We start from the raw sequence: 57,230 nt of genomic DNA, 5'->3' as shown, positions 1-57,230 counted from the left end.
CAGGGGCGAGTTCGGGAACAGGCCGTAGAGCGCCAGCGCCTGATCGGGATCGCGCGACCCGTTCACCAGGGACAGGGCGTAGAACAGGGCGCCATCCGGCGTTCCGCCATGCTGTGCCATCTCCGACACGGCGTGAAGCATGCCGATGGTGTCGCGCGGGCGTACCGCGCCGCGCCACAGCGGCGCGTGCTCCAGCATCGCGTCCAGCATCGCCAGATCGCCCATCGACAGCGGCGCCACGCTGGTCAGGCCGCGCTTGCGCAGCAGGGTGATCCGCTCGGCATTCGCGGTCGCCAGCAGCGTGCCGGCCCCGCCGCGCTGGCGCAGGATCGCAAGCGAGCGGACGCGTAGCTCCTCCGCCCATTCGGCCGCGGCAGGCGAGGCGAGGACGGCATCGAGCGGATGCTCGCTGGCACGCGCGGCGATGTCGGTCTGCACCCGGCCGGCCAACTCGCGCAGGTGCGGCAGCAGGGCGAACCACCAGGCGCTGGCATCCACCACATGCATGCAGCCGGGCGGCCGTGTTTCCGCCAGCATCAGCGCATCGGTGCGCAGCATCACCGGGTCGAACCATCCGGTCCAGATGCGGCGGGCATGTTCGGTGCGCGGGCCGTTCAGCATGGCGACGATCAGGCGGCCGACCTCCACCGTCATCTGGTCGTCTTCCAGATGCCCGGCCTGCACCAGTTCGAACAGCTTGGATTTCTGCGCGCGATCGAGCGGGGCCAGGATCGCCTTGACCTTGTCGAGGCTGACGGCCGCCGGATCGGGTTCGGCAGCGTGAAGCGGGACGGTCTGAAGGGAGGCGCTGCGGTTGGGGCGGCCGGCCATGGCGTTCACGGGCGCTGCTGAATCGACGCAATTTTAGGTACAAGCAGTGATTATTGCTACTGATATGTGGTGACATATTCTGTCGAGCTGTGTCGGATCGCCGCCGCGCGGTGTACGTCGCGACCGTTCGGCACCTGCGGATCGACATTGAAACGAGTTGTATCAAATGCTGTGTAAATTTATTTCATTTAAGGGCTAAATCGCGTCTTCCCGCCCATTGGTTGTGAGCCCATTATCCGGACAGGCAACGCGTCCAGCATGAAGGCGGCCCCCCATGGTCCCGCAGCAAATCGCCGACACCACCCTCAGGTTGTTTCCCGTCATGAGCCAAGCCGACTCCAGCAAGGCCCAACAGGTCGTGGATGACGCCGTCGCCCGTCTTACCGGCACCGGCCTGTCCGACGCCGAGCGTGCGGAGGCTTGCGAGGCGGCGCTGAAGCAGCTGATGGGATACCTGATAAAGCGCGAAGGCTGGGTGGCGGAGGAGTTCACCGCCATTGCCCGTTCGCTGGGCGCCTACTGACCGCAGGGTCGGCGACGGTCCGCAAGACTTTCCATCGGCCTGTTGCAACCCCCCTCCGTCGCAGGCATCGTCCGATGGAATCCTCGTCGGTTGCGGAGCGGAACAGCGTGTCGCAGAAGGTCATCGGCCTCATCGGAGGCATGAGCTGGGAAAGCTCGGCCGAATATTACCGGATCATCAACGAGCGGGTGCGCGACCGACTGGGCGGGCTGCACTCCGCTCGCTGCCTGATGTGGTCCTTCGACTTCGCCGAGATCGAGGCGCTTCAGCACGCAGGCCGCTGGGAGGACGCGACGGCCCTGATGATCGATGCCGCCCGGCGCCTGGAGCGGGGAGGGGCCGACTTCGTCGTCATTTGCACCAACACCATGCACCGCATGGCCGATCAGGTGCAGGCGGCCATCGGCCTGCCATTGTTGCACATCGCGGACCCCACCGCGGAGCGCATCCGCGCCGCCGGTTTGCGGCGCGTCGGCCTGCTGGGCACCGCCTTCACCATGGAACAGGACTTCTACAAGGGGCGCCTCGTGCAGAAGCATGGGCTGGAGGTTCTGGTCCCCGACGATGCGGACCGCGCCACCGTGCACCGGGTGATCTACGACGAACTGGTCCAGGGCCGTATCGATGAGGCATCGCGGGAGGCCTACCGCGGCGTGATTGCACGGCTCGTCGAGCGTGGGGCGGAGGCGGTGATTCTCGGCTGCACGGAGATCATGCTGCTGGTCCGTCCGGAAGACAGCCCGGTGCCGCTCTACGACACCACGGCCATCCACGCCGAGGCCGCGGTGGAGCTGGCTCTTTCCAACATCTAAAGCCAGCGTCCTCCGCGCCATCCGGACGGCTACCCGTTCGGCATGTTATTCGTTCTGCCCGCCCACGCCCGCAAGGTCGGGATGGATGCCCAGGACCTCCGCGGCCATCCTGGCGACGTTGCCGTCGACGGGGGGCGGGGCGATGTTGACGCCCTCCCTCAGGGCGGCGGTGACCGTTTCGAGTACCTTGATGCGGGCGTACCATTTGGAGTTCGCCTCCACCGCATGCCAGGGCGCGTGGGGGGTGGAGGTGCGATCGAACATCGCCTCCGTTGCCTTGACGTAATCGTCCCATTTGGCGCGGTTGCGCAGGTCCTCCTCCGTCAGCTTCCAGCGCTTGTAGGGGTTCTTCATCCGCTCGCGGAAGCGCTCCAGCTGTTCTTCCGGGGTGATGTGCAGGAACAGCTTGACGATGCGCACGCCGTCGTCGGTCAGCAGCCGTTCGAACTCGTTGATCTCGTCATATGCGCGCTTCCACTGGTCCTTGGTCGCGAATTTCTCCACCCGCTCCACCAGGACGCGGCCGTACCAGGAGCGGTCGAAGATGGCGAAGGTGCCAGCGCCCGGCAGCTTGGTCCAGAAGCGGTAGAGGTAGTGCTTGCTCTGCTCGTCCGCCGTGGGGGCGGAGATCGGCCAGACATGGAAGCCGCGGGGGTCGAGCGGCTCGGTCATGCGGCGAATTGCCCCGCCCTTGCCGGCAGCATCCCAGCCTTCGAACACCACGATGGCGCGGCGCTTTTCATGCCAGTAGGTCTGCTGGATGCGCAGCAGCTCCTTCTGCAGCTTGCCGAGTCGGCGGTCGTATTCCTCCGCGCTGTCGTACCGCGTCGTGTTCTGGTCCAGTTTACCGAGGCGGATCTTCGCGACCTTGCCGGGCTTCTCGGCCATGCGGGGCATCCTGTTCTGGTAGGTTCGGTTGGTGTGTCGCGCGCGGCGGGCGGAACCTTCACCGCCCCGCCGGGTTGACCGGCGGGGGCAGGTGCCGGCCGTGGCGCCGGTCCGGGTGCCTCCGCTGGGGAGAGGAGTACAACCCGTACGGTTGATCCCACAACGGGACCGGCGGGCTGTCAACGGAGAAGCAGGCCAAGTAAGGGGGTTCCATGAGCATCGCCGGACCGCGCATCTACAACCTGTTTCCGACCCTGGCTGGTCCCGTGCGCGATTGGGCCGGGCACCTGCCGCGGATCCAGGGGATGGGATTCGACTGGATCTTCCTGAACCCGATCCACCAGCCGGGATTCTCCGGCAGCCTCTATGCCGTCAAGGACCCCTATCGGCTGCACGACGCGCTGCGCGGCGGATCGCATGAAAGCGACGACGAACTGCTGCGCCGCTTCACGGCGGAGGCCGGGGCGCATGGCCAGTCGGTGATGATGGATTTCGTCATCAACCACACCTCGCGCGATGCGCTGCTGGTCGACCGCCATCCGGACTGGTACAAGCGCGACGCGGATGGCGACCTGCACCGTCCGGGCGCGGTCGATCCCAACAACACCGCCCATGTCACGGTGTGGGGCGACCTCGCCTCGCTGGATTACGACCGGGCGGAGGCCCGGGCGGGGCTGATCGGCTACTGGTCGGACTATCTGCGCCATTACATCGGGCTGGGCGTGAAGGGCTTCCGCTGCGACGCCGCCTATCAGGTCCCGGCGGAGGTGTGGAAGAGCCTGATCGACGCCGCCCACGCCGTGGACCCGGAGGTGAAGTTCTTCGCCGAGACGCTGGGCTGCACGGTGGAACAGGTGCGCGAGCTGTGCGGTGCCGGCTTCGATTTCCTGTTCAACAGTGCCAAATGGTGGGACTTCAAGGCCGACTGGCTGCTGGACCAGTATGACGAGTTCCGCTGGATCGCGCCGTCCATCGCCTTCCCGGAAAGCCACGACACCGACCGTCTGGCGGCAGAGGTCGGCAGCCAGGATTCGGTGCGGCTCGCCGCCCAGATGAAGATGCACTACCTGTTCGCCGCCAGCTTCTCCACCGGCGTGCTGATGCCGGTCGGCTACGAATACGGCTTCACCCGCAAGCTGGACGTGGTGCGGACCAGCCCCGCCGACTGGGAGCAGCCGAAGCTTGACCTGACCGGTTTCATCGGTGCCGTCAATGCCATGAAGGCCGCCACCCCGGCCCTGAACGTCGAGGGTCCGCAGCGTCGCGTCACCTCGCCCCACAGCCCGGTGCTGGGGCTGATCCGGCAGGTGGACGGCGCCGCGCTCGACCAGCCCGACGGCTGCGCCATTCTGGTGCTGAACCCGGATGAGAACCGGCCGCATACGCTGGACGTCGGCCCCATCCTGGCCGCCACCGGCGGCATCTACGAGGCGTTCGAGGATGTGACCCCGGAGGCCGAACCGCTGCCGATGGAACCCGGCGCGCCGATGATGCTGCGCCCTATGGAACTGCGCGTCTTCCGCGCCCGCGCCGCCCGCAGCCACCCGGTCGAACTCCACGACGTGGAAGAGCGGGAGTGGATGGATTCCATCGCCGCCGGCCGCATGACCATCGAGAACGTCTATCCGGAACTCGACGGCGGCCGCTTCCCCATCAAGCGGGCGGTCGGCGACCTGATGGAGGTGTGGGCCGACATCTACACCGACGGCACCTTCGTGCTCGCCGCGTCGGTCATGTACAAGGCGGACGGCGACGACGCGTGGAGCGAGGCGCCGATGCGCCTGCACGAGAACGACCGCTGGGTCGGACGCGTGCCGCTGACGCGCAACGCCCGCTACACCTACAGCATCGAAGCCTGGCGCGACGTCTGGGAAAGCTGGCGCGCCGACTTCAAGAAGAAGGTCGATGCCGGCATGGTCGTCGATCTGGAACTGGTGGAGGGCCGCCGCTTCGTCGAACAGGCGCTGGACCTGAACCATGGTGACGGGCGGGCCGCGCTTGAGGCCGTCATCGAGCGGATGCAGTCGCTCGCCGGCCGCGAGGCCATCGACTACGCCCTGTCGGACGAGCCGCGTCGCGTGATGGCGCTCTATGGGGAGCGGCAGTACAAGTCGCGCTATGTGCGCGAGCTGGAGGTCTATGTCGACCGCACCGCCGGCGCCTATTCGGCGTGGTTCGAGATCTTCCCGCGCTCCGCCTCGCCCGACCCGTCGCGTCCGGGGACCTTCGACGACGTTGTGACTCTGCTGCCCATGGTGCGCGACATGGGCTTCGACGTGCTGTATTTCCCACCGATCCACCCCATCGGCCGCGCCTTCCGCAAGGGCAGGAACAACACGCTGAATCCCGCCCCGGACGACCCCGGCGTACCCTATGCCATCGGCGCCGAGGAGGGCGGGCACGACGCCATCGACCCGATGATCGGCGATTTCGACAGCTTCCGCCGGCTGGTGCGCGAGGCCAAGCGCCATGGCATCGAGATCGCGCTGGATTTCGCCGTGCAGTGCTCCCCCGATCACCCCTGGGTGAAGGAGCATCCGCACTGGTTCTATTGGCGGCCCGACGGCACCATCCGCTATGCTGAGAATCCGCCGAAGAAGTACCAGGACATCGTCAATGTCAGCTTCTACCGCCAGTCCTACCCGGACCTGTGGTATGCGCTGCGCGACGTGGTGCTGATGTGGTGCAAGGAGGGGGTGCGCATCTTCCGTGTCGACAACCCGCACACCAAGCCCTTCCCATTCTGGGAATGGATGATCCGCGAGGTGCAGGACCGCTACCCCGACGCCTTGTTCCTGGCCGAGGCCTTCACCCGGCCGAAGCTGATGAAGCGACTGGCCAAGGTCGGCTTCACCCAGTCCTACAGCTACTTCACCTGGCGCAACACCAAGCCGGAACTGACCGAGTACCTGACAGAGCTGACGCAGGGTGAATCGCGGGAGTACATGCGCCCCAACTTCTTCGCCAACACCCCCGACATCCTGCCGAAGATCCTGACCCAGGGCGGGCGGCCGGCGCACATGATGCGGGCGGTGCTGGCGGCGACGCTGGCCGGCGTCTACGGCCTCTACGGCCCCTACCTGCTGTCCGAGGCGGAAGCCTATCCCGGCAAGGAAGAATACAACCATTCAGAGAAGTACGAGGTCCGGCACTGGGACTGGAACCAGCCCGGCAACATCCGCGACTACGTCACCGCCATCAACCGCATCCGCCGCGAGAACCCGGCGCTGCAGCAGTTCACCAACCTGCGCTTCTACAATGCCTTCGACGACAACATCCTGCTCTACGGCAAGATGACGGCGGCCAAGGACAATGTGATCCTGATCGCGGTGAACCTCGACCCCCACAACGGCCATGGCGGGACCATCGAAGTGCCGCTGTGGGAACTGGGCCTGCCCGACGGCGCCCATGTCCAGGTGGAGGATCTGTTCAGCGGCCACCGCTTCACCTGGATCGGCAAGTTCCAGCATGTCTGGCTCGATCCCCATCGCAACCCCGCGGCGATCTGGCGGATCGTGCCGCCGGGGGTGTGAGGCCTCCGGAGCGGTTTGCCCCCACCCTAACCCTCCCCCGCTGGGCGGGGGAGGGGACAAGTGCTTAGGTAAGGAAGGCGGCGGCATTCCCTCCCCCGCCCAGCTCTCGCACAAAGCAGAGCTTTGTGCTGACGCGGCAGGCGGACCGTAGGTCCGCTGAGAGCGGGGGAGGGTAGGTGGGGGTCTAACTCCACCATAAAGGCAGGCACAAAAAAACGGCCCCGAAGGGCCGTTTTTCAATTCACTCAGCGCAGTGATCAGCGGCGGCGGATCATCGTCACGCCGCCAACGGTCTTGTCGAGAAAGGCGATCATGGTGTCCGGCTTGTGGCCCACGGAGGAGGCGGCGAAGGCCATCCACCAGCGCGCCATCGGGGTCGTCCAACCGTAACGGTCGGCGATAACCTGAACATCCAGGGTAGAGGTCATGGTCGTCTGGGCAGTCGTCGCGGCGCCGGCGGCGCGGGCCGCACCGGACGGGGTAACCTGGGATTCGACGCTGTGCATGGTTCCTCCCAACGGGGACATTCGGTGTCCGCCTGCGCGGTACCTTATCCCTCAACCACCGGAAGGGGCAGAGTGGCTTTGGTGCTAACGGGTACTATACCTTTGGCTGCAAATCCGACTGGCGCCGGAGCATCCTTCGGATAGGCGGATCAGTTAATATTAGCGTTTCCAATGCGCTGACCGTGGTGCCCAGGCATGGCGGCGGCGGCCGATTGCCCGACCATTCTATCGGAGCATGTCACCATGTCGCACCCTTGTCTCCCATCCCCTCACTTGGCGGCCAGCAGAGCCCGCGGGGCACGGTCGGCGCCGCTTGCCAGCGGCATCTTCGGGTTGCCGATCCAGGCGACGATGTCGTTCACCACCAGCCCGCCCTTCAGGTCGCGCAACAGCATGTGATAGCCATCGGGATAGACCGCGACGACATGCCGGCCGCCGGCTTCGAAGTCCTGCAGCGCACGCTCCACCGGCCGCGGCGGCAGCACCTCCTCATGCGCGCCGTAGAGAACCAGCGACGGGGTCTGCAACTGCCGGCAGGCATCGAGCGCTGCCCCCATCAGGTCGGTCAGCCCCTCCAGCGCATCGACGCGCGACCCCTTGATGACCAGCGGGTCGCGGCCCAGCGCCCGCAGCATCTCGATGTTGTCGGACGGACGGATGTTCAGGTCGCGCGGCGGGTGCACCACCATGCCGGGCACCAGGTTGTAGGTGACCCACAGGGCGGCGCGCGGGAAGAAGCCCATGGCCTGCCGGCCCCAGACCGCGGGAGCCACAAGGATTGTGCCGTCGACCTTGGGCGGGTTGGGGCCGGTCATGGATGTGAGCACCACCGCACCGCCCATGCTTTCGCCCATCAGGTAGACGGGCACGCCGGGATGGCGCTTGCGCACCATCTCCACCGCGGTGCCGGCGTCGCTGACCAGGGTTGGCGTTCCCGCCCACACGCCGCGGTCGCGGGTGGCGCCGAAACCGCGCTGGTCGTAGGCGTAGGTGGCGATGCCGGCCGCAGCGAATTCGCGGCCGGCGCCGTCGAAAGCGTTGGAATAGTCGTTGTAGCCGTGCAGGGCCACCACGGCGGCCCGCACGTGGCCGCCGGCCGGAAGCCAGGAGCGCATCGGCAGCTCGAAGCCGTCGGCGGCGATCAGCACCTTGTCGTTCAACTGCGGCTGGACGACGGCCGCTCCCATCGGCTGGAAATCCGCGGCACAGCCGCCAAGCAGAAGTCCCAACCCGAGAACAGCCGCCAATCCGCTACGCCGCATGGACTACCCCTGTGTTGCTGTGCGCACCACCCGTCAGTTGGAGGAATATATCCTCCAGATCCGATTCCTCGGTCGTGACATCGATGATCCCGATGCCGGATGCGGCCAGCGCCGACAGGATGGCGCCCGCGCGCTGGCGGCTGGGCTGATAGCGGACCACCATCCGCCGCGGCTCCGGCAACTCCACCGTGTAACCCTCCAGCGAGGGCGGGGCGGCGGTCAGGTCACGCTCCAGCGTCAGGCACAGCGCCTTATTGTCGACACGGCGCAGCAGCGTCGTCGTCGGCTCGCAGGCCACCACCTGTCCATGGTTGATGATGGCGATGGTGTCGCACAGCTCCTCCGCCTCCTGGAGGTAGTGGGTGGTCAGCAGCACGGTTGTGCCGGACTTGTTCAGCGTGCGCACATAGTCCCAGAGCTGGCGGCGCAGTTCCACATCCACACCGGCGGTCGGCTCGTCAAGGATCAGGACCGGCGGGGTGTGCACCATCGCCTTCGCCACCATCAGCCGGCGCTTCATGCCGCCGGACAGGGAGCGGGCATGGGCGTCAGCCTTGTCGGACAGCCCGACGGCGTCCAGCAACTCCTCCGTCCGGCGCTCCTTCTTCGGCACACCGTAGAGGCCGGCCTGAAGCTCCAGCATCTCGCGCGGGGTGAAGAAGGGGTCCATGTTCAGTTCCTGCGGCACCACGCCGATGGAGGCGCGGGCACGGCGCGGCTGTTCCGACACCTCGTGGCCCCAGATGCTGGCGGTGCCGCCGGTCTTGTTCACCAGCCCGGCGAGGATGTTGATCATCGTCGACTTGCCGGCGCCGTTGGGGCCGAGAAGCCCGAACAGCGACCCGCGCGGAATGGCGAGGTCGATGCCCTTCAGCGCATGCTTCGGCCCGGCCTTTCCGGTCGGCTTGTAGATCTTGGTCAGGCCGCGCAGCTCGACCGCGTTGGCCGGGAGCGAGACGGGCGTGGGGGTATCGGTGGGCGCGGCCATTGATCCTGAACCATGATGATTGCGGTTGGCGAAAAAGCCCGGCGATCCGGTGGTTTCCCCCGTTGATCCGCGGCGCGCGATGGGTATCATCCGGCCCGCGCGCGCGGAACCCTGAACGGGGGCCCGGACAGCGGGCGTGTCCACGATGGCGTGAACCGGCGCGCCTGTCAAAACAGAGGATGACTGCCATGCAGCCGACCGAGACGATCCTTGTTGAAACCTCGACCGTCGGATGCGACGGCGGCGGCGGCGCGCTGGGCCATCCGCTGGTCTACCTGACGCTGGATCGCGAAGGGCAGGTGGAATGCCCCTACTGCTCGCGCATCTACAAGCTGAAGGAAGGCGCCAAGGTCGCCCACGGTCATTGATCCAAGGGCACTGACTGACCTTCGGCCGGGCCGCCCCGTTTACGGGCGGCCGGCCAGCAGGACCAGAACCGCAAGCGCCAGCAGCGCCGACAGCCCCTGCCAGAATGCCAGCGGGTTCCGCTCGATCAGCGGCCGGCGCCGCGCCCCCGCGGCATGCTTGCGCGGGTGGCGCAGGTCGTACAGGAACTCCGACAATTCCTGATAGCGCTTGGCCGGGTCCGGATGGACAGCCTTGCGCAGCACCCCGTCGAGCCAGACGGGGATGTCCCGCTCGTCGTGCAGGGCGGTGCGGTAGACCAGCTTGCGCTGGCGCGCCCGCGTGGTGGCCGTCGCCGCATCGCCGCCATAGGGCAGGCGGCCGGTCAGCATCTGGTAGGCGATCACCCCCAGCGCATAGAGATCCGACGCCGGCGTCCCGCCTTCGCCCAGGAAATATTCCGGCGCCGTGTACTGCACGGTGCCCAGGATTTCGCCACGTTCGGCATCGGGCATCGTCTCCAGAATGCCCGGCACCAGAACCGAGCCGAAATCGACGATCTTCACGGTGCCGGTGCGGTCGATCATCACGTTGTCGGGCCGCAGGTCCTGGTGCAGCATCTCCAGCCGATGGAAGGCCTGCAGCCCTTTGCCGATCTGCTCGACGATGGCGCGAACGGTGGGCAGGTCGGGGCTGGGGTGGTCGCGCATCCACTGGGTCAGCGTCTGCCCCTCGATATACTCGGTCGCGACATAAAGATGGCGGCGCGGACGGCTTTGCGGCGGCGGCTTCAGCACATGGGGGCTGTTCACCCGACGGGCGATCCATTCCTCCATCAGGAAGCGGCGCAGATGGGCGCGGTCGTCGCGCCGGTCGATGGCCGGAATCTTCAGTACCACCGGCGGCCCGCCGTCGCCCTCCCGGGCCAGATAGACGTGGCTGCGGCTGCTGGCGTGTAGTTCCCGCAGGATTCGATATCCTTCGAACTCCGCCCGCGGCTCCAGCAGCGGGGCCAGGGCAAGATCGGACAGGCGGTGGAACAGGTCGCCGGCATCGGGAGCGGGCACGGCGTCGATGCGCAGGATCTGGATCGTCAAATTGTCCGGACTGCCGCGGCGCAGCGCCTCCTCCACCGCGAGTCGCGCCGCATGGTCGAGATCGTCCGAATGTGCGGCGATCGTGCTGATTAAAAAATCGGCATCGACATGCTCATAGACGCCGTCGGTCGCCAGCAGGAAGACGTCGCCCGGCTCCATCGCCACCTCGCGGTAGTCGATCTCCAGATGCGGCGCCACGCCCATCGCCCTGCCGAGATAGCTGACCTCAGACGAGACGACCACCCGGTGATCGGTGGTCAACTGCTCCAGCGACCGGCCGGCGACGCGGTAGATGCGGGAATCGCCGACATGGAACAGGTGCGCCGTGGCCGATTTCAGCACCAGCGCGCTCAGCGTGCAGGCATAGCCGCGGTCCTGGTCGTAGCGGTATTCGCTGCGTCGGTTCTGGGCGTGCAGCCAGGAGTTGGTCGCGGCCAGCACGCGCCGCCCTGCCGTCTTCACCGACCAGCTTTCCGGCGTGCAGTAATAGTCGGTCAGGAAGCTCTTCACCGCAGACTCGCTGGCGATGTGGCTGACCGGGCTGCTGCTGATGCCGTCGGCCAGCGCCACGGCGATGCCCTTCATCCCCAGAAGCGGCGCCACCGGGATCAAGGCGCCGTGAAAGTCCTGGTTGGCCGGCTTCCGCCCCTTGTCGGACCATTGGCCGATGGAGATCCGCAACTCGTTCACGATGCCGGTCCCGTCACGAAAAACCCCGGCCCGAACCGGACCGGGGTCGCTTTGAGCAATGAAGGAGGGAAGGGCGCGTCACTCGGCCGGTTGCAGGCCGGTCTGCTGGAGGCGGCGCTTCGGCGCGGTGCGGACATGGGTGGCGTAGAGCGTCAGGCCGGTGAAGGCCAGCCCGCCGACCAGATTGCCCAGCACGGTCGGCAACTCGTTCCAGATCATGTAGTCCATGACCGAGAAGTTGCCGCCCATCAGCATCGCCGACGGGAACAGGAACATGTTCACCACCGAATGCTCGAAGGTCATGCCGAAGAACAGCATGATCGGCATCCACATGGCGATCACCTTGCCGCTGACGGAGGTGGAGATCATCGCCCCCACCACGCCGGTGGAGACCATCCAGTTGCACAGCACCCCGCGCAGGAAGATGGTCAGCATGCCGGCGGCGCCATACTGCGCATAGCCCAGCGTCCGGTTCTCGCCGATATGCGAGATGACGGAGCCGACCTTGTCCGGCGGGGTGGAGAAGCCGTAGGTGAAGACGATCGACATCATCACGGCCACCGTCAGCGCGCCCAGGAAGTTGCCGAGGAAGACCAGCCCCCAGTTGCGCAGGATGCCGCCGACGGTCACGCCCGGCCGCTTGTCGATCAGCGCCAGCGGCGTCAGCACGAACACGCCCGTCAGCAGGTCGAACCCCAGCAGATACAGCATGCAGAAGCCGACCGGGAACAGGATGGCGCCGATGATCGGGAACCCCGTCTGGACCGTGACCGTGACGGCGAAGACCGCTGCGAGCGCCAGGATCGCACCCGCCATGAAGGCCCGGATGACGGTGTCGCGGGTGGACATGAAAATCTTGGATTCGCCGGCATCCACCATTTTGGTGACGAACTCGGAGGGCACCAAATACGACATGACAAGTCCCCTTGGAACATGTGCTGAAGGAACGGCAAGCAGCGTCGGGTCCGGCCCGCGCGGCACCGGTCCGGTGCGGGGGCAGGAAGTGGCGGACGCGTTGCGTGTGATTTGGGTGCGAGCCGAGCCTTTGGCCTCGCGCTGGTCAAGCCGCCGTTGGCTTGCCGCCGACAACTCTGCACGGCGCGTGCCAGTCCGCCGGATGCGCGGGAACGAGCCGATTTCCACATCCGGTTGGCCTGTCGATGCTGCCGCCCGCTATGACGATTGCTCAAACACTGTGCGATGGTGAGTAAAAATCAGCCATTCGCATAGGAATGACTGCGATCTTGCGGCAGGGGTGCCATTCCGCGCTCTTGTTCGAATCTTTCAGTTTTTCAATAAAACGCATGCAAATGATCTTTTCTTATCAATGGGTTGTCTCTCCGCTCCATCTGGCTGCCTGCTCATGGGACAGGATGGGTTACCTTTTTGTTATATTTTCCCTTCGTACTATGCCACAGTATGACCGATGACGCTTGACGGGCGTTGTCGGGTCGACGTCTACTTTGCCGCATTGCGGAAAGGTGGAGATTCCACAATCGTTGTTTGAGTTGTACGCTTATGTTGTTTCCAGGCGGTTCGGGATTGGCGTCGGATGAGGCGCGTGCAATGAGTCACGAGACGGAAGAGCAATACCGCAGCATCTTCGAAAATGCCGTCGAGGGCATTTATCAGACCACCGTCGACGGGCGATACCTTCGGGTCAATCCGGCGCTTGCCGACATCTATGGCTACGCGTCGCCGGAAGACCTGATCGCCAACCTCACCGATATCGCCTGCCAGCTCTATGTCGATCCCGGCAAGCGGGAGGCCTTCGCCGACCTGATGGCCCGCCAGGACCGCGTCCACAGTTTCGAGGCGCGCGTTTTCCGCCGCGACGGCTCCATCATCTGGATTTCGGAGAGCGCGCGCTGCGTGCGCGATACCGACGGCCGCATCCGCTATTACGAAGGCACCGTTCAGGACATCACCGAACGCAAGCAGCACGAGGAGAAGATCCGGCTGCTCGCCACCGTGTTCGACAGCGTCGCCGACGGCATCCTGATCGTCGATCCCGAACTGACCGTCCAGGCGATCAACCCGGCTTACGAGATCATGACCGGCTTCCAGCGGGAAGAGCTGCTGCGCCGGCCGCTGGTTCTTTTCGCCCCCGGTTCGCACGAGCGCGACTTCATCGACGCCATCTGGACCACCGCCCGCCAGTCCGGCCGCTGGCAGGGGGAGGTCACCAGCTTCCGCCATTCCGGCGACGCCTTCGCCGCCGCTTTGTCGGTGACGTCGGTCCGCGCGCCCAACGGCGTGCTGGAGCATTACGTCCTCACCATCGCCGACATCAGCCAGCGCAAGTCGCAGGAACACCAGATCCGCTATCAGGCCAGCTTCGACCGGCTAACCGACCTGCCCAATCGTTGGCTGGTCTGCGAAAGGCTGGAGGAGGCGATCGTCCGCGCCCAGCGCAGCAAGAGCAAGGTCGCGGTCGCCTTCCTTGACCTCAACCGCTTCAAGCAGGTCAACGACACGCTGGGCCACCATGCCGGCGACGAGCTGCTGAAGCTGGTGGCGCGGCGCCTGCGCAACTGTACCCGCATGACCGACACCGTCGGCCGGCTGGGCGGGGACGAGTTCCTGATCGTCGCACCCGACGCCGCCGACCGCTCCGCCGGCGCCCGGCTGGTGGAGAAGGTGCTCTATTCGATGGACGAGCCCTTCGCCGTCCACAATCAGGAGCTTTTCTGCGGTGCGTCCATCGGCATCGCCTTCTATCCCGACGATGGCGAGACGGCGGACCAGCTTCTGCGGAACGCCGACCTTGCCATGTATCACGCCAAGCGCAACCCGGAGCACAAATACGTCTTCTATGACGGCGGGATGCGCGAGCGGTCGGGCTTCACGCTGGGGCTGGAGAGCGACCTGCGCCGCGCCAGCGGCGGCGGCGAGTTCGAGTTGCATTTCCAGCCGAAGATCGACCTTGCCGGCAACCGCACCATCGGGGCGGAGGCGCTGATCCGCTGGCGCCACCCGATCCGCGGCATGGTCAGCCCGGCGGAGTTCATCCCGCTGGCCGAGGAAACCGGCCTGATCTGGGAAATCGGCGCCTGGACGCTGATCGAATCCTGCCGCCGGCTGGCCGACTGGATAAGGCGCGACCTGCCGATCCCGTCCGTCTCGGTCAACCTGTCGCCGCGCCAGTTCCAGGACGCCCGCCTCGTGGGCTTCGTCCGCAGCGTGGTGGAGTCGGCCGGCATCCCGCCCGGCCGGCTGGAGCTGGAACTGACCGAGGGCGCCATGATCGGCGACATCGAAAAGGCGGTGACCATCCTGAACGGGCTGAAGGACATCGGCGTCCGCCTGTCCATCGACGATTTCGGCACCGGCTATTCCTCGCTGGCCTATCTGAAGCGCTTCCCCATCGACACGCTGAAGATCGACCGCAGCTTCGTCCGCGACATCGTCAAGTCCACCACCGATCCGGCCATCGTCGGCACCATCGTGAACCTCGCCGAAAGCCTGGGCTTCGACACCATCGCCGAGGGGGTGGAGACGCAGGAGCAGGCCGACATGCTGCGCCAGCAGCGCTGCACCCGCATCCAGGGCTTCCTGATCAGCCGGCCGCTGCCGGTCGACCAGTTCGAAGTCTTCCTCGGCAACAGCGTGGTTCCGGCCTGAGACGCCGGCGGGTTGTGGGCGGCGCTTTTCACCGTCATCCGCACATCCATGTGCCCAATGACAGGATCGACGAAATTTAGATAGTGGTAGGGTTTCCTTTACGTTTAGGGTGCGAACCTTAAGTAGACACATTATTTCGCTCCCGGCGACATGATGCGTCGGAAACCGCCTGTCCCACAGCGATCCCTGTCGAGGCCCCATGACATCGGACGTCGCACGCTTCCTCGGCTTCGCGTTCGCCAACGCGGACGTGCTGATCGAGGTGAATGCGCGCGGGACCATCGGATTTGCCGCCGGGGCCTTGCAGAATCTCCTGGGCATCACGGACACGGAGCTGATCGGCCAGCCCATCGACCGGGTGGTGGCGGCCGGCGACCGCGGGCTGGTGCGGCGTCTGCTGCGCACCGCCGGGTCCAACCGCCGGCTGCAGCCCCGTGCCGTCGAGCTTGCCGGCGGCGTCCAGGCCAATCTGTCCGGCTACCGGCTGGGCCGTTCCCCCAACGTGCAACTGACGCTCACGCGGTCGGAGAGCGCCGCCGGCAGCACGACGCAGCCGGCCCGCGATGCGGAGACCGGGCTTCTCGACCCCGACGCCTTCCAGGCGCAGTTGGGCGAGCGATTCGGCGTCCATGTCGGCAACGCGCCGCCGAAGCTGACGCTGATCAAGATCGCCGATTTCGGCGAGGTGAAATCGCGACTCGGGCCGGAACTGACCCTGCGCCTACTGGGGGAGGTGGGGGCGCTGCTGCGCGTGCATGCTGCCGACGACACGCTGGCGACCCGGCTGGGGGAGGACCGCTTCGGCCTCGTCCATGGCAGCGACGTGTCGGCCGGCGCGCTGGCGAGCGAGATTGCGGTGACTGGAGCCGGCCTGCTGCCGGACGGCCTGCCCGTGGCTTCGGAGAACCTGACGCTCGACATGGCGGCGCCCGGCCTCAGCCGGGAGGATGCCGGGCGCGTGCTGATGTTCACGGTGAAGAGCTTCGCCGAGGATGGCACCGGCTTCGACATCGCCACCATGCATGACGCGGTGAAGCTGCTGGTCGACCAGACGGTGACGCGGGTGACCAGCCTGCGCTCCACACTGACCGACGACCGGCTGAAGCTGCAGTTCCAGCCCATCGTCTCGCTCGCCACCCGCGGGCTGCACCATTACGAGGCGCTGGCACGTTTCCCCAACGGCGCCCCCGGCCCGACCATCGCCTTCGCCGAGCAGGTGGGCATGGTGCATGACGTCGACCTGCTGGTCTGCGAGAAGGCGCTGGAGGTTCTGTCCGTCGATCCCGGCCTGCAGATCGCCGTCAACATGTCGGCGGCGTCGCTGGGCAGCGACATCTTCGTCGTCGCCTTCCAGCAACTGGTCGCCCGCAATCCGGCGCTGCGGTCCCGTTTGCTGGTGGAGGTGACGGAGTCGACCGGGCTCACCGACCTGCCGCGCGCCGCCCGCATCCTGGAGGATCTGCGCCGCGCCGGGCACCGCATCTGTCTGGACGATTTCGGCGCCGGTGCCGCTTCCTTCCCCTACATCCAGGCGCTGCCGGTCGATTTCGTGAAGATCGACGGCAGCTATGTGAAGCGGCTGGGCGGCAGCCCGCGCGATGATGCCATCCTGCGCGCCATGGTGGGGCTGTGTCGGGAGGTCCGCGTGCAGGTGATCGCCGAGATGGTGGAAACTCCCGATCAGGCGGCGCAGCTCAACGCCTGGGGCTTCGAACTGGCCCAGGGCTATCACTTCGGCAGGCCCGCCGACCAGCCCGTATATCAGGCACCCGGCCTGTTCACTCCGCCGCGCCCGCGCCCCGGCCTCGCCGACGGCCGGGTCTGACCGCTTCGACCAAGGTCGTAAGACGAAATCTTTTTCGCAGAGGTGGAATGAAAGCCGGAGCCTTCGCGTTCATCCGATCAAAGGGGAACAACCGCTTCCCGACACCAGGAGGACGCCGGAATGACTGGCCGTTTTGGGTTTGGATTGAAAGCCGTGGTTCTGGGCGCTCTGGTCGCCGGATCGATGCTGGGCGTGACCGTCAGCCAGGCGGAGGCGCATGACGGCTGGCGCGGGCGCGGCGATCACGGCCGCGAATGGCATGGTCCCGGCCGCGGCGGCCCGGAGTGGCGCCGCTGGGATCGTCCCCGTCATCACCACCGTCACTGGCGCGAGCGCGACGTCTATTACGCCCCGCCTCCGGTCATCTATGCCCCGCCGCCGCCGCGGGTGATCTATGCGCCGCCTCCTCCGGTCATCTATGCGCCGGCCCCGGTCGCCCCCGGTTTCGGCTTCAGCGTCAACATCCGCTGATCCAGTGGCCGACTCCGCAGGCGAAAAGGACGGCTTCCGGCCGGGCGCGCGCCGCATTATGGTGCGCCCGGTTCGGACAGCCGCCCCGCCGGGGCGCAGCAGCCAGGGAGACGGCCTTTGCGGGTTCTTAGTGTGTGTGCCGCGGTGGCGGGCAGCCTTCTGATCGCCACCTCCGCCGGCGCGGCGGAGCCCCGCCTGATGGCGGCGCTCGGCAACACGATTCTGACGATGACCGATATCGGGCCGAAGCACACGCAGGTCTCGGTCAACGACAAGCCGGTCTTCGAGGACAAGGAGAGCGACATGTTGTCCTTCGTCGGCGCCTATTCCCTGAAGGAACGCTGGATCGCCCTGTTCCAGGCGGATACCGGGGCCAAGGATTGCCCGACCCGGTTCCGTATCCTCGAGGTCGGCGGGCCGCAGCCGGTGGTCTCCTATCCCTTCGGCTCCTGCAGCGACGCCGCCCAGGTCACCATCGACAACGACATGCTGACCGTTTCGATGCCGCTGCCGGCGGGCGGCGGTGAAGCCGCCTGGACCTACCGCAACGGCAAGATCGGCCGCACCAAGTAGGCGGCGGGCAGGGGGCTGGCAGAGGCGTTGGCAGTGCTGCGCATCCGGTGTGGCTGGGCGTCGCTGCCCGTCGATTGACGGGCGGGGGCGCAGCTTTTAAGGTCCGGACCTCCGAACATTCCCGTTCCGGGACAGGAAGTCCGCCCATGAAGATCAGCCAGCCCAGCCGCCGCCCCAACAATCCGCTCTTCTCCTCGGGTCCCTGCGCGAAGCGACCGGGCTGGTCGCTCGACGCGCTGGACGGCGCGCTGCTCGGCCGCTCCCACCGCTCCAAGCCGGGCAAGGCCAAGCTGAAGGAGGTCATCGACCTCACCCGCGCGGTTCTGGCCATCCCCGGCGATTACCGCATCGGCATCGTCCCGGCCTCCGACACCGGCGCGGTGGAGATGGCGCTGTGGTCGATGCTGGGCGCCCGCGGCGTCGACATGCTGGCCTGGGAAAGCTTCGGCAAGGAATGGGTGACGGATGTCGCCAAGCAGCTGAAGCTGCCGGACGTCCGCAACCTGATCGCCCCCTACGGCGAGTTGCCGGACCTGTCGGCGGTCGATTTCAGCCGCGACGTGGTCTTCACCTGGAACGGCACCACCGCCGGCGTCCGCGTTCCCGACGGCGACTGGATCCCGGACGACCGCGAAGGCCTGACCATCTGCGACGCCACTTCCTCGGCCTTCGCCATGGCGATGCCCTGGAACAAGATCGACGTCGCCACCTGGTCCTGGCAGAAGGTGCTTGGCGGCGAGGCGGCTCACGGCATGCTGGTGCTGAGCCCGCGCGCGGTGGAGCGCCTGGAGAGCTTCCAGCCCGATCGGCCGCTGCCGAAGATCTTCCGCCTGACCAAGAACGGCAAGCTGATCGACGGCATCTTCGAAGGCGACACCATCAACACCCCGTCGATGCTCTGCGTCGAGGATGCGATCGACAGCCTGCGCTGGGCCTTGTCGGTTGGCGGCCTGACCCAGCTGATCCGCCGGTCGGAGCAGAACCTGCGCATCGTCGCGGAATGGGCGGAGGCCAGCAGCTGGGCCGGCTTCCTCGCCAAGGAAGCCGCGACCCGCTCCTGCACCTCCATCTGTCTGCGCTTCACCGATCCGGAGGTGACCGCCCTGCCGGAGGATGCCCAGGCGACCTTCGCCAAGAAGCTGACCGCGCTGCTGGAGAAGGAGGAGGCTGCCTTCGACGCCGGTTCCTATCGCGATGCGCCTCCGGGCCTGCGACTGTGGGGCGGGGCCACGGTGGAGAACGAGGATATGGAGGCGGTGCTGCCCTGGCTCGACTGGGCTTTCGCCACCGTCAAGGCGGAGATGCTCGGCCCCAAGCAGGCCTGATGCTGCGCGCAGCAAAGCACGAAGCGTAAGCCGGGCCTTAATCCACAGGCCTGTCCGACTCGGGTCCAGGGCCCCGCCGTGGCGTGAATGCCACAGCGGGGCTTTTTGCGTTTATCGGTTTTGTGCTGTGCAGCAAAGGATCCGGCCAAGGAACCATACGTACACAGCAGCATTTCTGCACCAGTGTGTCCGGTCCGACGCGGGATTCGGGCTGGCAAGCTTGACCATGGTTATCCACAGAACCGTGGACAAGGTGGTGGATAACCCTGTTGAACCATCGGTCGCGCCTATCTGGAAACCACTGCGGCCGAAGCCGGGCCGATTCGCCCGGCGGATCGCCGAACGGGCGGCACGGATCTCCGGTTGAGGCGCTGGCCTATCCCGAAGATGGTCTGGCGATCCTGCGGTTGTGTCCCGACCCTTAGAGTGGGAATTCCGGCGGCTCTGCTGCGCTGCGGCAGGACCGGTCATAACGAAGGAAGGGCTTGGACGGACCATGGCGCACTACCTCATCACCGGCGGCTGCGGTTTCATCGGCTCGCATCTGGCCGACCGGCTGCTCGCCGACGGCCATCGGGTGACGATCCTCGACAACCTGTCGAGCGGCCGGTTGGACAACAAGCCGGAGGCGGCGAAGCTGGTGGTGGGCGACGTGGCCGATCCGGATGCGGTGCGCGAGGCGATGGCCGGCGACCATGGCGAAGGGGTGGACGGCGTGTTCCACCTCGCCGCCGTCGCCTCCGTGCAGAAATCGCGGGAGCTGTGGGCGGAGACCCACCGCACCAACCTGCTGGGCACCGTCACGGTCTTCGAGGCGGCGCGCGACGCCAAGCGCGGTGGTCCGATTCCCGTCGTCTACGCCTCGTCCGCCGCCATCTACGGTGACAACACCAACACGCCGCTGAAGGAGGACGAGTTTCCGCGTCCGCTGTCCGCCTATGGCGTCGACAAGCTGGGCTGCGAGATGCACGCCCGCGTCGCATGGTCGATCCAGGGGGTGCCGACGGTCGGCTTCCGCTTCTTCAACGTCTATGGGCCGCGGCAGGACCCGATGTCGCCCTACAGCGGCGTGATCTCCATCTTCGCCCGCCGGGTGGCGCGCGGCGAGGATGTGGAAATCCACGGCGACGGCCAGCAGGTCCGCGACTTCGTCTTCGTCGGCGACGTGGTGCGCATCCTGGCCCTGGCGATGGAGCGGCGCTTCGCCGGCGCGCAGGTGTTCAACCTCTGCACCGGCCGCGCGACCTCGTTGGTGATGCTGCTGGACGTTTTGCAGGAGCTGTGCGGCAGCCAGGTTCGCCGCCGCCATTCGGAACCGCGGGCCGGCGACATCCGCGTGTCGATCGGCGACCCGTCGCTGATGCGCTCCACCTTCGACACGGTCTGCCAGGTCGGCCTTCTCCAGGGGCTGAGCGCCACCCTGACCGGTCGCATGCCTTGAGGTCGGGGCCGCTACCGGAGTATGAGGGGGACGGAAGATTCAGGTGAGCAGAGCATGACGAGGGTGGCGACGGAATCCCCCTCTCCCTCCCAGGGAGAGGGCCGGGGAGAGGGCCGGGGTGAGGGGGATGCGCCGCGACATGCGTTCGGCCATCGGACCCCCCCTCACCCTAACCTTCTCCCCGGGGGGAGAGGGGATTGGCCCTGGGTGCACTGACGTGGCCCGCCGCCGTTCCCTGACCCTGCGGGGTCTGTTCGTCGTCCTCGCCGTGCTTGCCGCCGTCGCGCTGGCGGAGCGTCTGCACATCCTGCCGCCCGGCACGCTCGATGACCTGCTGGGCCAGGAGACGCAGCGCCCCCGCCAGCCGCGCAAGCAGGAGACCGCCGAACCTCCGCCGCCGATCATCGCCCGTGCATCCGACCGGATCGACTATGCCGAGGTGACCCGCCAGCTCGACATCATCCGGGTGGAGCCGGAACGGACCCGCGGCTATGAGCGGTCGGAATGGCCGCACTGGCTGGCGCTGGAGGGCGGCTGCCTGAACGCGCGCGAAAAGGTGCTGATCCGCGACTCGCGCCGTCCGACAACGCTGGATGCCAAGGGTTGCAGCGTGAAGTCCGGCGACTGGCTCGATCCCTATACCGGGGAGCGCTACACCGATCCGCAGATGGTCGACATCGACCACCGTGTTCCGCTGGAGGAGGCCTATGGCAGCGGCGGCTATGACTGGAGCCAGGAACGGCGCGCCGCCTATGCCAACGACACCAGCGACCCGCTGACCCTGCTGGTCTCCAGCCGGGAGGCCAACCGTGCCAAGGGCTCCAAGGGGCCGGAGGACTGGCTGCCGCCGAAGCGCGACGGCATCTGCCTCTATGTCGCCGACTGGATCCTGGTGAAGGCTCGCTGGGGCCTCACCATGGACGAGCGGGAACGGGTGACCGTCGGCAATATCCTGACCGACTGCCGCGCGTCGGTCGGCCGCCAACGCTGACAGACTCTGCATTGTTTCGCATGCCACCGGTTTCGCGCTACGGTTCGGGCCTGAACCGGGAGGATGCAGTGAGCGAAGGACGAAACGCCTTGTGGCGGGAGAGCGCTGCCGGCTTGGCGGCAAGGCTGGCGCGGCGGGAGCTGTCGGCGCGGGAGGCGGTCGAGGCGCATCTGGCGCGCATCGCGGCGAAGGAGCCGGCACTGTCCGCCTTCATCACAGTGGCCGCCGACGAGGCGCTGGCCCGCGCCGACGCGCTGGACGCAGCCCCGGCACCGGTCGGGCCTCTGCATGGGCTGCCGGTGGCGGTGAAGGACCTGACCGACACCGCCGGCATCCGCACCACCTACGGCTCGGCGCTCTATGCCGATCATGTACCGGCCAGCAGCGACATCGCCGTGGCGCGGATTGAAGCGGCGGGCGGCATCGTCATCGGCAAGACCAACACCCCGGAATTCGGCTTCGGCGCCGTCTGCCGGAACCGCCTGTACGGGCCAACCTGCAACCCGGTCGATCCGGTGCTGACCTCCGGCGGGTCGAGCGGCGGATCGGCGGTGGCGGTCGCCGTCGGCATGGCGCCGCTGGCGCACGGCACCGACTTCGGCGGATCGGTCCGGGTGCCGGCGAGCTTCTGTGGCATCGCCTCGATCCGGCCGACACCGGGGCTGATCCCGGCGCCGGGCCGCGCTCTGGGCTGGGACACGCTGGCGACTCACGGCGTTCTGGCGCGTGACACCGAAGACTGCGCGCTGCTGCTGTCGGCGATGGCCGGCTGCGACCTGCGCGACCCGACCTCCCTGTTCGGCGACCGCGACGACGGATCGGAGTCGCGGCTGGGCGCCACCGCCGATTTCGGCACGGCCACGGTGTCCCAGGCGGTGCGGGAACGCTTCGCCGCGGCGGTGGACCGGTTGGAGCGTGTCGTCGGGCCGGTGGCGCGCCGCCATCCCGACTGCGGCGACGCCATGGCCACCTTCCGCACGCTGCGCGCGGCGCAGACCCGCCACGCCTTCGGGCCGATGCTGGCGAAGCATGGCGACGATCTGACCGACACCATCCGCTGGAACATCGAGGCCGGCGCCGGCATCACCGCCGATGCCTATCTGGAGGCGCAGGCCGCCCGCACCGCTCTCTACCGCCGCTTCGTGACGCTGTTCGAGGACATCGACGTGCTGGCCGCGCCGGCCTGCGGCGTGCTGCCCTGGCCGAACGCGGAGGGCGAGGTGACGGAGATCGACGGCCGGCCGGTGGAGACCATCCTCGACTATCTCGGCGTCACCGCCGTCGTCACGCTGATCGGCTTCCCGGTGCTCACCCTGCCAGTGGGTGGGCCGGTGGGCGGGGAGGGGTTGCCCTTTGGCATCCAGCTGATCGCCCGGCCGGGCGAGGAGCGGCGCCTGATCCGGCTGGGCCGGCTGTTGGAGCGGGAGGCGGGCTTCGTCCACCATTGGCTTGAAAGCTGAGGAGATGACCGGCATGGCTGGAAGACTGCAGGGCAAGACCGCCATCGTCACCGCCGCGGCGCAGGGCATGGGGCGCGCCGCCGCCCTTGCCTTCGCGGAGGAGGGAGCCAGCGTCCTGGCGACCGACATCAACGACGGGCTGCTGGAGGAGTTGGCCGACACCCCCGGCATCGTCATCCGCCGCCTCGACGTCTGCGATCCTGCGGCGATCCGGGCCTTCGCGGCGGAAGTGCCGGCACCGTCGGTGCTGTTCAATTGCGCCGGCTATGTCCATGCCGGCAGCGTGCTGGACTGCGACGAGGACGCCTTCGACTTTTCCGTCACGCTGAACGTCCGCTCGATGTACCGGATGATCCGGGCCTTCCTTCCGGGAATGCTGGAGGCGGGCGGCGGATCGATCGTCAACATGTCGTCGGTCGCCTCCTCGATCATCGGAGCGCCGAACCGCTTCATCTACGGCACCACCAAGGCGGCGGTGATCGGCCTGACCAAGTCGGTCGCCGCCGATTACGTCACCCGCGGCATCCGCGTGAACGCCATCTGCCCCGGCACGGTGGACAGCCCGTCGCTGCACGACCGCATGCGGGCGCTGGGCGATTACGACACCGCGCGTGCCGCCTTCGTCGCCCGCCAGCCGATGGGCCGGCTCGGCACGGCGGAGGAGGTGGCGAAGCTCGCCGTCTATCTCGCCTCGGACGACTCCGCCTTCATGACCGGGCAGGCCATCGCCATCGACGGCGGCTGGTCCAACACCTGAGCGGCTGCGGGAGAGGGAGCGGCTTTATCCGCACAGGAGGGCAACGCCGCCCCCCTCTTCCCCGTCCGCCGCTTTTATGGTAAATAAGTGGGCATGGTAGAGACCCGACGCACCGGTGACCGTTCCAACGAGTTGATCCGCCCCGACACCGGTGGCGGGCGGGTTCCTGCGGCCGGAGCGCGTGCGCGGGCCGACGGGATCGTTCCGCAGGGGCGACAGCGTATCCCGAGCCTGCGCGAACTGGCCGCCCTGGTGGTCAACGGGGTGCTGACCCTGCCGCGCAACTACCGCCGCGGAATGTTCCTCGACGTTCAGGTGTAGGCGGCCACCTCCGGCCCGAACAAGCGTTCCAACAGGACCGGCGGCAACTCGTACTGCGGCAGGCACAGGCTGGTGCTGCGGGCGTGCAGCGTGTGCAGGCACAGCCCCTCCGCATCCGGGAAGGCGTCGACGCGGAAGCGTTCGCGCGCGGCCTTTACGAACGGCGCATCCTCGCAGGCATTCACCGCCGGAAAGCGCACCGCTTCCCAGACCGCACGGCGGTAGGCGTAGGAGAAGCCGTAACCGTCCAGATTCTCGGGCGAGGGCGGGGCGTCCGGCGCCTCCACATAGCTGCAGCCCTGCCGTCCCCAGCGGTGGTGAGAGCCGCCGCGCGCGGTGTCCCAATAGCCGAAGCGCCGGTGCGCCGCGCTGTAGAGGAACCAGCCGGACAGCTTCACCAAATCGTAGCCTTGCTCCAGCCGGTCCAGCATCCGCTCCACATAGGCGGGCGCGTAGAAATCATCGTCGTCCATGTGGACGATCACCGAGCCCTTGGCATGTTCGGCAAGGATGTTGCGCTTTTCACCGATCGCATAGCGGCTGGGCGAGTAGAAATACTTCAGCCGCGGGTTCGCCAGCGGCTTGAGATAGGCAGACGGGCGCGGGCTGTCGTCGAAGACGAGCCATTCGGTCTCGGGATGGGTCTGCGCCTCGATGCAGGCATGCAGGCGGGGCAGAAAATCCTCCCGCTGCCATGTGGGCGTGATGATGCTGACGAGCGGGGTAGCCGGGGAGGGGATTTTGGTCATGGTCGTTTCTTGCCCGCGCGGGTGCCCTGCGTGTAGACAGGCGCCAGGATAGCACCACTCAGGGGCCGGTGGTGATCGGAAGGAAGGGAAGAATGTCCGTGGGAGTGATCGACCGCATCTGGATCGTCTTCGCCGCGCTGAACGGCGCCGTTGCGGTCGCGGCCGGTGCCTATGCCAGCCATGGGCTCGCGGGCCAGCCGCAGGCGCAGGAGTGGTTCCGTACCGCCGGGCTGTATCAGATGGCGCACGCGCTGGCGCTGGTGCTGCTGGTTGCGCTGGCTGGCCGGCTGGGTGGAAGGCCGAGCGGGCAATTTGCCCTGCGAGCCGCGGGGTGGCTGTTCTGTGCCGGAATCCTGCTGTTCTGCGGCACGCTCTATGCGCTGGCCACGGTCGGACCGTTGCCGGTGCCGATGACGGCGCCCGCCGGTGGATGGAGCTTCATGCTGGGATGGGTGGCGCTGGCGGCCGCGGCGCTGCTGGCGCGCGACTGAGGCTTGCGCCCCTCATGGGGTGGTGCGGCTTGGCGGTTCAGCCGGCTGCGGCGGCACGCAGGTCGGAGCAGTCGCCGCCGGGATCGTTTGCGGAGCCGCCGTCGCGGCCATCGGCTGATTCCTCCACCGGGGTGCAGTAGAGGCCGTGCAGCGTCGTCATGATCGTCTGCGCTTCGTGCCCGTTCAGCGAGTAGTAGATGTTCTGGGCGCTGCGGCGCGTGCGGACCAGATTGTCGTTGCGCAGCCTGGCCAGATGCTGTGACAGAGCCGACTGGCTGAGCCCGACCAGATCCTCCAATTCGCCAACCGACCGTTCGCCCTGGCTCAGGTGGCACAGGATGAGAAGGCGCCGCTCATTGCACATTGCCTTCAGCAGGGCGCTCGCCCGCCGGGCGTTTGCCTGCAAATCCTCGATCTTCATCGCTTTCCCGTTACCCTGTCCGTTCCGATTCGTTTTACAACCGGGCTGTCGTTGTGCGGCCCGGCAAAGAAAAATGCTCGTATCCTAGTATATTCGTGCCGCACGGGAATTGTCCACCTGTGGGATTCCGTCATTCCGACGCTGGCACCGATTGTCACCGCGCCGACTTGGGCGTCGCCATTACCGGCGATCACCGCTTTTTTCTCGCATAACGGAACAATAGACGGAAGGATGAGACACCCGGTGGTTGCATTTGCCGAGTCCGACGCTCCATGTCCATCATCGGTCGATGACACCGGTTTTCAGGTAGGATAGCATTTCGTTCATGACCGATCATCCGTTGGATACCAAGGGCTTGCAATGCCCGCTTCCCGTCCTGCGCGCCCGCAAGGCGATCAGGGCCATCGCCGTTGGCGACACCCTGACCGTAGAGGCGACCGATCCCGGCGCCCGCAAGGACTTTCCCGCCTTCTGCGAGGCGACCGGCAACCGCCTGCTGTCGGTCGGGGAGGAGGGCGGCATCCTCCGCTTCGTCATCGAACGGACGGCGTGATCAACGGACGGCGTGATCCCGGCCCAGGTTCCCGTCACCCCATCGTTGCCGTTACCCCATCGTTGCCGTTACGATCGTATCGTGTCACGGATTGCCCCGGCTCCCGAAAGTGGGCTGTGACGAATCGTCCTGGATTCAGCCTGTACTTTCATTAGCGATCCGGGAAGAATGGTTTTCGGAAACGCTGCGAACGCCGCCCGAATACCAACGATAACGACCGAAAAATCGATGTTCACCACCCTGTTCACCCACCCGGCGTGCCTGGAGCACGACACGGGTCTCGGTCATCCCGAATGCTCCGACCGCCTGCGCGCCGTGCTCGCCGCGCTGGAGACGGAGGAGTTCCATATGCTGGAACGGCAGGAGGCGCCGTGCGCCACGGTGGAACAGCTCCTGCGCGCACACCCGCAGTCGCACATCGACCGCGTGCTTGCGCTGATCCCCGAGGTGGAGCATGCCGGCGTCGATGCCGACACGGTCGTCTCGCCCGGGTCGGGGGAGGCGGCGCTGCGTGCGGCCGGCGCGGTCTGCGCCGCGGTCGACGCGGTGGCGACCGGCCAGTCGCGCAACGCCTTCTGCGCCGTGCGCCCGCCCGGCCACCATGCGGAACGGGACAAGGCGATGGGCTTCTGCCTGTTCAACAACGCCGCGGTCGGTGCCTATCACGCCCGCGCCGCGCATGGTCTGCAGCGTGTGGCGGTGATGGATTTCGACGTCCATCACGGCAACGGCACGCAGGACATCCTGCAGCACGACCCGGACATGCTCTATTGCTCGACCCACCAGTCGCCGCTCTACCCCGGTACGGGGGATGCGGGCGAAAAGGGTGAGTACGGCAACTGCGTCAACGCGCCGCTGCCGGCGATGGCGGGATCGCCGGAGTTCCGGCATGCCATGACCCACGTCATCCTCCCGGCCATCGACCATTTCAAGCCGGACCTGCTGATCATCTCTGCCGGATTCGACGCCCATTCGCGCGATCCGCTGGCCGGTCTGCACCTGATCGACGACGATTTCGTCTGGGCCACCCGCAAGCTGGGCGAACTGGCCCGCACCCATTGCGGGGCGCGCATCGTCTCGGTGCTGGAGGGGGGCTACAACCTGCGCGCCCTCGCCTCAGCCAGCGCCGCCCATGTGCGCGAATTGATGTACTGCTGACCGGCGGCGTTCCTATTGGGCGGGCGCCCCATTCTCCCGAAAGGGGGAGGGGCTGCCCGAACGCATAGGCCGCACATAGGCCGCAATGGCCGGGGTAGCGGAGTGCCTCGGGCCTTGCGCCGGACGTGGGCGGGGCATACCTTCGCGGGCTTGAGGTCCAATCGATGGTTCTGCCCCACATGCCCCCTTCCACGACGTCTTCGCCCCCTGTTTCCGGCGCCGCCATTCCGCCTGACATCGCCGCCCTCAGCTTCGAGGATGCGCTCGCCGAACTGGAGCGGATCGTCCGCCAGCTCGAGGAAGGGCGCGGCAAGCTCGACGACGCCATCTCCTCTTACGAGCGGGGCACGGCGCTGAAGCGCCATTGCGAGATGAAGCTGCGCGAGGCGCAGGCCAAGATCGACCGCATCACCGTGAGCGCCGACGGCTCCCTCGGCACCGAACCCGCCCGGATCGACTGACGTGCAGACCATTTCCCAGACCGAGTTCAAAGCCGCGCTGGCCGACATCGCCGAGGCGGTCGAGCTCAAGATCAACGCATTGCTGCCGAGCACCGACCTGGCCGAGGCGCGGGTGTTCGACGCCATGCGCTATGGCTGCCTGAACGGCGGCAAGCGGCTGCGCCCCTTCCTGGTGATGCAGTCCTCCGCCCTTTTCGGCGTCAACCCGGACTGCGCCATCCGTGCGGCCGCGGCCGTCGAGATGGTCCACAGCTATTCCCTGATCCACGACGACCTGCCGGCGATGGACGATGGCGAGCTGCGGCGCGGGCGTCCGACCTGCCACCGCCAGTTCGACGAGGCGACCGCCATACTGGCCGGCGACGGGCTGCTGACCTTCGCCTTCGAGGTGCTGGCGGATCCGGCGACGCACGAGGATCCCAACATCCGCTGCCAGCTGGTGACGGCGCTGGCCAAGGCGTCCGGCGGCCACGGCATGGTCGGCGGCCAGATGCTGGACCTGATCGCCGAGCATGAGACCTTCGACCTCGGCACCACCACCCGGCTGCAGCGCATGAAGACCGGCGAGATGATCGCCTTTTCCTGCGAGGCCGGCGGCATCCTGGGCAAGGCCAATCCGCCGCAGCGCACGGCGCTCCGCGCCTATGCCCACGACCTCGGTCTCGCCTTCCAGATCGTCGACGATCTGCTGGACGTGGAAGGCACGGCGGAGGAGACCGGCAAGACGGTCGGCCGCGACGCCCAGGCCGGCAAGGCGACCTTCGTGTCGATCCTCGGCCGCGACCGTGCCCGTGCCCAGGCGGAAATGCTCGCCAATCAGGCGTCGCAGCACTTGGACATTTTCGATGGGCGTGCCGATATGTTGAAGGCGGTCGCCGACTTCGTCGTCGCGCGCCGCGCCTGACCAGAGCTTGAGGACCATCACGACGTGACTGCCACCAAGACTCCGCTGCTCGACCTTTGTCCGACGCCAGCCAAGCTGCGGGCCCTGAAGCCCGAGCAGCTCCGCCAGTTCGCAGACGAGTTGCGCACCGAGACCGTGGACGCCGTATCGGTGACCGGCGGTCATCTCGGTGCCGGGCTTGGGGTGGTGGAGCTGACGGTGGCCCTCCATTACGTGTTCGACACGCCCTATGACCGGCTGATCTGGGACGTCGGGCACCAGTGCTACCCGCACAAGATCCTCACCGGACGGCGCGACCGCATCCGCACGCTGCGCATGGGCGGGGGCTTGAGCGGCTTCACGAAGCGGTCGGAGAGCGAGTACGACCCGTTCGGCGCCGGCCACAGCTCCACCTCCATCTCCGCCGGGCTCGGCATGGCCGTCGCCAGCAAGATCAAGGGGGAGCAGCGCAACGTCATCGCCGTGATCGGCGACGGCTCGATGAGCGCCGGCATGGCCTATGAGGCGATGAACAACGCCGCCTCCACCAAGTCGCGGCTGATCGTCATCCTCAACGACAACGACATGTCCATCGCCCCGCCGGTGGGGGCGATGAGCGCCTATCTGTCGCGGCTGATCTCCTCCAAGCCCTATCTGTCGCTGCGCCATCTGGCGAAGGAGATCGCCGACCAATTGCCGCGCCCGCTGCGCAATGCCGCCCGCCGGGCGGAGGAATACGCCCGCGGCATGGTCACCGGCGGGACCCTGTTCGAGGAACTGGGCTTCTACTACATCGGCCCGATCGACGGTCACAACCTGGACCATCTGCTGCCGGTGTTGCAGAACGTCCGCGACGCCGACGACGACAAGCCGGTGCTGATCCATGTCGTCACCAAGAAGGGCAAGGGCTACGGCCCGGCGGAGGAATCGGCCGACAAGCTGCACGCCGTCGCCAAGTTCGACGTGGTGACCGGCACCCAGTCCAAACCCAAGTCCAACGCCCCGACCTACACCCGCGTCTTCGCCCAGGGGCTGATCGCCGAGGCGGCGGCCGATCCGACCATCGTCGGCATCACCGCCGCCATGCCGTCGGGTACCGGTCTGGACCTGTTCGGGGAGCGCTTCCCCGACCGTTGCTTCGACGTCGGCATCGCCGAACAGCATGCGGTGACCTTCGCCGCCGGCATGGCGACGGAGGGGTTCAAGCCCTTCTGCGCCATCTATTCGACCTTCCTGCAGCGCGCCTACGATCAGGTCATCCATGACGTGGTGCTGCAGCATCTGCCCGTGCGCTTCGCGCTCGACCGCGCCGGACTGGTGGGGGCGGACGGGGCGACCCATGCCGGGTCCTTCGACACCGCCTATCTCGGCTGCCTGCCCGACATCGTGATGATGGCGGCGGCGGACGAACTGGAACTGATGCACATGGTGGCGACCCAGGCGGCCATCGACGACCGCGCCTCGGCCCTGCGCTATCCGCGCGGCGAGGGGGTGGGGCTGGAGCTTCCCGACCGCGGCAGCATCCTGCCGATCGGCAAGGGACGCATCCTGCAGGAAGGCACCAAGATCGCCATCCTCAGCTATGGCACCCGCCTGGGCGAGGCCCGGCGTGCGGCGTCGGAGCTGGCGGCGCGCGGCCTGTCGACCACCCTGGCCGACGCCCGTTTCGCCAAGCCGCTGGACGAGGATCTGGTCCGCCGCCTCGCGCTGGAGCACGAGGTGCTGATCACCATCGAGGAGGGATCGGTCGGTGGCTTCGGCAGCTTCGTGCTGCAGTTCCTGGCGACGTCGGGCCTGCTGGACGGCGGGCTGAAGATCCGTCCGATGGTTCTGCCCGACCTGTATCTCGACCACGATGCACCGGCCAAGCAGTATGAGACGGCCGGCCTGACCGCCCAGCACATCGTCCGCACCGCGCTTCAGGCGCTGGGCATCGAGAGTGCCGCCGCAAGGGCCTGACGGCCGGTCCACATTGCCGGTCCACACTGCCCGATCCACCTGAAACCATCCGAATGTCGTAATGCCATTTGTCTAGGGAAGTTTCGGGTTGTTGGACTGGTACCGAGCGCGAGCGACGCCTTACACTGCGCAGGCTGGAATGGTAGCTCCTCTGTAACGGTGGATGCGCCGGCAGCACGCGGGACGGCTACGGGATCAGGGGCGATGGCGCACATCATGGCGGTCACGGCGTACCGGAACGCGGAGTTCGGGACGGATCCCGGCGCGGGGCGGGCGGCGGAAGCCAGCGGCTCCGGCATCGACGATCCGGCGCTGCTGCGTTGCCTCCTTGACCAGACTCCGACTCCGACCGCCCTGGTGGAGGGGGATGGCGACTGCTGCAGCTTCTCCAATGCCGCCTTCCGCGCGCTGGGAGTGGTTGCGGGCTCCGGCATGACGGATAGCTTTCCCGCCCTGTCCCCGGCGCTGCTGACGGAAGCGCGCAACAGCGGCCGGCCGCAGCGCAGCCGGGCCGCGAGCGACCGCGCGCCGGACGGCGAACGGTTCTGGGATGTGCGCGTCACCCCGATGCTGGGTCTCAACGGTATCGTCCGTGCCCTGATCGTCACGGCGGATGAGACGCCGGAATCGGTCGCCGAGCATGACCGGCGCCTGCGCGACGTCAGCCATCGGCTGAAGAACACGCTGCAGCTCGTCTCCAGCCTGCTGACCCTGCAGACGCTGTCCAGCAAGGATCCCGAGGTCCGCCGCGCCCTTCAGAGCGCCGGTGGCCGTGTCGGCATCGTCACCCAGGCCCACCAGCGCACCCACGGCGCCTTGCGCGCCGGCACCGTCGACATGGCGCCGCATCTGCGCGAACTCTGCCAGGAGTTGGAGGCGACGCTTCCCGGCGCACACCGCATCCAGGTCGCCGCGGAGGCCACGGAGATGCCGGTGGATTCCATCATCCCCTTCAGCCTGATCGTCAGCGAGTTGGTCGGTAACGCCGCACGCCATGCCTTTCCGGCCGGGGCGCCCGGTACCATCGATGTGCGGCTCGGCCGAGCCGGCGACGGTACCGTCCGCCTGGAGATCTCCGACCGCGGCACCGGCCTGCCGGCCGGGCTGGACATCACCCGTGCAGCCACGCTGGGGTTGAAGGTGGTGCGCGCCTTCGTCGGCCAGCTGCGCGGCAAGCTGACCGCGGACAGCAGCCCCTACGGCACCCGCGTGTCCGTCGACTTCCCCGCCGCCTGACGAATCCGGTCCCTGGGGCTTGCCCTTCCGGCCGTTCCGCGTCAGGAATGCGCCGGCAAGGGCATGAGCGAAGGGCTGACGGCATGGCACGGATAAGGGCGGATGTGGCGCTGGTGGAGCGCGGGCTGGCGGAAAGCCGGGCCAAGGCGCAGGCGCTGATCCTGGCCGGGCTGGTCTATTCCGACACCAAGCGCATCGACAAGGCCGGCGACCTGATCGCGGCGGAAGCCCCTCTGGCGGTCAAGGGGCAGGATCATCCCTGGGTATCGCGGGGTGGACTGAAGCTGGTGAAGGGGCTGGACGTCTTCGCCATCGATCCCGCCGGCCTGACCGCGGTCGATGTCGGTGCCTCCACCGGCGGCTTCACCGACGTGCTGCTGACCCGCGGCGCCGCGAAGGTCTATGCCGTCGATGTCGGCCATGGACAGCTGGCCTGGAAGCTGCGCAACGATTCGCGCGTGGTGGTACTGGAAAAGACCAACGCCCGTCATCTGACCACGGCCGAAATCCCCGACCCGATCGACCTCGTCGTGTGCGACGCCAGCTTCATCGGGCTGGAAATCGTGCTGCCGGCGGCGCTGGACCTGGTGGTGCCCGGTGGCCGGCTGGTCGCCCTGATCAAGCCGCAGTTCGAGGTCGGGAAGGGCCGCGTCGGCAAGGGCGGCGTGGTGCGCGAACCGGAACTGCACGGGGAAGTCTGCGAACGCATCCGCGCCTGGCTGGATGCAAGGCCCGGCTGGCGTGTGCTGGACATCACCGAAAGCCCGATCACCGGGCCGGAGGGTAACAAGGAGTTCCTGATCGGGGCGGTGAAGGACCGCGTCTGATCCGGATGGTACCATAAGCGCTTACGAGAGCGCCCATAATCCAGCGCCGCCGGAGCTCTTGGTGGTCCGGGTCGTTCCGGTGATGGCGCTGGTCCTCTCGCCGGTGCCGTTCTTGCCGACCATAGTCCCGACCTGATCTCAGGGCCGTTTCGAAACCCGGCTTGTGACGCTCTGGAGCCAGCAATTCAGGGCGTCACACCCTGTTTTTCGTGATTGCAGGCCCATATAGTCCGAGAAACGCTGTCTGCGGCAAAATGGCAGGCATGGAGCAGCTCTGACGGAAATCGAATAAGGACAGAATTCCATGGTGGAAAAGACGCAACCCAATCTTCGGCGCCCGATTTCCATTTTCAGGGAATTCATGAAAAGCGAAGCGTCGGGCGGTATTCTTCTGATGGTCGCCGCGGCGCTCGCCCTGATCGTTGCGAATTCTCCCCTGTCGGGAGTCTATTTCGACACGCTTCACAGCTATGTGTTGGGGCTGAGCATCGGGCATTGGGTCAATGACGGACTGATGGCGGTCTTCTTCCTGCTGGTCGGGCTGGAGATCAAGCGGGAGATGCTTGACGGTCAGCTCTCCTCATGGTCGCGCCGGATTCTGCCGGGCGTGGCGGCGGCTGGCGGCATGCTGGTGCCCGCCCTCATCTATGTGGCCTTCAACAGCAGCGATCCGGAAACGATCCGCGGCTGGGCCATTCCGGCGGCGACGGACATCGCCTTTGCCCTGGGCGTCCTGTCGCTCCTTGGGCCGCGCGTGCCGACGTCCCTCAAGATCTTCCTGACGGCCCTGGCCATCATCGACGATCTCGGCGCCGTCATCATCATCGCCCTGTTCTACACCGCCGACCTGTCGATGCCGGCCCTGGGTGCGGCGGCGCTCATCCTGGCGGCGCTGATCGCCTTGAACCGCTTCGGCGTCCAGACGCTCTGGCCCTACCTCATCCTCGGCGCGGGACTGTGGGGCGCGGTTCTCCTGTCGGGCGTCCATGCGACGCTGGCGGGCGTTACCCTTGCGCTGACGATTCCGCTTCGCCCCGCGCCGGGCAAGCCGGACGACATGCACTCCCCGCTGCACCGGCTGGAGCACGGCATTCACGACTGGGTGGCCTACCTGATCGTCCCCGTCTTCGGCTTCGCCAATGCCGGCGTGTCCTTCGCCGGCATGGACGCGTCGATCCTGACGGGCTCTCTCCCGCTGGGGATCGCGCTCGGCCTGTTCCTGGGGAAGATGGTGGGAGTGTTCGGAACCGCTTGGCTCACCATCCGCCTGGGCTTCGCCGACATGCCGGCCAATGCGAACACGGCGCAGCTTTTCGGCGTTTCCCTGCTGTGCGGCATCGGCTTCACCATGAGCCTGTTCATCGGAGCCTTGGCCTTCCCCGCTTCGCCTGAACTCGGCGATGCGGTCAAGGTCGGTGTCTTCACCGGTTCGCTTCTCTCCGCGACCGCCGGCGCCCTGCTTTTGCGCCTCGTGTCGCGGAAAGCCGAGGTTCCGGCTCATCAGTACGCGAAGGTTGATCGGAACGCCGCGTGACGTCGGCCCGTGAAAGGCGCCTCCGCACCCGGGGGCGCCAGCCGGCGGGACGATGCCTAGGCCGTCGGCTTCCCGTCTAGACGGTCCAGAATCTCCTGCGCCTGGGTGAGGAGCGAGTCTCGCGCGGCCGACAGTCGCTCAAGGGCTGTTTGCGACTGTTTGATCGTCCATGTCGCGTGGTAGATCTGCTGATCGAGAACATCGATGTCCTTCTCGATGAACATCAGCCAGTCGCGATCGGTCTGTATGTCGCGGTCGTTCATGATCGAGTCTCCCTTTTCCTTTATTGTTTCCGGCTGTGGGCATGCCCTCCCGAGTTCAAGATGGCCGGATATCCAGGAGGCGGCCCGCCATACGGCGGCGGGCCGCCTCCCCCGAAGACGTCAGTGCTTAGGCTTGGCGAGATCGAAGCGGTCGGCGTTCATGACCTTCGTCCAGGCGGCAACGAAGTCCTTCGCGAACTTCTCGTGGGAATCACCGCACGCATAGACCTCCGCGAAGGCACGGAGCTGTGAATGCGACCCGAAGATCAGGTCGACGCGGGTGGCCGTCCATCTGGTTTCCCCGGTCTTGCGGTCCCGCCCCTCATAGATTCCGTCGGCGTTCGGGGGCTGCCATTCCGTGGCCATGCCGAGCAGGTTGACGAAGAAGTCGTTCGTCAACGTCTCCGGCCGCTCGGTCAGAACACCATGCCTGGAGCCGCCGGAATTGGCGCCGAGCACGCGCAGTCCACCGACCAGAACGGTCATCTCCGGGCCGGTCAGCCGCAACAGCGCCGCCCGGTCCACCAGGGCCTCCTCCGGGATCATGAACTGCTGCTTCCTGCTGTGGAGATAGTTGCGGAAGCCGTCGGCCCGCGGTTCGAGCGCCGCGAAGGAGTCGATATCGGTCTGGTCCTGCGACGCATCCATGCGTCCGGGGGAGAAAGGAACCTGCAGGGTCAAGCCGGCATCCCGCGCCGCCTTCTCGATCGCCGCACCGCCGGCAAGGACGATCAGGTCGGCGAGTGAGATCCTCTTGCCGCCGCCGGCGGAGGCGTTGAAGTCGGTCTGGATGGCCTCCAGCGTCTGCAGCACGGTCTGGAGCTGCGCCGGCTCGTTCACCTCCCAATCCTTCTGCGGCGCGAGGCGGATGCGCGCACCGTTGGCGCCGCCGCGCTTGTCGGAGCCGCGGAAGGTGGAGGCCGATGCCCAGGCCGCCGAGACCAGCTGCGAGACCGAAAGGCCGGAGGAGAGGATCCGCGCCTTGAGCGCCGCAATGTCGGCATCGTCGACCAGCGCATGATCGACCGGTGGGATCGGATCCTGCCAGATCAGCGTCTCCTTCGGAACGAGCGGACCGAGATAGCGCACCACCGGCCCCATGTCGCGATGGGTCAGCTTGAACCAGGCGCGGGCGAAGGCATCGGCGAACTGGTCGGGATTCTCGTAGAACCGTCGGGAAATCTTCTCATAGATCGGGTCGAAGCGCAGCGACAGGTCGGTCGTCAACATCGTGGGCAGGCGCTTTGCCGATCCGGGGCAGGGGCCCGGAATCGAAGGCTCCGCGTCCTTCGCCTGCCATTGCCAGGCGCCAGCCGGGCTCTTGGTCAGTTCCCATTCGAATTTGAACAGGTTGTCGAAGAAGTGGTTGCTCCACTGTGTCGGCGTCTGGGACCAGATCACTTCCGGGCCGCCGGTGATGGCGTCGGCTCCGTACCCCGTGCCGTGCTTCGATTTCCAGCCTAGACCCTGGTCCTCCAGCGCTCCGGCTTCCGGTTCCGGCCCTATGAAGGAGGGATCGCCGGCGCCGTGCGTCTTGCCGAAGGTGTGGCCGCCGGCGATCAGGGCGACGGTCTCCTCGTCGTTCATCGCCATGCGGTAGAAGGTCTCGCGGATGTCCTTGGCCGCCGCCACGGGGTCCGGATTGCCGTCCGGCCCTTCCGGATTGACGTAGATGAGCCCCATCTGCACCGCGCCCAGCGGATCGGCGAGCTGGCGTTCGCCGCTGTAGCGCTCGGCGCCGAGCCAGGAACCTTCCGGACCCCAGAACAGCTCCTCCGGCTCCCACGCATCCACGCGGCCGCCGGCAAAGCCGAAGGTCTTGAAACCCATAGACTCTAGAGCGACGTTGCCGGCCAGAACCATCAGGTCGGCCCAGGACAGCTTGCGCCCGTATTTCTGCTTGATCGGCCACAGCAGACGGCGTGCCTTGTCGAGATTGGCGTTGTCCGGCCAGGAGTTGAGCGGCGCGAAGCGCTGCTGGCCGGTGCCGGCGCCGCCGCGGCCGTCGGTGATGCGGTAGGTGCCGGCGCTGTGCCACGCCATGCGGATCATCAACCCGCCGTAATGTCCGAAATCCGCAGGCCACCATTCCTGGGAGTTCGTCATCAGGGCATGCAGATCCTTGATCACCGCATCGAGATCAAGGGACTGAAACTCCTTGGCATAGTCGAAGTCCCTGCCCATTGGGTCGGACAGTGGCGAATTGCGGTGAAGCATTTCGAGATCGAGGGCATTCGGCCACCAGTCGCGATTCCTGCGGCTGCGACCGCCACCCCCGGTGAATGGACATTTGCCTGCGCTTTCGTCGGTCCTCGCGTCCATCGTTTCCTCCTGCAACGCTTATGGGTTCACATCTCGGCATTCACAGGGCGGCAAGTTTGCTTCAAAGCAAAACTGTATGTCTGACCAATGATCAGGTAAAATGGTCTTTGTTGATCGCTGCGATAAGGTGATCTTATGATTCCCGGTTCCGTGACTCTCCGGCAGCTCCGCTATTTCGACGCGCTGGCGCATCACGCCCATTTCGGGCGTGCGGCAGCCGCCTGTGCCGTTTCACAGCCGGCCCTGTCGATGCAGATCAAGGAACTGGAAGAGGCATTGGGGGCCGCGCTGGTCGAGCGGGGCAGCAGGAGCGTGCGACTGACCGCCTTCGGGCAGGAGGCGTCCCTGCGCGTCCGCGACATCCTGCATTCCGTCGATCAGTTGGGGGAGCTTGCACGGTTGTCGCAGAACCGGATCAGCGGCCGACTGCGCATCGGCATGATCCCCACGATCGCACCCTATCTGCTGCCGGCGGTGATCGCGGTCGTCACGCGGGAGCACCCGCATGTCGAGATCGAGGTGCGTGAGGCGCTTACGTCGAAGCTGATCGAAGAACTGGCCGAGGGGCGGCTCGACACCGCGATCACCGCGTTGCCGGTGTTCGAGCCGTCCTTGAGCGAGGCGGCGCTGTTCACGGAAGATTTCCTGCTGGTCCGTCCGGCCGAGGACGCGGGAAAGCCTGTGCCCAGCGGAGAAATGCTGCGCGAGATGCGTCTGCTCCTGCTGGAGGAGGGGCATTGCTTCCGCAACCAGGCCCTGTCCTTCTGCAACATGCCGTCCCCCTCGCCACGCAAGGCGCTGGAGGCGAATTCATTCTCCACGCTCGTCCAGATGGTCAGGGCGGGAATGGGCGTGACGCTGGTCCCGGAGATGGCCGTCGATATGGAGACCGGCTCCCGCTCTGGCTCGGTGTCCGTCGTCCGCTTCAAGGACCCGCAGCCGTCCCGCACCATTGGCATGATCTGGCGTAAGACAAATCCTTTGTCCGCTCAGTTCCTGCAATTGGCGAAACTGCTGGGTCGGCCGACTGGGCGGAACAGCTCGGAAGCCGAGGGGGCGCCGCAGCCGGCCGCGGCGCCCGTCAGCCGTCAGTCGAAGCTGAAGCCCTGATCCTTCATGTAGACGTTCTTCACTTTGCACCAGTCGACGCTGAACTTTTCCGATTCATAGCCGACCCAGTCGACCTTGAACGGAACGACGCAGTTGCCTTCGTCGCTGCCCCAGTCCATTTCTGCGGATTCGCCGGGCTTCAGCTTGAAGTCGATCCAGTTCTTGCTCCACGCCCCGCCTTCGAATGTGCGGAAACCGTTGATGACGTACTCGGACGACTTGTTGTGGAGATTGAATTTGTAGGTGTCCGCGGCCTGGGCGGAAACGGCCGCGCCAGCCAGGGCGGCGAAAACGGCGAGAAAAGCGAATCTGCGCACGGTCGACCTCGTCGTTGAGAGCCCGCCATCGCTGGCGGTAACCCATACGATGACAAAGCAATAATCCCAACGGAAGGGGATATATGACGTGCGAGCTTCAGCGCTGCCCTGTCGCCAGTTGCCCTTCGGACCGCGCCTCTTATGATTGGCGGCAATGACCGCATGGAAGGTCTCGCAAGACGAAGGGTTCGGGACATGAATGACGCAACGGCGGGCTGGATCGAACTCCAGGCCGCGGACGGCCATCGGCTTCGCGCCTATCGCGCACCGGCCAAGGGCGAGGAGATCGGGCGCCTGATCGTGGCGCCGGAGATTTTCGGCATCAACCACCATATCCGCAGTGTGTGTGACGGCTTCGCCCAGCAGGGATTCACCACCGTGGCGCCGGATCTGTTCGACCGTGCCGAACGCGGGGTGGAACTGCCCTATGACGATGCCGGAATCCAGCGCGGCATCGCGCTGAAGGGTGCGGTGCCGACGGCGGACGCATTGCAGGACGTTGCGGCGGCGCTGGCCCATCTGGGTGGTGAGGGGGCTGCGGCCATCGTCGGCTATTGCTGGGGCGGCAGCATCGCCTGGGCGTCGGCGGCGGTCCTGCCGGTGCGGGCCGCCATCGGCTATTACGGTGGCGATATCGGCAAGACGCTGGACAGCGCGCCGCGGGTGCCGACCCTGCTGCATTTCGGTGAGCAGGACCACGCCATCCCACTGTCGGTGGCGGAGGGCGTGCGGTCGCGCTATCCGTGGCTGCCGGTGCATGTCTACCCGGCCGGCCATGGCTTCAACTGCGACGAGCGGGGGAGCTTCCATCCGGAAAGCGCGGTTCTGGCACTTCGGCGGACCGTGGGGATGCTGCGGGCCGTGTTCTGACCGGGCGTGTTCTGACCGAGCCGGTTCCGACCCGCGGCTCCTTCCGCCGTCCCAGCCGGATCGGCCAGCGGCGGAAGGCCAGCAGCCCGATGCAGATCAGCGCATAGACCAACGGTGCCGTCTGCCAGCCCTTCACCAGCATGATGAAGTGCAGGCAGGCGGCTAGCCCCGCCACGAACACCCCTTTGTGCAGCGCGCGCCAGCGCTTGCCGCCCAGCCGTTTCACCATGCCGTCGGTGGAGGTCGCGGCCAGCGCCGTCAGGATCAGGAAGGCGCCCATCCCGACCGTGATGTATGGCCGCTTGACGATGTCCTTCCAGATCGCCGCCCAGTCGAAGAACTGGTCCAGCCCCACATAGGTGGACAGGTGGACGGTGGCGTAGAAGAAGGCGAACAGCCCCAGCATCCGCCGGAAGCGCGCCAGCCCAGCCACCCCCGTCAGCATGCGCAGCGGCGTCAGCGCCAAGGCGATCAGCAGGAAGCGCAAGGCCCACAAGCCGCTGGCCTTGACGCTTTCCAGCACCGGCTCCGCCCCCAGCTCGCCGGTGTAGGCGAGCCGGACGGTCCAGACCAGCGGGACGAGGCAGAGGATGAAGACGGCGGGCTTGGCCCAACGCGACGCGAGCGCGGCGTTGGCGGCGGCGCGCAGATCGACGCCCCCGGCGGCGGCTGTAGGGTCGGCCATCGTCAGTAGTTCGCCTTCAGGTCCATTCCGGCATAGAGCGACGCGACCTCCTCGCCATAGCCGTTGAAGGGCAGGGTCTTGCGGCGGGAGAATTCGCCGACGCGCCGCTCGGTCGCCTGACTCCAGCGCGGATGGTCGACCTCCGGATTGACGTTGGAGTAGAAGCCATATTCGCGCGGCTGCGACTTGTTCCAGGCGGTCGGCGGCTGGTCCTTCACCAGCGTGATGCTGACGATCGACTTGATCGACTTGAAGCCGTACTTCCACGGCACCACCAGCCGGATCGGCGCGCCGTTCTGGTTGGGCAGCACCTCGCCATACATGCCGACGGCGAGCAGGGTGAGCGGGTGCATCGCCTCGTCCAGCCGCAGCCCTTCGGTGTAGGGCCAGTCCAACACCCAGGAGCGCAGGCCCGGCATCTGCTTGGGATCGTTCAGGGTCTGGAAGGCGACATACTTCGCGTTGCCGGTCGGCTCCACCCGCTTCAGCAGTTCGGCCAGGGAGAAGCCGACCCAGGGGATCACCATCGACCAGCCTTCGACGCAGCGCAGGCGGTAGATGCGCTCCTCCATCGGGAATTTCAGCAGGTCTTCGATGCCGATGGTCATCGGCTTGGCGACCTCGCCGCCGATGGCGATTTCCCAGGGCCTTGTCTTGAGCGTGCCGGCATTGTCGGCGGGATCATCCTTGCCGGTGCCGAACTCATAGAAGTTGTTGTAGGTCGTGGCCGATTTCATCGGCGTGGTGGGGTCGAACTTCGGATCGGCCGGCTTGATCGTGGTCGGCACCTGGAAGGATGCAGCCAAGGCGTTACCGCTCCAAACCGGCAGGCTGCCCATCGCCATCGCGGCGGCGCCGCCGGCCATCAGGCTGCGGCGGTTGATGAACAGCTCCCGCGGCGTCACCTCGGCCTCGCGAGCCTGCGAGGTAGCGGGGAATTTGAACAGCATCGACCTCTCCCGAACGGACCATTCCTGCCAATAACCATAGGTCTGCGGCAGGCCGCCGGCAAATCACGCTCTCTACACGATTGCGTGAACGGTCGATGACGAAGCGTCAGCGCCGGCCGAGCGGGATCACGATGGCGGGACCGCCGAGACCGCCGCTGCGCGCCACCCGCCGCACCGGGAAGGGCAGCACGTCCGCCGCCGGCCTGGGCGGGCCGAGCGCCGGCATTCCGGCGAAGGAATGAGCCAGGGCGGCGCCGCTGCTGCAGGCGCGCATCCAGGAAAGCATGCAGTACATCGATGCCTGCATGGGAAACGTCCAGAGAATCATGGCCAAGCCCTGGGCTGTGACGACGGTCGAATTGGTCTCGCCCTGCGGGAGACGGTTGCGTGCCGAATGATCCCGCCGTGGTTCGGATCCATAACGAGGTCGGCTGCTGAATCGTTCCGGCACTCATACGATGGTCGGGGAGGGCATTTGTGCACGGGCAAGTTTGTGGCGCCGAGGGCCTGTGTCTGCGAACAAACTGTCGTCATCTAAAACGAAGGTCGTCCTGTCCTGGGGTAAATCGCGTGACAAAGGCCGTCGAGCTGAAGAAACCCCAACCTCCATCCTAAGTCATAGGCGTGGTCACTACGCCGGAAGTCGGATTTCCTACGAAAGGCTAAATTGACCGGAATCGCCTTTACTTCATCGTGCGGGGATGTAGGACTGCGCGGTCACTCGCCGGCTCAGGCTCGGGCGCGCGCAGGTTTGCTGCGGGTATTCGATTTTCTGGTTGGGACGGGTTGCGTTTACTGGATTGCGCTCCGGGATGATGCCGGGGCGGTCCATGGCTGTGGCGGAATGCGGCCCGTGGTGGGCCGGCGCGCTAATGGGGAACGGCATGACGGCGATGGTGGAGACGGCGGACGCGTTGGATCCGAAGGTTCTGCTGATGGCCTTGCGGCAACTGCGCAAGGGCGATTTCTCCGTGCGGCTGCCGCTCGACCTGACGGGCATGGACGGCGAGATCGCCGCCGCCTTCAACGACGTGGTCGAGCTGAACCAGAATATGACCACGGAGGTCAGCCGGCTCAGCGTCGCCATCGGCAAGGAAGGCCGCATCAGCCAGCGCGCCAAGCTGAACAACGCATCCGGCGGATGGGAAACCTGCGTCGACAGCATCAACACGCTTGTCGGCGACATGATCCAGCCGACGACGGAAATCGCGCGCGTAATCGGCGCCGTCGCCAAGGGCGACCTGTCCAAGACCATGGCGCTGGAGATCGAGGGCCGTCCGCTGCAGGGCGAGTTCCTGCGCACCGCCCGCAACGTCAACACCATGGTGGACCAGCTGGTCACCGTGACGACCGAACTGACGCGCGTCGCGCGCGAGGTCGGCATCGAGGGCAAGCTGGGCGGCCAAGCCCAGGTGAAGGGCGTCGCCGGCACCTGGAAGGATTTGACCGAGAACGTCAACGTGATGGCGGCCAACCTGACCGGTCAGGTCCGAAACATCGCGGAGGTGACGACGGCGGTCGCGAAGGGCGACCTGTCGAAGAAGATCACCGTCGACGTGAAGGGCGAAATCCTTGAGCTGAAATCCACCATCAACACCATGGTGGACCAGTTGAACAGCTTCGCCTCGGAAGTGACGCGCGTGGCGCGCGAGGTGGGTTCCGAAGGCAAGCTGGGCGGTCAGGCGAAGGTCGAGGGCGTCGGCGGCACCTGGAAGGACCTGACCGACAATGTGAACATGATGGCGGCCAACCTGACAGGGCAGGTCCGCAACATCGCGGAGGTGACGACGGCGGTCGCCAAGGGCGATTTGTCGAAGAAGATCACCGTCGACGTAAAGGGCGAGATTCTGGAGCTGAAATCCACCATCAACACCATGGTGGACCAGCTGAACAGCTTCGCCTCGGAAGTGACACGCGTGGCGCGCGAGGTGGGTTCCGAGGGCAAGCTCGGCGGTCAGGCGAAGGTCGAGGGCGTCGGCGGCACCTGGAAGGATCTGACCGACAGCGTGAACATGATGGCGGCGAATCTGACCGGTCAGGTGCGAAACATCGCCGACGTGACCACCGCCGTCGCGACGGGCGACCTGTCGAAGAAGATCACCGTCGACGTAAAGGGCGAGATTCTGGAGCTGAAATCCACCATCAACACCATGGTGGACCAGCTGAACAGCTTCGCCTCGGAAGTGACGCGCGTGGCGCGCGAGGTGGGCTCCGAAGGCAAGCTGGGCGGGCAGGCACGGGTGGAGGGCGTCGGCGGGACGTGGAAAGACCTCACCGACAGCGTGAACCTCATGGCGGCCAACCTGACGGGGCAGGTGCGCAACATCGCCGACGTGACGACCGCGGTCGCCAATGGCGACTTGTCGAAGAAGATCACCGTGCCGGTGAAGGGTGAAATCCTGGAGCTGAAGAACACCATCAACACCATGGTGGACCAGCTGAACAGCTTCGCCTCGGAAGTGACGCGCGTGGCGCGCGAGGTGGGCTCCGAGGGCAAGCTGGGCGGTCAGGCGCAGGTGAAGGGCGTCGGCGGCACCTGGAAGGACCTGACCGACAGCGTGAACGCCATGGCGACCAACCTGACGGGTCAGGTGCGCAACATCGCCGAGGTGACGACGGCGGTCGCCAATGGTGACCTGTCGAAGAAGATCACCGTCGACGTGAAGGGCGAAATCCTTGAGCTGAAATCCACCATCAACACCATGGTGGACCAGTTGAACAGCTTCGCTTCGGAAGTGACGCGCGTGGCGCGCGAGGTGGGCTCCGAAGGCAAGCTGGGCGGTCAGGCCCAGGTGAAGGGCGTCGGCGGCACCTGGAAGGATCTGACCGACAATGTGAACGCGATGGCGACCAACCTGACCGGTCAGGTGCGCAACATCGCGGAGGTGACGACGGCGGTTGCCAACGGCGACCTGTCGAAGAAGATCACCGTCGACGTGAAGGGCGAAATTCTGGAGCTGAAATCCACCATCAACACCATGGTGGACCAGTTGAACAGCTTCGCCTCCGAAGTCGCCCGCGTGGCGCGCGAGGTGGGCATCGAGGGCAAGCTGGGCGGTCAGGCTCAGGTGAAGGGCGTTGCCGGCACCTGGAAGGACCTGACCGACAACGTGAACATGATGGCGGCCAACCTGACCGGTCAGGTCCGCAACATCGCGGAGGTGACGACGGCGGTCGCAAAGGGCGACCTGTCGAAGAAGATCACCGTCGATGTGAAGGGCGAGATCTTCGAGCTGAAATCCACCATCAACACCATGGTGGACCAGCTGAACAGCTTCGCCTCGGAAGTGACACGCGTCGCAAGAGAGGTGGGTTCCGAAGGCAAGCTGGGCGGTCAGGCCAAGGTCGAAGGCGTCGGCGGTACCTGGAAGGATCTGACCGACAACGTGAACATGATGGCGGCCAACCTGACCGGTCAGGTGCGCGGCATCGCCAGCGTCGTCACCGCGGTCGCCGACGGCGACCTGAAGCGCAAGCTGGCGGTGGACGCCAAGGGCGAGATCGCGGCGCTGGCCAACACCATCAACGGCATGATCGACACGCTGGCGACCTTCGCCGATCAGGTCACCAACGTGGCGCGCGAGGTGGGCATCGAAGGCAAGCTGGGCGGTCAGGCCCGCGTGCCGGGCGCCGCCGGCCTGTGGAAGGACCTGACGGAGAACGTGAACCAGCTGGCCGCCAACCTGACCACCCAGGTGCGCGCCATCGCCGAGGTCGCCACCGCGGTGACCAAGGGCGACCTGACCCGCTCCATCACCGTGGAGGCGATGGGCGAGGTCGCGGCGCTGAAGGACAACATCAACGAGATGATCCGCAATCTTCGCGACACGACGCTGAAGAACGCGGAACAGGATTGGCTGAAGACCAACCTCGCGAAATTCACCCGCATGCTGCAGGGCGAACGCGATCTGGTCACCGTCTCCAACATGATCCTGTCGGAGATCGCGCCGCTGGTGAATGCCCAGCATGGCGTCTTCTACGTCGCCACCCGCGACCGCGACGAGCCGCTGCTGGAACTGGTCGCCTCCTACGCGCTGAAGGAGCGCAAGAACCTGTCCAACCGCTTCCACCTGAAGGAAGGTCTGGTCGGGCAGTGCGCCTACGAAAAGAAGCGCATCCTGCTGACCAACGTGCCGCGGGATTATGTCTCCATCAGCTCCGGCCTGGGCGAGGCGCCGCCGCTGAACATCATCGTCCTGCCGGTGCTGTTCGAGGACGACGTGAAGGCGGTGATCGAACTGGCGAGCTTCGGCCGCTTCAGCGAGACGCATCAGAGCTTCCTGGAGCAGCTGACCGAGAGCATCGGCATCGTTCTGAACACCATCGCCGCCAACATGCGCACCGAAGGCCTGCTGAAGCAGTCGCAGCGCCTGACCACCGAACTGCAGAGCCAGCAGGAGGAGCTGAAGACCACCAACGAGCGGCTGGAGCAGCAGGCCGCCTCGCTGCGCAAGTCGGAAGAGCTGCTGAAGGCCCAGCAGGAGAAGCTGACCACCACCAACGAGGCGCTGGAGGAAAAGGCCGAGCAGCTGGAGAAGCAGAACATCGAGGTCGAGCGCAAGAACCGCGAGGTCGTGCTTGCCAAAGCGGCGCTGGAGGAGAAGGCGGAACAGCTCGCCCTGACCTCCAAGTACAAGTCGCAATTCCTGGCGAACATGAGCCACGAGCTGCGCACGCCGCTGAACAGCCTGCTGATCCTGTCCAAGCTGCTGGCCGACAACCCGGACACCAACTTGTCCGACCGCCAGGTGGAGTTCGCCCGCACCATCCATTCCGCCGGCTCCGACCTCTTGGGACTCATCAACGACATCCTCGACCTGTCGAAGATCGAATCCGGCACCGTGACGCTGGAGATCGGCGAAGTCGTGCTGGGCGACCTGCGCAACCATGTGGAGCGCACCTTCTCGCAGGTGGCGCAGGAAAAGAAGCTGGCCTTCGCCATCGAGATGGACGAGGCGCTGCCCGCCAGCATCCAGACCGACGAGAAGCGGCTGGCCCAGGTGCTGAACAACCTGCTGTCCAACGCCTTCAAGTTCACGGACACCGGCGGCATCACCTTCCGCGTCGCCCCGGCGACGGAGGGCTGGAGCGTCGCGCACCCGACGCTGAACGCGGCCTCGTCGGTGCTGGCCTTCACCGTGATCGACACCGGCATCGGCATCCCCGAGGACAAGCAGCGCATCATCTTCGAGGCGTTCCAGCAGGCCGACGGCACCACCAGCCGCAAATACGGCGGCACCGGCCTCGGCCTGTCGATCAGCCGCGAAATCGCCCGCCTGCTGGGGGGCGAGATCCGGGTGACCAGCACGCCCGGCAAGGGCAGCGCCTTCACGCTTTATGTCCCGCGCAGCTACGACGTCGCGGAGGAAACCGCCAACCCGCTGGTCGCGGCGGCCAGTACCGCGCTGGTGCCCGCCGGCCTGCTGACCAAGCGGCCGGAGGCGGCCACCCGCCCGGTGGTGGCGTCCGGCCCGCAAGAAGGACTCGCCCTGCTGGAGATGCAGCCGGCCGGCGACGACCGCGAGCGCATCCGCGCCGGCGAGCCGGTGGTGCTGATCGTGGAGGACGACGCCACCTTCGCCTCCATCCTGATCGATCTGGCGCGCGAGAAGGGCTTCCGCACGGTTCTGTCGGCCGGCGGGGCGGCGGCGCTGCCGCTGGCGCGCAAATACCGGCCGGATGCCGTGCTGCTCGACATCGGGCTGCCGGACATGGACGGCTGGGCCCTGCTGGACCTGCTGAAGCGCGACCCGCAGACCCGCCATATCCCGGTCCACGTCATCTCCGCCAAGGACGAACGGCGGCGCGGCCTGTCGATGGGCGCCTTCGATTATTCGGAGAAGCCGGTGGAGCGCGAGGCGATCTTCGACGCCCTGAACCGGGTGAAGAGCTTCAAGGAACGCGATCACCGCAAGCTGCTGGTGGTGGAGAAGGACAATCCGCAGCCGGGCGCCGTCGCCGCCCTGATCGGCAACGGTGACGTGGAGACCCACACCGTCACCTCCATCGAAGCGGCGATGGCGGCGCTGTCGGCAGACCGCTTCGACTGCATGGTGCTGGATCTGTCCAGCCCGGCGCTGCCCGGCCCCTCCGCCGCCGACTTCGAACTGGTGGAATGGCTGCGCACCCGCGACACGCTCGCCTGGATGCCGGTGGTGGTCTATGTCGGCCCCGACATCACGGCGGAGGACGAGGCGCGGCTGCGCCGGCTGGCCGAGACCGTGGTGCTGAAGAGCGCCCGGTCACCCGCCGGCCTGCTCGACGAAACCGCGCTGTTCCTGCACCGTGCCGTGGACAAGCTGCCCGACGACAAGCGGCGCAGCATCCTGGACCTGCGCCAGCATGATCCGTCGCTGGCCGGGAAGCGGGTGCTGGTGATCGACGACGACATCCGCAACATCTTCTCGCTCGCCAGCGTGATGGAGGCCCACAGGATCGAGGTCCTGCACGCCGAGAGCGGGCGCGAGGGGATCGAGCGGCTGCGCGCCGACCCGGGCGTCGACGTGGTGCTGGTCGACATCATGATGCCGGAAATGGACGGCTACGAAACCATGCGCACGATCCGCAGCATCGACGAGTTCCGCGGCCTGCCGATGATCGCCGTCACCGCGAAGGCGATGAAGGGCGACCGCGACAAGTGCATCGAAGCCGGAGCGACCGATTACATCGCCAAGCCGGTGGACATCGACCATCTGCTGTCCCTGCTGCGGATCTGGACCGCCAAGGGCGGCAGGCCGCAGCCGCGCGGCGGGGTTCCGGCATGACCCGGCGCAAGCTGCGCCCGGCGCGGGTGGCACGGCGCGGGCCGTTCGTGCCGCCGCCGGCATTTCCGGTGCCGGCGGTTCGCCGCTCGCGGCTGCTCGGCACCACCAGCGTCCAGCCGGCCGGCAAGGATGATGTGCGCCAGACGCTTCTGCCGCCGGATGTGGCGCTGCCTGCACCGGCGCCCGTTCCGGCCGCCACACCCTCACCGGCGGCCGGTGCCCCCGCGGGATGGGAAAGCATGACCACCGACGCTCCTCCGCAGCCTGACAAGGCCGACGTGGCGATCCTGATCGTCGATGACGACCCGCGGAACCTGTTCGCCGTGCGCGAGACGCTGGAGGACATGAACGCGCAGCTCGTCCTGGCCCGGTCGGGGGAAGAGGCGCTGAAGCACCTGCTGCGCCAGGACTTCGCGCTGATCCTGCTCGACGTCCATATGCCGGGGATGGACGGCTACGAGACGGCGGAGCTGATCCGCCTGCGCGAGAAGTCGCGCCACATCCCCATCATCTTCCTGACCGCCATCAACAAGGACGAGTCGCATATCTTCCGCGGCTATGCCAGCGGCGCCGTGGACTACATGTTCAAGCCGGTCGATCCGCACATCCTGAAATGCAAGGTGTCGGTCTTCGTCGACCTCTATCGCAAGACGGAGGCGGTGAAGCGGGAGGTCGAGGCCAAGCAGCGCCTGCTGGACGAGAACGAGCGGGTGCGGCGCGAGATGCGGCAGGCCGAACAGGCGCTGCGCCGGTCGGAGGAGCGGCAGGCGCTGATCCTGGGGCAACTGCCGATCGTGCTCTACACCGCCAATCTGACGCCGGGAATCCCGTTCCGCTACCTGTCGGACACGGCCCGGTCGGTGCTTGGCTGTCCGCCCGCCCGCTTCATCGAGGATCCCGGCTACTGGGAAGCGGGGCTTCATCCGGACGACCGCAACCGCGTGCTGCGCCAGTTGGAATCGATCCACGACACCGGGCTGACGACGGTCGAGTACCGCTGGCGCTGCCCGGACGGCAGCGAACGGCATCTGCTGGACCAGGCGGTGGTGGTGCGCGACGAGGACGGCCAGCCGGCCGAGCTGTTCGGCACCATCCTGGACGTGACCGAGACGCGCCAGGCCCAGCGCCAGCTCGCCCACGCACAGAAGATGGAGATGGTCGGCCAGCTGACCGGCGGCATCGCCCACGACTTCAACAACATGCTGATGGTGGTGATCGGCAGCCTGGAACGGCTGGTCCCCGGCCTTGCCGAGGATCCGAAGGCGGCGAAGCGGGCGGAGATGGCGCTGCAGGCGGCGCTGCGCTGTTCCGACATGACGCGGCGCCTGCTGACCTTCGCGCGGCGCCAGCAGCTTCACCCGGAGCCGGTCGATCTCGGCGCGCTGGTCGCCGGCATGGGCGAACTGATGGAGCGCACGTTGGGTGGTGGCGTCGCCATCGCCATCGAAGCGCCGGCCGCCGATGCGGAGCCGCTGTGGACCGCGTCGGTCGATCGGTCGCAGGCGGAATCGGCCCTGCTGAACCTCGTCATCAACGCCCGCGATGCCATGCCCGGCGGCGGCACCCTGCGCATCCGCACGGAAAACGCCCGTTTCGAGGAAATGCAGTCCGCCCATGGCATGTCCGTCCCGGCCGGGGACTACATCCTGCTGTCGGTGTCCGACAGCGGATGCGGCATGCCGCCGGACGTGCTGGAGCGCGCTTTCGAGCCCTTCTTCACCACCAAGGAGGCGGGGAAGGGTACCGGCCTCGGCCTTGCCATGATCCATGGCTTCGTCAAGCAGTCGGGCGGGCTGATCGGCATCGACAGCAGCCCGGGCGTCGGCACCACCTTCCGCCTTTACCTGCCGCGGGCGGCAGTCGACGCGGTCCATGGCTCTGCCTCCGACGAGGATGGCGCCGTCGAGGCGTTCGCCGGCCGCGGCGAGACGGTGCTGGTGGTGGATGACGACGCCGACGTGCGCGCCGTCGCCGTCCAGGCCGTGGGGGCGCTGGGTTACCGCGTGCTGGAAGCCGACGGGGCGGAAGCGGCGCTGACCCTGCTGGACCGCCAGCCGGTCGATCTCCTGTTCACCGATATCGTGATGCCGGGCGGCCTCAACGGGCGCGAACTGGCGCGCGAGGGGCTGCGCCGTCACCCCTCGCTGCGGGTGCTGTTCGCCTCGGGTTATGCCAACGGAACCAGTGCGCCGGAGCCGGAGGCCGGCGCCGCCATGCCGGCAGACGACGGCACCGATCCGGGTGCGGTGCTTGGGGCCGTGTTGAGCCGGGCGGAGACGCTGGCCAAGCCCTATCGCGACGGCGATCTTGCCCGCGCTCTGCGCCGCGCGCTGGATCTGCAGTCCCCTCTCGCGCCGGCGGAGGCCGTCCGGGGCTGACGAGGGGGATCGATGGCGGCGCCGTCCCACGCCGCCGGTTGTGCACATTAGGTCAGGTTTTGGTTCATGGTTTTGTCCGACGATGCGCTTGCCCTGCTTCGAAGCTCGATCCGTTCGGTATGGGCGCTCGAACTTCTGCTTCTGCTGCGCCGGAACCCCGAGCGCGAATGGTCGAACGGCGATCTCGTGCGGGAGTTGCGGGGCAGCGACGTGGTGGTCCAGGAAGCGCTTGCTGGTTTCCTTGGGGCCGGGCTGGTGGTGGCGCTGGCGGACGGCCGCCACCGCTACCATCCCGCCGCACCCGTCCTCGACCAGTGGGTCGAGGAGATCGCGCAGGCCTATGCCACCCGTCCGTCCGCGGTCATCCGGGAGATCTTCGCCGCCCCCGGAAACAAGGTGCAGATCTTCGCCGATTCCTTCCGATTCCGCCTCAACGACTGACGACGGTGAATGACATGATCGCCGCTTTCCAATCCGACATCGTGGACCGATGCCCCTCTCCGCCCGGGCGAGCGGGGTGGAGGAGCTGACATGGACGTCGTGAAGTCGGCGGTTTATCTGCTGTGCTTTGCCGCCAGCCTGCTGTGCATGGTCCTGCTGTTGCGCAGCTACCTGCGGTCGCGCAGCCGGCTTCTGCTGTGGAGCACGCTGTGCTTCGTCTGTCTGGCGATCAACAACCTGCTGCTGTTCATCGATGTCGTCGTCCTGCCGACCCAGGTCGACCTGCTGCCGTTCCGGCAGTTCTCCGCCATGGCCGGCGTGGGCGTGCTGCTCTATGGCTTCATCTGGGATGCAGAGTGATGCTGCCGACGACCTACAGCTTCTTCACCGGTGCGCTTGCGGCACTCTATGCGGTGGCCGGACTGTTCTTCCTCAGTTTCTGGAGGAGGACGCGAGACGCGCTGTTCGTCTCCTTCGCGCTGGCCTTTGCCCTGCTGGCGGTGAACCAGACCGTGCTGGCGCTCGGCGGGCTGGAGCGGGAGGAGCAGAGCTGGGTCTATCTGCTGCGGCTGCTGGCCTTCCTCGTGATCATCGCGGCCATCGTACGCAAGAATTTCGAGGGACGCCGCCACCGCTGAGGGGGGGCGCTTCCGGGTCACTTCCGCCCGTCGCCGAACCGTCGGCAGTCCCACTCGTCGGTGCCGGACGACGCCCGGCCGCCGTTGGAGGTGCGGTAGCGCCCGTCATCGCACTGGCCGTTGCCGGCATAGCGGCTGTAGCCGTCCCGGCCCCGTCCGCCGTAATGCCCGTTACCATAATGATAGCCGTTGTCGTAGCCGCCACGGCGGTGGTGGCGCCGGTCGCGCTCGTAATCCCGGTCGTCGTCATCGTCATCGCCGGCGGTCGCCGCCAGCACGCCCAGCCCGACCACCGCGGCGCCGAGCAGCAGGGCGCCCGTCATGTCGTCGTTGCCGTTCCCATTGCCGGCGCAGCCCGGCAGGGCCAGCGACACCGCAAGGCAAGCGGCCAACACCGACCTGCCGCCGAAGACACCGCGCCGCACCGTCTTTTCCATCGCCGTCTCCCAGCATGCAGGTACTTTCATGCATGAACACACAGGCGGAGTTTTTCATCCAGTACCATTATAATTTCTTTTTAGAAATATTTGCCCTTCCTCGCATTTGCTGTCCTGAAAGCATGCGGGGGTGCACACCACGGGGCTTGGCCCGGCCGGGATGAAGCCCTATGGTCGGCCTGCTGTCGCCAAAATGGGGAGTGCGTGGATGTTCACCGCCAGGATCCTGCTGCTCGGCTCCGGTGAGCTGGGCAAGGAATTCGTCATCGCCGCCAAGCGGCTGGGCTGCGAGGTCATCGCTTGCGACAGCTACGCCAACGCGCCTGCGATGCAGGTCGCCGACCGGGCGGAGGTGTTCTCCATGCTCGACGCCGACGCCCTGCGCGCCGCCATCGCCAAGCATCGCCCCGACTTCATCGTGCCTGAGGTGGAGGCGATCCGCACCGAGGTGCTGCACGAATTCGAGGATGCCGGCACCACCGTCGTGCCGTCGGCCCGCGCCGCCACCATGACGATGAACCGCGACCGCATCCGCGAGGTCGCCGCGACGGAGCTTGGCCTGCGCACCTCGCGCTACCGCTATGCCGAAAGCCTGGAGGAGGTCCGCGCCGGGGCGGAGCACACCGGTTTCCCCTGCGTCATCAAGCCGGTGATGTCGTCGTCGGGAAAGGGGCAGAGCACGGTGCAGGACGCGGCCGGGCTGGAAGCCGCCTGGGACTATGCGGTGGCGAACATGCGCGGCGACCGCCGCAAGGTGATCGTCGAGGAATTCGTCGCCTTCGAATACGAGATCACGCTGCTGACCGTCCGCACCCGCGACGGCATCCTCTATTGCGAACCGATCGGCCACCGGCAGGAGCGCGGCGACTACCAGGAATCCTGGCAGCCGGTCGCCATGCCGCAGGCGATGCTGGACGACGCCAAGGCGATGGCGGCCCGCGTCGTCGACAATCTCGGCGGCTACGGCATCTTCGGCGTCGAGTTCTTCGTGACCGCCGACGAGGTCGTCTTCTCGGAACTGTCGCCGCGCCCGCACGACACCGGCATGGTCACCCTGCTGTCGCAGAACCTGTCGGAATTCGAACTGCACGCCCGCGCCATCCTGGGCCTGCCGATCCCGAACATCGTCTGCCGCGCACCGTCGGCCTCCGCCGTCATCCTGGCCGACCGTGAGTCCGAGACTTTCCGCATCGAGGGGCTGGCCGATGCGCTGAGCCTCGGTTCGGTGGAGCAGGAGGTCGATGTCCGCCTGTTCGGCAAGCCGACCACCCGCAAGAACCGCCGCATGGGCGTCGCGCTCGCCACCGGCACCGACACCGACGACGCGCGGGCGCGGGCCAAGCAGGCGGCGGACAAGATGTCGATCCGGTATTCGTGACGACCGGATCAGGCCGCGGGCGGGTGGTCGTTGCCCGCGGCAGCATTCTCAGGAGGCGGCTGCCAGCATAGTGGACGGGGCATCGGATGCCATCATCGACACGGGCCGTCCGGTGACGATGGACAGGGGGGCGGTTGCCCGGCCTTCCCGATAGCCGAACGTGACGTAATGCGCCGTTGCCGCAGCTTCATCGTTCAGCCTGCGCTGCAGATCGGGGTTCCGCGACAGATAGGCGGAGGCGTTGAAGGTGGTCTTTCTTCCCTCCTGCCGTCCACTGGTGGCGTAATGAAGCGCTGCCGCAGTGGTGTTGGTGCCGAAGGCCTGGATCAGGTCGGGGTTGGCCGCAATGTAGGCCATGGTGTTGAAGTACGTGTTGCGTCCTTCCAATCGCCCAGAGTTGATGTAATGCACGGCGGCCGCGGAGGTGTTCGTGCCCAGGGCCGCGCCGAGGTCCGGGTTGGCAGCCAGATATCCCGCGGCATCAAAGGTGGTTGCGCGGGGTTCGATGTAGCCGCCCCTGACATAATGATTGAAAGCGGCCGTTTGGTCGGTGCCGAATGCCGCAGCCAGATCCCTGTTTGCCGCCAGATAGCTCAGCGGATCGAAACTCCTGGCACTGGATACCGCTGCGGTACGGTCGTAGAAGCGAACATATTCGACGTTTGACAGGAAGTCCGAGCCATTGTTGTTGTCGAGAAGCGCGGCCTGCCCATTGTAGCTGACCAATCTATCGGAATAGTAATACTGGCTGCTGATGACTGTATCCGTTCCTTCCCCGCCATCGATGGTGTCGATGCCGTACCCGCCGGCAATGAGGTCGTCACCCCCGCCGCCGCTGATGTAGTCGCTTCCCGAATAGCCATACAGGATGTCCGACTGGGACGAGCCGAAGATCTGATCGTTGCCGGCCAGCATCGATGAGGTGGTCAGGGCGCTTGCAAGGCCATAGATGCTGGAAAAGCTCAGGTTGGCATTGCTGAAAGATACCAGAGGCCCGCCACCCGGCTGGGTCGCGGTGATGGACGTGATGCGGCCTGATACATTTGAATCGGTGATGTTCAGAACACCTCCGACCGCGACGTCCATCACCGGCGCGCCATTTTTGGAATAGCGGATCGTGATCTGAGAAGCGCTTTGCGAAAGAAGATAATAGTTGTCGAAATCGGCCCCGGCGATATCACCGTTTCCAGACAGATTGACCCGCACATTCGCGACAACGGTGCTCATCTCAAATCCTCTTTTCTCTTATGGCTTTGCGGCGTCGATCGACGCCTTATGCCCGTTTGGCGACCAATCGCCGGACGTCGGAATGGGAGTCGAATTTGCGGTGGGAATGGCTCGTGGGATGGCAGCCTTGCAGCAAAACTGGCACGTTGCATTCTCTACCTGGAGCGGAGGAATGTAACCTGCGGAATACACCCTGAAGTATAAATATGGAATTTTGAGAAGTCTAGGGTTGAGCAATGCTCGCGGTGGTCATATGCCTACGATGTTTCCCTCTGTGCGATGCCGCTACCGCCCCAGCAGCCTGTCCACCCGCCGCAGCGCCGGGAACATCGCCGCCCACAGACCGGCCAGCCCGACCGCGCCGACGCCGCCCAGCACCACCGCCGGCACCGCCCCGATCATCGCCGCGACGCTGCCGGACTCGAATTCGCCCAACTGGTTCGACGCGCCGATGAACAGCGAGGTGACGGCGCCGACCCGGCCCCGCATCTCGTCGGGGGTGGACAGCTGGATCAGGGTCTGGCGGACGAACATGCTGACCTGATCGGTGGCGCCGACCGCCAGCAGGGCGATGAAGGACAGCACCGGATCGGCCGACAGCCCGAAGGCGATGGTGGCGACGCCGAACCCCGCCACCGCGATCAGCATCCAGCGCCCGGCATGGCGCTTCACTCCCCAGCGGGTGATGACCATCGCCATGGCAAGCGCCCCCAGCGCCGGGGCGGAGCGCAGAAGGCCGAGGCCCCATGGCCCGACGAACAGCACGTCGCGGGCATAGATCGGCAGCAGCGCCGTCGCCCCGCCCAGCAGCACGGCGAACAGGTCGAGCGATATGGCACCCAATATCTCCGGCCGGCTGCGGATGAAGGCGGCGCCGGCCAGCATGCTCGACAGGCTCATGGCGCGCTTGGTCATGGTGAGCGGGCGGGGCCGGCAGGCGGCGATCAGCAACACTGACAGCACCAGCATCGCCGTGCTGACGCCATAGACCGCCGCCGGGCCGGCGATGTACAGCAAGCCGCCCAGCGCCGGGCCGGAGATCTGCGCCACCTGCACCCCGGACGACTGCCAGGCGACGGCGTTGGGCAGATCCTCCAGCGGCACGGTCGCCGACAGGATCGCCTGATTGGCCGGCCCTTCGAAGGACTTGGCGAGCCCGATCAGCGCCACCACGGCGAAGATCGCGTGCGGCGACAGGGCGCCCGCCATGGTCAGCAGGAACAGCGCGGCGACCGCGACCATTTCGACGGACAAGGCGCCGAACAGCACCGACTTGCGGTCGTTGTTATCGACGACATGGCCGGCAACAAGGACCAGCGCCAGGGTGGGCAGGAACTGGAACAGCCCGACCAGCCCGAGGTCCAGCGGGTTGTCGGTCATGGCGTAGACCTGCCAGCCGACCGCCACCACCTGCATCTGGATCGCCAGCATCGAACAGACCCGCGCGCACCAGAACAGGGCGAAGGCGCGGTGGCGGAAGGCCGACCGGAAACTATCCCCGGCCGCTGGCACACTGGTCATTCAGACTGGCTCCAGAAGTGTGGCGAGCCCCAGCCCGCCGCCGATGCCGAGCGTGGCGAGCCCCCGGCGGGGCGACATGCCCGCCGCCGGGAACAGAAGCTCGGTGAAGAGGCGCGTCACCAGTATGGCTCCCGACGCGCCATAGGGATGGCCGAGCGCCAGCGCTCCGCCGCCGACCGACACGCGCGACTGGTCGATGCCCAACGCGTCGAGACTGGCCAGCACCTGGGAGGCGAAGGCCTCGTTGAACTCGATCAGGTCGATGTCGGCGACCGACAGGCCGGGATTGCGGGCAAGCAGCTTGGTCACCGCCGGGATCGGGCCGGTGCCGAGCAGGGTCGGGTCCACGCCTGCCGCGGCGGAATCGACCACCGCCAGCCCGTGGGTCAACCCGAGCGCGCGGAACTTCCGCTCCGACACCACCGCCACAACGGCGGCACCGTCATTGACCGGGCAGGCGTTGCCGGCGGTCACGGTGCCGTCCGGCCGCAGGATGGGGCGCAACGCCGCCAACTTTTCGAGGTTGGTGTCTGCACGCGGGCACTCGTCGCGGTCGATGACGCGGCCGTCGCGCAAGGTGAGCGGCACGATCTCGCGGTCGAAGCGTCCGGCGGCTTGCGCGGCCACGGCCTTGCGGTGGCTGTCCAGGGCGTAGCGGTCTTGCCGGGCGCGGTCGATGCCGTAGACGGCGGCGACAGTCTCCGCAGCTTCGATCATAGACGGGTCGCCGATCTCGTCGGGGGCGAAGCGGGCGCGGTCGTAGAAGCTCGGGCTGCGGTAGAGGCTGGACGGCTTGGCGACGCGCCAGGGGGCGGTGCTGGTGCTCTCCACCCCGCCGGCCAGCACGACGTCGCAGGCGCCGGACTGCACCAGCCGGGCGGCGAGGTTGACCGCCTCCAGCCCGGACCCGCATTGCCGGTCCACCGTCACGCCCGGCACCGAGACCGGCAGGCCGGCCGCCAACGCCGACAGCCGTGCGACATTGCCGCCGGGGCCGACCGCGTTGCCCAGCAGCACCTCGTCCACCTCGGCCGGGTCAATCCCGGCATCGGTCAGAACCGCCCGGATGACCGGCGCGGCGAGATCCTCGACGGGCAGTTCGCGCAGGGCACCGCCGATGCGGCCGACGGGCGTGCGCCGGGCGGCGACGATGATCGGACGGGTCATGCGCGGTTCCCTCCCGATTCCCCTCTCCCCCCCGGGGAGAGGGTTAGGGTGAGGGGGTTCCGCAGCTTGGATCTCTTCGGCTGATCCGGCGCGGGGGGGGGCCCCCCCCCCCCCCCCCCCCCCCCCCCCCCCCCCCCCCGGGGGGGGGGGGGGGGGGGGGGGGGGGGGGGGGGGCGGCCCGCCCGCCGACGCGCAGGCGCAACGAGAAAAACACGACCGCAAACAGA

The 57,230-nt window shown here is 66.8% G+C and carries 49 protein-coding genes and 1 pseudogene (1 of these 50 running past the window's edge); 31 read left to right on the top strand and 19 right to left on the bottom strand.

Annotated elements, in window-relative coordinates:
• A protein-coding gene (locus J2Y49_RS28435; RefSeq protein ID WP_310118836.1) for a hypothetical protein crosses the window boundary here: on the bottom strand, nucleotides 1-831 show its 5' portion. Its footprint begins 720 nt before the window's first position; only the first 831 of its 1,551 coding nucleotides appear in the window; its start codon is at nucleotides 829-831; the stop codon falls past the left edge of the window.
• A gap of 322 nt (nucleotides 832-1,153) precedes the next feature.
• Here J2Y49_RS28435 and J2Y49_RS28430 point away from each other — a divergent pair, with 322 nt between their 5' ends.
• Nucleotides 1,154-1,354 (top strand): hypothetical protein, encoded by a 201-nt coding sequence (locus J2Y49_RS28430; protein WP_310118807.1) that lies wholly within the window; start codon nucleotides 1,154-1,156, stop codon nucleotides 1,352-1,354.
• A gap of 74 nt (nucleotides 1,355-1,428) precedes the next feature.
• A complete protein-coding gene (locus tag J2Y49_RS28425) occupies nucleotides 1,429-2,166 on the top strand; it encodes an aspartate/glutamate racemase family protein (RefSeq protein ID WP_310118805.1) in 738 nt (245 codons plus the stop codon).
• 45 nt (nucleotides 2,167-2,211) lie between these two features.
• On the opposite strand, the gene J2Y49_RS28420 is transcribed toward J2Y49_RS28425, so the two are convergent.
• Nucleotides 2,212-3,054, bottom strand: a complete 843-nt coding sequence (locus tag J2Y49_RS28420) for a polyphosphate kinase (protein ID WP_310118804.1) — start codon at nucleotides 3,052-3,054, stop codon at nucleotides 2,212-2,214.
• Between the two features lie 212 nt (nucleotides 3,055-3,266).
• Between J2Y49_RS28420 and J2Y49_RS28415 the strand changes: the two genes are divergently transcribed.
• Entirely contained in the window at nucleotides 3,267-6,587 is a 3,321-nt protein-coding gene (locus J2Y49_RS28415) for a maltotransferase domain-containing protein (protein ID WP_310118802.1), read from the top strand.
• A 257-nt stretch (nucleotides 6,588-6,844) separates the two neighbouring features.
• On the opposite strand, the gene J2Y49_RS28410 is transcribed toward J2Y49_RS28415, so the two are convergent.
• From J2Y49_RS28410 to J2Y49_RS28400, 3 genes are all read right to left on the bottom strand, one after another.
• A complete protein-coding gene (locus tag J2Y49_RS28410; protein ID WP_310118800.1) occupies nucleotides 6,845-7,093 on the bottom strand; it encodes a hypothetical protein in 249 nt (82 codons plus the stop codon).
• A gap of 269 nt (nucleotides 7,094-7,362) precedes the next feature.
• Complete coding sequence (locus tag J2Y49_RS28405) at nucleotides 7,363-8,355, bottom strand: alpha/beta hydrolase (RefSeq protein WP_310118799.1); 993 nt, start codon at nucleotides 8,353-8,355, stop codon at nucleotides 7,363-7,365.
• A complete protein-coding gene (locus J2Y49_RS28400) occupies nucleotides 8,345-9,343 on the bottom strand; it encodes an ABC transporter ATP-binding protein (RefSeq protein ID WP_310118797.1) in 999 nt (332 codons plus the stop codon). Before J2Y49_RS28400 ends, J2Y49_RS28405 begins: the two co-directional genes overlap by 11 nt.
• Before the next feature lie 179 nt (nucleotides 9,344-9,522).
• On the opposite strand from J2Y49_RS28400, the gene J2Y49_RS28395 reads away from it, so the two are divergent.
• On the top strand, nucleotides 9,523-9,711 hold the full coding sequence (locus J2Y49_RS28395; RefSeq protein ID WP_149225818.1) for a zinc-finger domain-containing protein: 189 nt from the start codon (nucleotides 9,523-9,525) through the stop codon (nucleotides 9,709-9,711).
• 39 nt (nucleotides 9,712-9,750) lie between these two features.
• Here J2Y49_RS28395 and J2Y49_RS28390 read toward each other — a convergent pair whose 3' ends face one another.
• Nucleotides 9,751-11,475 carry a protein kinase domain-containing protein gene (locus tag J2Y49_RS28390; RefSeq protein WP_310118794.1) on the bottom strand — a complete coding sequence of 575 codons (1,725 nt, stop codon included), beginning with the start codon at nucleotides 11,473-11,475 and terminating at the stop codon, nucleotides 9,751-9,753.
• A 78-nt stretch (nucleotides 11,476-11,553) separates the two neighbouring features.
• Nucleotides 11,554-12,390, bottom strand: coding sequence for a formate/nitrite transporter family protein (locus tag J2Y49_RS28385; RefSeq protein WP_149225819.1), 837 nt, complete (start codon nucleotides 12,388-12,390; stop codon nucleotides 11,554-11,556).
• Between the two features lie 651 nt (nucleotides 12,391-13,041).
• Between J2Y49_RS28385 and J2Y49_RS28380 the strand changes: the two genes are divergently transcribed.
• The 10 genes from J2Y49_RS28380 (at nucleotide 13,042) to J2Y49_RS28335 (ending at nucleotide 24,263) form a co-directional block, all read left to right on the top strand.
• Nucleotides 13,042-15,099 (top strand): EAL domain-containing protein, encoded by a 2,058-nt coding sequence (locus tag J2Y49_RS28380; protein WP_310118792.1) that lies wholly within the window; start codon nucleotides 13,042-13,044, stop codon nucleotides 15,097-15,099.
• A 199-nt stretch (nucleotides 15,100-15,298) separates the two neighbouring features.
• Nucleotides 15,299-16,924, top strand: a complete 1,626-nt coding sequence (locus J2Y49_RS28375; protein ID WP_310118790.1) for an EAL domain-containing protein — start codon at nucleotides 15,299-15,301, stop codon at nucleotides 16,922-16,924.
• Between the two features lie 120 nt (nucleotides 16,925-17,044).
• A complete protein-coding gene (locus J2Y49_RS28370) occupies nucleotides 17,045-17,395 on the top strand; it encodes a hypothetical protein (protein ID WP_310118788.1) in 351 nt (116 codons plus the stop codon).
• A gap of 117 nt (nucleotides 17,396-17,512) precedes the next feature.
• Nucleotides 17,513-17,968, top strand: coding sequence for a hypothetical protein (locus tag J2Y49_RS28365; protein WP_310118786.1), 456 nt, complete (start codon nucleotides 17,513-17,515; stop codon nucleotides 17,966-17,968).
• Between the two features lie 146 nt (nucleotides 17,969-18,114).
• On the top strand, nucleotides 18,115-19,293 hold the full coding sequence (locus J2Y49_RS28360) for a phosphoserine transaminase (protein ID WP_310118785.1): 1,179 nt from the start codon (nucleotides 18,115-18,117) through the stop codon (nucleotides 19,291-19,293).
• Between the two features lie 496 nt (nucleotides 19,294-19,789).
• Nucleotides 19,790-20,734, top strand: coding sequence for an SDR family NAD(P)-dependent oxidoreductase (locus J2Y49_RS28355; RefSeq protein WP_310118784.1), 945 nt, complete (start codon nucleotides 19,790-19,792; stop codon nucleotides 20,732-20,734).
• 217 nt (nucleotides 20,735-20,951) lie between these two features.
• On the top strand, nucleotides 20,952-21,725 hold the full coding sequence (locus J2Y49_RS28350; RefSeq protein ID WP_310118782.1) for an HNH endonuclease family protein: 774 nt from the start codon (nucleotides 20,952-20,954) through the stop codon (nucleotides 21,723-21,725).
• A 68-nt stretch (nucleotides 21,726-21,793) separates the two neighbouring features.
• The gene (locus J2Y49_RS28345; protein WP_310118781.1) at nucleotides 21,794-23,185 is read left to right on the top strand and encodes an amidase; all 1,392 of its coding nucleotides are present in this window, start codon (nucleotides 21,794-21,796) and stop codon (nucleotides 23,183-23,185) included.
• A 13-nt stretch (nucleotides 23,186-23,198) separates the two neighbouring features.
• A complete protein-coding gene (locus J2Y49_RS28340; protein WP_310118779.1) occupies nucleotides 23,199-23,942 on the top strand; it encodes an SDR family oxidoreductase in 744 nt (247 codons plus the stop codon).
• A gap of 93 nt (nucleotides 23,943-24,035) precedes the next feature.
• Nucleotides 24,036-24,263: a hypothetical protein gene (locus J2Y49_RS28335; protein WP_310118777.1), complete on the top strand. Its 228-nt coding sequence runs from the start codon at nucleotides 24,036-24,038 to the stop codon at nucleotides 24,261-24,263.
• Here the strand turns inward: J2Y49_RS28335 and J2Y49_RS28330 are convergent.
• Complete coding sequence (locus tag J2Y49_RS28330; RefSeq protein ID WP_310118774.1) at nucleotides 24,254-25,012, bottom strand: glycosyltransferase family 2 protein; 759 nt, start codon at nucleotides 25,010-25,012, stop codon at nucleotides 24,254-24,256. The two genes, J2Y49_RS28335 and J2Y49_RS28330, sit on opposite strands and share 10 nt — an antisense overlap.
• 92 nt (nucleotides 25,013-25,104) lie before the next feature.
• Here J2Y49_RS28330 and J2Y49_RS28325 point away from each other — a divergent pair, with 92 nt between their 5' ends.
• On the top strand, nucleotides 25,105-25,503 hold the full coding sequence (locus J2Y49_RS28325; RefSeq protein ID WP_310118772.1) for a DUF423 domain-containing protein: 399 nt from the start codon (nucleotides 25,105-25,107) through the stop codon (nucleotides 25,501-25,503).
• A gap of 37 nt (nucleotides 25,504-25,540) precedes the next feature.
• Here the strand turns inward: J2Y49_RS28325 and J2Y49_RS28320 are convergent, their stop codons facing one another.
• Complete coding sequence (locus J2Y49_RS28320; RefSeq protein WP_310118771.1) at nucleotides 25,541-25,924, bottom strand: metalloregulator ArsR/SmtB family transcription factor; 384 nt, start codon at nucleotides 25,922-25,924, stop codon at nucleotides 25,541-25,543.
• A gap of 325 nt (nucleotides 25,925-26,249) precedes the next feature.
• Here J2Y49_RS28320 and J2Y49_RS28315 point away from each other — a divergent pair, with 325 nt between their 5' ends.
• The 8 genes from J2Y49_RS28315 (at nucleotide 26,250) to nhaA (ending at nucleotide 34,535) form a co-directional block, all read left to right on the top strand.
• On the top strand, nucleotides 26,250-26,477 hold the full coding sequence (locus J2Y49_RS28315; protein WP_310118770.1) for a sulfurtransferase TusA family protein: 228 nt from the start codon (nucleotides 26,250-26,252) through the stop codon (nucleotides 26,475-26,477).
• A gap of 228 nt (nucleotides 26,478-26,705) precedes the next feature.
• On the top strand, nucleotides 26,706-27,635 hold the full coding sequence (locus tag J2Y49_RS28310; RefSeq protein WP_310118767.1) for a histone deacetylase family protein: 930 nt from the start codon (nucleotides 26,706-26,708) through the stop codon (nucleotides 27,633-27,635).
• A 179-nt stretch (nucleotides 27,636-27,814) separates the two neighbouring features.
• The gene (locus tag J2Y49_RS28305; RefSeq protein ID WP_247883929.1) at nucleotides 27,815-28,096 is read left to right on the top strand and encodes an exodeoxyribonuclease VII small subunit; all 282 of its coding nucleotides are present in this window, start codon (nucleotides 27,815-27,817) and stop codon (nucleotides 28,094-28,096) included.
• A gap of 1 nt (nucleotide 28,097) precedes the next feature.
• Complete coding sequence (locus J2Y49_RS28300) at nucleotides 28,098-29,000, top strand: farnesyl diphosphate synthase (protein ID WP_310118765.1); 903 nt, start codon at nucleotides 28,098-28,100, stop codon at nucleotides 28,998-29,000.
• A 24-nt stretch (nucleotides 29,001-29,024) separates the two neighbouring features.
• A complete protein-coding gene (gene dxs / locus J2Y49_RS28295; RefSeq protein ID WP_310118764.1) occupies nucleotides 29,025-30,938 on the top strand; it encodes a 1-deoxy-D-xylulose-5-phosphate synthase in 1,914 nt (637 codons plus the stop codon).
• Between the two features lie 204 nt (nucleotides 30,939-31,142).
• Nucleotides 31,143-32,174, top strand: coding sequence for a histidine kinase dimerization/phosphoacceptor domain -containing protein (locus tag J2Y49_RS28290; RefSeq protein WP_310118763.1), 1,032 nt, complete (start codon nucleotides 31,143-31,145; stop codon nucleotides 32,172-32,174).
• 83 nt (nucleotides 32,175-32,257) lie between these two features.
• Complete coding sequence (locus J2Y49_RS28285) at nucleotides 32,258-33,001, top strand: TlyA family RNA methyltransferase (RefSeq protein WP_310118762.1); 744 nt, start codon at nucleotides 32,258-32,260, stop codon at nucleotides 32,999-33,001.
• A 304-nt stretch (nucleotides 33,002-33,305) separates the two neighbouring features.
• Nucleotides 33,306-34,535, top strand: coding sequence for a Na+/H+ antiporter NhaA (gene nhaA / locus J2Y49_RS28280; RefSeq protein WP_310118760.1), 1,230 nt, complete (start codon nucleotides 33,306-33,308; stop codon nucleotides 34,533-34,535).
• A gap of 56 nt (nucleotides 34,536-34,591) precedes the next feature.
• Here nhaA and J2Y49_RS28275 read toward each other — a convergent pair whose 3' ends face one another.
• Complete coding sequence (locus tag J2Y49_RS28275; protein WP_310118759.1) at nucleotides 34,592-34,798, bottom strand: hypothetical protein; 207 nt, start codon at nucleotides 34,796-34,798, stop codon at nucleotides 34,592-34,594.
• Between the two features lie 120 nt (nucleotides 34,799-34,918).
• Complete coding sequence (gene katG, locus J2Y49_RS28270; RefSeq protein ID WP_310118757.1) at nucleotides 34,919-37,120, bottom strand: catalase/peroxidase HPI; 2,202 nt, start codon at nucleotides 37,118-37,120, stop codon at nucleotides 34,919-34,921.
• 135 nt (nucleotides 37,121-37,255) lie between these two features.
• On the opposite strand from katG, the gene J2Y49_RS28265 reads away from it, so the two are divergent.
• Nucleotides 37,256-38,230: a LysR substrate-binding domain-containing protein gene (locus J2Y49_RS28265; RefSeq protein ID WP_310118756.1), complete on the top strand. Its 975-nt coding sequence runs from the start codon at nucleotides 37,256-37,258 to the stop codon at nucleotides 38,228-38,230.
• Here the strand turns inward: J2Y49_RS28265 and J2Y49_RS28260 are convergent.
• Nucleotides 38,209-38,547: a hypothetical protein gene (locus J2Y49_RS28260; RefSeq protein ID WP_310118755.1), complete on the bottom strand. Its 339-nt coding sequence runs from the start codon at nucleotides 38,545-38,547 to the stop codon at nucleotides 38,209-38,211. The genes J2Y49_RS28265 and J2Y49_RS28260 overlap by 22 nt on opposite strands.
• A gap of 195 nt (nucleotides 38,548-38,742) precedes the next feature.
• Here J2Y49_RS28260 and J2Y49_RS28255 point away from each other — a divergent pair, with 195 nt between their 5' ends.
• Nucleotides 38,743-39,417, top strand: coding sequence for a dienelactone hydrolase family protein (locus J2Y49_RS28255; protein ID WP_310118754.1), 675 nt, complete (start codon nucleotides 38,743-38,745; stop codon nucleotides 39,415-39,417).
• A gap of 43 nt (nucleotides 39,418-39,460) precedes the next feature.
• Here the strand turns inward: J2Y49_RS28255 and J2Y49_RS28250 are convergent.
• From J2Y49_RS28250 to J2Y49_RS28240, 3 genes and pseudogenes are all read right to left on the bottom strand, one after another.
• A pseudogene (locus tag J2Y49_RS28250) lies at nucleotides 39,461-40,102 on the bottom strand (sulfite oxidase heme-binding subunit YedZ); the annotation flags it as partial.
• A gap of 2 nt (nucleotides 40,103-40,104) precedes the next feature.
• Nucleotides 40,105-41,052: a protein-methionine-sulfoxide reductase catalytic subunit MsrP gene (gene msrP, locus J2Y49_RS28245; RefSeq protein ID WP_310118749.1), complete on the bottom strand. Its 948-nt coding sequence runs from the start codon at nucleotides 41,050-41,052 to the stop codon at nucleotides 40,105-40,107.
• Nucleotides 41,053-41,158: 106 nt separating this feature from the next.
• Nucleotides 41,159-41,359, bottom strand: a complete 201-nt coding sequence (locus J2Y49_RS28240) for a hypothetical protein (RefSeq protein ID WP_310118748.1) — start codon at nucleotides 41,357-41,359, stop codon at nucleotides 41,159-41,161.
• Between the two features lie 523 nt (nucleotides 41,360-41,882).
• On the opposite strand from J2Y49_RS28240, the gene J2Y49_RS28235 reads away from it, so the two are divergent.
• The 5 genes from J2Y49_RS28235 to J2Y49_RS28215 all read left to right on the top strand — a co-directional run bounded on the left by J2Y49_RS28235 (nucleotide 41,883) and on the right by J2Y49_RS28215 (nucleotide 51,273).
• Entirely contained in the window at nucleotides 41,883-47,816 is a 5,934-nt protein-coding gene (locus tag J2Y49_RS28235; RefSeq protein WP_310118746.1) for a HAMP domain-containing protein, read from the top strand.
• The gene (locus tag J2Y49_RS28230) at nucleotides 47,813-50,194 is read left to right on the top strand and encodes a response regulator (protein WP_310118744.1); all 2,382 of its coding nucleotides are present in this window, start codon (nucleotides 47,813-47,815) and stop codon (nucleotides 50,192-50,194) included. Before J2Y49_RS28235 ends, J2Y49_RS28230 begins: the two co-directional genes overlap by 4 nt.
• A 66-nt stretch (nucleotides 50,195-50,260) precedes the next feature.
• Entirely contained in the window at nucleotides 50,261-50,635 is a 375-nt protein-coding gene (locus J2Y49_RS28225) for a hypothetical protein (protein ID WP_310118742.1), read from the top strand.
• A 90-nt stretch (nucleotides 50,636-50,725) separates the two neighbouring features.
• A complete protein-coding gene (locus J2Y49_RS28220; RefSeq protein ID WP_310118740.1) occupies nucleotides 50,726-50,995 on the top strand; it encodes a DUF5985 family protein in 270 nt (89 codons plus the stop codon).
• Complete coding sequence (locus tag J2Y49_RS28215; RefSeq protein ID WP_310118738.1) at nucleotides 50,995-51,273, top strand: DUF5985 family protein; 279 nt, start codon at nucleotides 50,995-50,997, stop codon at nucleotides 51,271-51,273. The genes J2Y49_RS28220 and J2Y49_RS28215 overlap by 1 nt, the downstream gene beginning before the upstream one ends.
• Nucleotides 51,274-51,290: 17 nt before the next feature.
• Here the strand turns inward: J2Y49_RS28215 and J2Y49_RS28210 are convergent, their stop codons facing one another.
• Nucleotides 51,291-51,710, bottom strand: coding sequence for a hypothetical protein (locus J2Y49_RS28210; protein ID WP_310118737.1), 420 nt, complete (start codon nucleotides 51,708-51,710; stop codon nucleotides 51,291-51,293).
• A gap of 208 nt (nucleotides 51,711-51,918) precedes the next feature.
• On the opposite strand from J2Y49_RS28210, the gene purT reads away from it, so the two are divergent.
• Entirely contained in the window at nucleotides 51,919-53,088 is a 1,170-nt protein-coding gene (purT, locus tag J2Y49_RS28205) for a formate-dependent phosphoribosylglycinamide formyltransferase (protein WP_310118735.1), read from the top strand.
• Nucleotides 53,089-53,136: 48 nt separating this feature from the next.
• On the opposite strand, the gene J2Y49_RS28200 is transcribed toward purT, so the two are convergent.
• The 3 genes from J2Y49_RS28200 to J2Y49_RS28190 all read right to left on the bottom strand — a co-directional run bounded on the left by J2Y49_RS28200 (nucleotide 53,137) and on the right by J2Y49_RS28190 (nucleotide 57,003).
• Nucleotides 53,137-54,315 carry a hypothetical protein gene (locus J2Y49_RS28200; protein ID WP_310118733.1) on the bottom strand — a complete coding sequence of 393 codons (1,179 nt, stop codon included), beginning with the start codon at nucleotides 54,313-54,315 and terminating at the stop codon, nucleotides 53,137-53,139.
• A 285-nt stretch (nucleotides 54,316-54,600) separates the two neighbouring features.
• Nucleotides 54,601-55,836, bottom strand: coding sequence for an MFS transporter (locus tag J2Y49_RS28195; protein WP_310118731.1), 1,236 nt, complete (start codon nucleotides 55,834-55,836; stop codon nucleotides 54,601-54,603).
• Complete coding sequence (locus J2Y49_RS28190; RefSeq protein ID WP_310118730.1) at nucleotides 55,837-57,003, bottom strand: thiolase family protein; 1,167 nt, start codon at nucleotides 57,001-57,003, stop codon at nucleotides 55,837-55,839.
• Between the last annotated feature and the right edge of the window lie 227 nt (nucleotides 57,004-57,230).

Source organism: Azospirillum sp. BE72 (assembly GCF_031455875.1).
Lineage (GTDB): Bacteria > Pseudomonadota > Alphaproteobacteria > Azospirillales > Azospirillaceae > Azospirillum.
The sequence above is the reverse complement of the archived record's forward strand: the minus strand, read 5'-3'. Positions and strand labels throughout refer to the sequence as shown.

Bases quoted from the DNA above. Each gene is read 5' to 3' on its own strand.
- J2Y49_RS28255 (WP_310118754.1), top strand. From the start codon at position 38,743: ATGAATGACGCAACGGCGGGCTGGATCGAACTCCAGGCCGCGGACGGC.
- J2Y49_RS28415 (WP_310118802.1), top strand. From the start codon at position 3,267: ATGAGCATCGCCGGACCGCGCATCTACAACCTGTTTCCGACCCTGGCT.
- J2Y49_RS28275 (WP_310118759.1), bottom strand. From the start codon at position 34,798: ATGAACGACCGCGACATACAGACCGATCGCGACTGGCTGATGTTCATC.
- J2Y49_RS28420 (WP_310118804.1), bottom strand. From the start codon at position 3,054: ATGGCCGAGAAGCCCGGCAAGGTCGCGAAGATCCGCCTCGGTAAACTG.
- J2Y49_RS28340 (WP_310118779.1), top strand. From the start codon at position 23,199: ATGGCTGGAAGACTGCAGGGCAAGACCGCCATCGTCACCGCCGCGGCG.
- J2Y49_RS28290 (WP_310118763.1), top strand. From the start codon at position 31,143: ATGGCGCACATCATGGCGGTCACGGCGTACCGGAACGCGGAGTTCGGG.
- J2Y49_RS28410 (WP_310118800.1), bottom strand. From the start codon at position 7,093: ATGCACAGCGTCGAATCCCAGGTTACCCCGTCCGGTGCGGCCCGCGCC.
- J2Y49_RS28400 (WP_310118797.1), bottom strand. From the start codon at position 9,343: ATGGCCGCGCCCACCGATACCCCCACGCCCGTCTCGCTCCCGGCCAAC.
- J2Y49_RS28370 (WP_310118788.1), top strand. From the start codon at position 17,045: ATGACTGGCCGTTTTGGGTTTGGATTGAAAGCCGTGGTTCTGGGCGCT.
- J2Y49_RS28385 (WP_149225819.1), bottom strand. From the start codon at position 12,390: ATGTCGTATTTGGTGCCCTCCGAGTTCGTCACCAAAATGGTGGATGCC.
- J2Y49_RS28230 (WP_310118744.1), top strand. From the start codon at position 47,813: ATGACCCGGCGCAAGCTGCGCCCGGCGCGGGTGGCACGGCGCGGGCCG.
- J2Y49_RS28195 (WP_310118731.1), bottom strand. From the start codon at position 55,836: ATGACCAGTGTGCCAGCGGCCGGGGATAGTTTCCGGTCGGCCTTCCGC.
- J2Y49_RS28310 (WP_310118767.1), top strand. From the start codon at position 26,706: ATGTTCACCACCCTGTTCACCCACCCGGCGTGCCTGGAGCACGACACG.
- J2Y49_RS28330 (WP_310118774.1), bottom strand. From the start codon at position 25,012: ATGACCAAAATCCCCTCCCCGGCTACCCCGCTCGTCAGCATCATCACG.
- J2Y49_RS28285 (WP_310118762.1), top strand. From the start codon at position 32,258: ATGGCACGGATAAGGGCGGATGTGGCGCTGGTGGAGCGCGGGCTGGCG.
- J2Y49_RS28315 (WP_310118770.1), top strand. From the start codon at position 26,250: ATGACCGATCATCCGTTGGATACCAAGGGCTTGCAATGCCCGCTTCCC.
- J2Y49_RS28190 (WP_310118730.1), bottom strand. From the start codon at position 57,003: ATGACCCGTCCGATCATCGTCGCCGCCCGGCGCACGCCCGTCGGCCGC.
- J2Y49_RS28380 (WP_310118792.1), top strand. From the start codon at position 13,042: ATGAGTCACGAGACGGAAGAGCAATACCGCAGCATCTTCGAAAATGCC.
- J2Y49_RS28355 (WP_310118784.1), top strand. From the start codon at position 19,790: ATGGCGCACTACCTCATCACCGGCGGCTGCGGTTTCATCGGCTCGCAT.
- J2Y49_RS28305 (WP_247883929.1), top strand. From the start codon at position 27,815: ATGCCCCCTTCCACGACGTCTTCGCCCCCTGTTTCCGGCGCCGCCATT.
- J2Y49_RS28360 (WP_310118785.1), top strand. From the start codon at position 18,115: ATGAAGATCAGCCAGCCCAGCCGCCGCCCCAACAATCCGCTCTTCTCC.
- J2Y49_RS28430 (WP_310118807.1), top strand. From the start codon at position 1,154: ATGAGCCAAGCCGACTCCAGCAAGGCCCAACAGGTCGTGGATGACGCC.
- J2Y49_RS28335 (WP_310118777.1), top strand. From the start codon at position 24,036: ATGGTAGAGACCCGACGCACCGGTGACCGTTCCAACGAGTTGATCCGC.
- J2Y49_RS28325 (WP_310118772.1), top strand. From the start codon at position 25,105: ATGTCCGTGGGAGTGATCGACCGCATCTGGATCGTCTTCGCCGCGCTG.
- nhaA (WP_310118760.1), top strand. From the start codon at position 33,306: ATGGTGGAAAAGACGCAACCCAATCTTCGGCGCCCGATTTCCATTTTC.
- J2Y49_RS28395 (WP_149225818.1), top strand. From the start codon at position 9,523: ATGACTGCCATGCAGCCGACCGAGACGATCCTTGTTGAAACCTCGACC.
- J2Y49_RS28425 (WP_310118805.1), top strand. From the start codon at position 1,429: ATGGAATCCTCGTCGGTTGCGGAGCGGAACAGCGTGTCGCAGAAGGTC.
- J2Y49_RS28220 (WP_310118740.1), top strand. From the start codon at position 50,726: ATGGACGTCGTGAAGTCGGCGGTTTATCTGCTGTGCTTTGCCGCCAGC.
- J2Y49_RS28235 (WP_310118746.1), top strand. From the start codon at position 41,883: ATGGCTGTGGCGGAATGCGGCCCGTGGTGGGCCGGCGCGCTAATGGGG.
- msrP (WP_310118749.1), bottom strand. From the start codon at position 41,052: ATGCTGTTCAAATTCCCCGCTACCTCGCAGGCTCGCGAGGCCGAGGTG.
- J2Y49_RS28375 (WP_310118790.1), top strand. From the start codon at position 15,299: ATGACATCGGACGTCGCACGCTTCCTCGGCTTCGCGTTCGCCAACGCG.
- J2Y49_RS28320 (WP_310118771.1), bottom strand. From the start codon at position 25,924: ATGAAGATCGAGGATTTGCAGGCAAACGCCCGGCGGGCGAGCGCCCTG.
- J2Y49_RS28265 (WP_310118756.1), top strand. From the start codon at position 37,256: ATGATTCCCGGTTCCGTGACTCTCCGGCAGCTCCGCTATTTCGACGCG.
- purT (WP_310118735.1), top strand. From the start codon at position 51,919: ATGTTCACCGCCAGGATCCTGCTGCTCGGCTCCGGTGAGCTGGGCAAG.
- J2Y49_RS28240 (WP_310118748.1), bottom strand. From the start codon at position 41,359: ATGCAGGCATCGATGTACTGCATGCTTTCCTGGATGCGCGCCTGCAGC.
- J2Y49_RS28225 (WP_310118742.1), top strand. From the start codon at position 50,261: ATGGTTTTGTCCGACGATGCGCTTGCCCTGCTTCGAAGCTCGATCCGT.
- J2Y49_RS28215 (WP_310118738.1), top strand. From the start codon at position 50,995: ATGCTGCCGACGACCTACAGCTTCTTCACCGGTGCGCTTGCGGCACTC.
- J2Y49_RS28210 (WP_310118737.1), bottom strand. From the start codon at position 51,710: ATGGAAAAGACGGTGCGGCGCGGTGTCTTCGGCGGCAGGTCGGTGTTG.
- J2Y49_RS28405 (WP_310118799.1), bottom strand. From the start codon at position 8,355: ATGCGGCGTAGCGGATTGGCGGCTGTTCTCGGGTTGGGACTTCTGCTT.
- J2Y49_RS28200 (WP_310118733.1), bottom strand. From the start codon at position 54,315: ATGAGCACCGTTGTCGCGAATGTGCGGGTCAATCTGTCTGGAAACGGT.
- katG (WP_310118757.1), bottom strand. From the start codon at position 37,120: ATGGACGCGAGGACCGACGAAAGCGCAGGCAAATGTCCATTCACCGGG.